Here is a 55,252-nt window from a genome sequence, read left to right on the forward strand (position 1 = left end):
AGTTTGCCCCTTCTCTCGGCTGGTGGTCCTGCTGCCGGTCCCCGGGGGCTGCGGCAGCCACCGGGGGTGCCTCAGGGGTACCGCGTTCGGGCGGCGGCAATACCGATTTCGGAGCACCCCCTGGCATGCGCTAATGTATTCCTCACCGCAAGGGAGCGCCCCGGGGATCCGGAGTGCGACCGATGAGACGGTCCCGTGTAGCTCAATCGGCAGAGCAGCCGGCTGTTAACCGGCAGGTTACTGGTTCGAGTCCAGTCGCGGGAGCACCACTCGAAAGGGCCCCTCTCCAGGGGCCCTTTTTGTGTGCCGCCACTGCGTCCGGGGCGCGGCGCAGGACGTTCTTCCGCACTTCCCAACGAAGTTGGCCGCCAATGGGAACCAATCACCCTTGGTTCGTGGTCCTCACCTGCGTAGATCTCCCCCGCCGGGGGCGGCAGATCCTATGAACGGTTATGCTGCGGCAGACGGCGCGCACAGATGTGCGCGGTGCGCCGTTACGGGGCGGTAGCTCAGCCGGTTAGAGCAGCGGACTCATAATCCGTCGGCCGTGGGTTCGAGTCCCACCCGCCCCACCTCAGCACAACCGAGCAGAAACGTTCCGAGCTGGACCTCGACCGGGGCGCACCGCATGACGGGCGCCCCGCTTCCGCGTTCTCCGGCGGCCGTTGACCCTCGGACCGGGCCGCCGCCCCCGTCACCCGTTCGCGGCGCCGGCGCCGCGACCTTCGAAGAACCCCTCCACCGCGCTCGGCTCGCACGCCCCACCAGGGTCGTGCGAGCCGCCCGGAACAGCGCGCGTGCCCTCCGCGCGCTCCGCTCCTCGGCACCCATCCGGACCCGCCCCACCCGGCGCTGCCCGACTGCGCCCGGGACGGCCCTCCGGCGACCCGGCTCACGCCCTACCCCGCCGTGCGTCACCAGGAGAACTGTCAATAATGGTTGACATCGAACTCGTGTCAGCCTAAGTTGACAGCATGGCAGGAACGGAAGCAGAGGGAGCCGACGAGGCGGTTCACACCGCGCAGGCCGCTCTGGACGGCGACCCGGCCGTGGGATTGCGGGCCGTTGCCGCACTGCGGCGGCTCGCAGAGCGCCTGGAGGTGCTCCAGGTCGACAGCGCGCGCCGCCAGGGGTGGTCGTGGGACGAGATCGGCGCGGCGCTCGGAGTCAGCAGGCAGGCCGTGCACAAGAAGCACTCGAAGCGCACTGGGAGGTAGCGGCGATGTTCGAAAGGTTCACCGGTGAAGCGCGGGACGTGGTGATCGGCGCGCAGGAGGAGGCGCGCTCGCTCGGACACGACCGGATCGGCTCCGAGCATCTGCTGCTGGGCGCGTTGCGGCATCCCGGACAGACGGGGGCGGCGACCCTGCACCGGCTGGGCGTGAGCGCGGCCTCGTGCCGGGCGGCGGTCGCGGGGGTGGTCGCCGGGTCCCGCGAGGACCTCGGCCCGCAGGACGGGGAAGCGCTGCGCGCCCTCGGGATCGACCTGGCGGAGGTCCGCAGGCGCGCGGAGGAGTCCTTCGGGACGGGCGCGCTCGACGCGGCACCGGGGTCCGGTCGCACGGGGCGCGGCAGCCGCACGGGCACCCGGCACATCCCGTTCGCCGCGCGGGCGAAGGAAGCGTTGAAGCAGGCGCTGCGCGAGGCATCGGCACGCGGGGACCGGGAGATCGGGGCCGCGCACGTCCTGCTCGGCGTGCTGCGGCCGGAGGACAACATCTCCGTGGCGGTGTTCTCCCGACTCGGCGTGGAACCCGAGGTGGTGCACGAACTGGTGCTCGACGACCTGCGAACGTCAGCGACGGCGTGAGGAGACCTCCAGGACGCCCGACCGAGGCCCTGGAGGCTCCAGTGACGGGTGGGGAACCGGTGGCATGACGGGCGTCAACTGCCCGCGCAGAGCGGGGCGCCGGCGTACAACCCCTCGAGGCAGCGACGTGTCGTACTGGGTATCCCGCGCATCGCACTCATTCCGGCGATGCCATGGAAAGCACGCATACGACTGCTTCTTCATCGAAGAGGGGGAAAAATCACGATGCGTTCCACCGGCTCCACCCGTTCCACCCTATTCTCCAAGGGCGCGCTGGCCGCTGCCGCGACCTCCGCGCTGGTCCTCCTGCCCGCCGGAGCCGCCTACGCCGGCAGCGGCCCGGCCACTCCCCCGTCGCACCCGCAGAAGCTGACCCGCAGCACGGCCCCCTCCCCCGAGGGGAACCCGGCGAGCCGCGCGGCCCGCACGGCAGGGGTCTGCGACGACGCCGTGCCGATCGGCACCCGCGGACTGATCAAGCGGGGCTCGGAGACGATCGCCTCGGTCAAGCAGTTCTACTCCAAGAAGTGCAACGAGAACTACGGCTACGTGTGGGTCTGGGAGAGCTTCCGCAAGACAGCGGCGCCCTACGACATCACCACCGGCGTCTACAGCTACAGCGACGACTCGGTGCACGCGGCCAAGGCGTGGAAGTCCACCAAGCAGCAGGAGTTCTGGACGGACGGGGCGAACACCGTCGACCACTGCACCTCCGGTGTGGGCAGCCTGCGCCCGGCGGGGGCACCGCAGAGCTACCAGGCGTACTCCCAGAAGCGCTGCTGAGCAACGCACCCGGCCGGCCCACGACAGCCGGGGGGTGCACAAGGCCCGGGGCCCGGCGCCACTTTGCCGGTGGCGCCAGGCCTTCCCGCGCCACCCGCGCACCCCCGGTCCACGACCCGCCGCCGCGCGCATGAATCCCCGCCACGGGCATCGCCGCCTCGTACCGTGAGGCTCTGGTCTGACTGTTATGACCGGAAAATCCCGTACTTCCCTCAGGAGGAGATTCATGCGCACTCCGTCCCCCTTCAAGGGCGTCTCTCCCGTCAAGGGCGCCCTCACCGCAGCCGCCTGCGCGATGGCGCTGCTGCCCGCCGGCGCCGCCCAGGCCGACGCCACGGCGCCGGCCCCCAGCACGGCCCGGGCCGGCTCGGCGACGGCCACCGCCGGCATGCCCGAGAGCGCCCCGGCGGCCGACGAGGCGGGCATGTCCGCGGACCGGTCCGCCATGGCCGCGCACATGTGCAGCGACGCCTACCAGATCGGCTCGACCGGCTACATCAAGCGCAAGGGCTACACCATCGGCTCGGTCAAGCAGTTCTACTCGAAGAAGTGCAACCGCAACTACGGCTACCTGTGGGTGTGGAAGAGCTTCCGCGACCACCACCGGAACTACGCCACGAACGTCGGCGTGTACGACTTCCACGCCAAGAAGCTGGTCGGGCTGCGCATCTGGCGCCACACCTCCGCCGCGGAGTTCTGGTCCTACCCGGCGGACACCGTGCGCCACTGCACCGCTGCGCGCGGCGCCGTGACAGTGCCCGGGGAGAGCAAGAACTACGCCTACTCCTCCAAGCGCTGCTGACCCTGTCCGGCCGCTGACCGCCCGTGCCACAGCGGGCGGGGGAGCTCACAGCACCGAGGCCATCCGGCGCACCACCTCCGCCAGGATCTCCGGCGAGGTCGCCAGGTTCAGCCGGACGTGCCCCGCTCCCCCGGTACCGAAAGCGGGCCCGGGATTGAGGGCGACCCGGCCGCGCCGCAGGAACATCGCGGCCGGGTCCTCGCCCAGTCCCAATGCCCGGCAGTCGAGCCAGGCGAGGAAGGTGCCCTGGGGCTCCCGGTGGGCGACCCCGGGCAGTTCCCGGGAGAGCAGTTCCCCCAGCAGCCGCCGGTTCTCGTCCAGGCCCGCCAGCAGGGCGTCGAGCCAGTCGGTGGCCTGCCGCAGCGCCGCCGAGTGCGCGATGACGCCCAGGTGGCTGGGCCCGTGGCCGACCTCCTCCGGCATGGCGGCCAGTTCGTCGGCTGCCGCACTGCCCGCAACCGCCAGACCGGCCTTGAGCCCGGCCAGGTTCCACGCCTTGGACGCGGACAACAGGCAGAACGCGTCCTGGCTGCCCGGCACCGACAGATACGGCACCTGCCGGGCTCCCGGCAGCACCAGCGGCGCATGGATCTCGTCGGCGACCACCCGCACGCCGTACGCGGCGGCGAGCGCCGCGACGCCCGCCAGTTCCTCCGCGGTGTGCACGGTGCCGGTGGGGTTGTGCGGACTGCACAGCAGGAAGGCGGCCCGCCGCCCGCCCTCGGCGGCCCGCGCGAACGCGGCCTCCAGCGCCTCCTGGTCCAGCCGTCCGGCCGCGTCCAGCGGTGCCTCCACGACGCGGCGGTCCAGGTGCGTGACGAACTGGTAGAAGGGCGGATAGACGGGCGGATTGACCACCACCGCGTCACCGGGCCCGGTGACCAGTTTGAGCACCTCGACGACGCCGAGCATCACATCCGGCACGAGCGCGGTGTGCTCTGCCGGGATCCGCCAGTCCCAGCGGCGGCGCGCGAAGTCGTCCCACGCGTCCGCGTAGCCGGTGCCCGCGGGGTATCCGGTATCGCCCGTGCGGACCGCTTCGCGGATCGCCTCGGCGACCGGCTCGGCCGGCAGTACGTCCATCTCCGCCACCCACGCGGGCAGCACGTCGGGGTCGTAGGCGCGCCACTTCATGCTCGTGCGGCGGCGGAGTTCCTCCAGGGTCAGCGTGCGCAGGGGGTTCGACAACAACGGTGCTCCTTCCGGTCGTCGTGCCTGTGGGTCGTGCCGATGCACCGTTCCTGTGCGGTGCCCGTGGGGTCGCGGGCCCGGCGGGAGGTGCGGCGTCCGGCACGGGGGCGGGGTGCCGGGCCCGGTACGGGTGGCTATGAGGCATCATTCCGGCCATGGGGATAGTCGCCGGCCTGGACAGTTCAGCCGAGTACACGAGCATCGTCGTCTGCGATACGGAAACGGGTGCGGTCGTCCGGCACGGGCACGCCGAGCACCCGGGTGAGCGCGACGATCCGCAGTCCTGGCTGCGCTCCCTCGGTACGGCCGCGGGCAGCGGGCAGCTCGCCGACGTGCAGGCGATCGGTGTCTCGGCGCAGCAGCAGGGCCTCGTCGCACTGGACGGTACGGGCGAACCGGTCGGGGCCGCGCTGCTGGGCAACGACCAGCGGATGCAGACGGCCGCGGCGGACCTGGTCGAGGCGTTCGGCGGGCGTGCGGCGTGGGCGGCGGCCGTCGGCACGGTCCCGCAGTCCGCGCACCCGGTCTCCAAGCTGCGCTGGCTGGCCCGCGAGCAGCCGGCGGCGGCGCAGCGGATCGCCGAGGTCATGCAGCCGCACGACTGGCTGGTATGGCAGTTGCTGGGCCGCCCGGCGCGGCGGGTGACCGACCGCGGGGACGCCTCGGGCACCGGCTACTGGTCGGCGGCGAGCGAGTCCTACCGGCCGGACCTGGTCGAGCTGGCACTCGGCCACCAGGTGGGGCTGCCGGAGGTGGCCGGTCCGGCGGAACCCGCCGGGCACACTCCCGAGGGGCTGCTGATCTCGGCCGGTACCGGCCAGACGATGGCCGCCGCGTTCGGCCTGGGTCTGGGTCCCGGTGATGTGGTGATCTCGCTGGGCTCGACCGGTTCGGTGTGCGCCGTGCACCACGAGGCGCTGGCCGACCACTCCGGAACCATCACCTCCTACGCGGACGCCACCGGCATGCATCTGCCGGTGGTGCGCACCCTGAACGCGACGCGGGTGCTGCGCGGGGCCGCCGGGATGCTCGGCACCGATCTCGAGGGCCTCTCCGAGCTGGCGCTCTCCTCCACCCCCGGCTCCTCGGGCCTGGTGCTGCTGCCCTATCTGGAGGGCGAGCAGACACCGCAGCTCCCGCACACCGCGGGCTCGCTGCACGGGCTGCGGCGCGAGAGCATGCGACCGGAGTTCCTGGCGCGGGCCGCTGTCGAGGGGATGCTGTGCGGGCTGGCCGACGCGCTGGAGGTGCTGCGCGCCCGCGGGGTGGCGGTGCGGCGGGTCTTCCTGCTGGGCCAGGCGGCGGGGCTGGGCGCGGTCCGGGATGCGGCGCCCGCGCTGCTGGACGCGCAGGTCGTGGTGCCCGAGCCGGCCGACTACGCGGCGATCGGCGCCGCCCGGCAGGCGGCGTGGGCGCTCTCCGGGTCCGGCCGTCCGCCCCAGTGGCCCGCCGCGGCCTGCCAGGTGTTCGAGGCGGGCGAGCAGCGGGCCGTCGGGCAGGCCGTGCGACAGCAGTACGCCACGGTGCGCGAGGAGATGTATCCGGGGGCGCTGGGCGTCTGACCCCCGCTGCGCCCGAGCGCCCCGCGCCCCCGCGCGGCGCCGGTGAACCGGGAGCGGTGGGTCCGTGGCGGGGGCCGGGAGCGGGCGTCCCGCGCGGGGAGCCGGGGGCGGGTGGTCCGCGGCGCGTGTCGAGGGCCGGCCGTGCGGGCCTTCGGACCGTCCGAAACCGGAGGCGGTCCCGTACCGGACGCTTGTACGCTCGATCACTTGCGCCTTCCGTTCTCCCGACCTGACCGACCGAGGAAATCCGTGTGCTGATCCGCCTCCTCCGCGCCCGGCTGCGCCTGTACCAGCGGCCGATCGCGCTTCTCGTGCTGCTGCAACTCGTGCAGACGAGCGCCACGCTGTATCTGCCCACTCTGAACGCGGACATCATCGACAACGGTGTCGTTCTCGGCGACACCGGCTACATCCTGCGCCACGGCAGCCTCATGCTGGCGGTCTCGGTGGTGCAGGTGGTGTGCAACATCGGTGCCGTCTACCTGGGTGCGCGGACCGCGGCCGCGGTGGGCCGTGACATCCGGGCGGGCGTCTTCGACCGCGTGCAGTCCTTCTCGGCCCGCGAGGTCGGCCGGTTCGGCGCACCCTCACTGATCACGCGCACGACCAATGACGTGCAACAGGTGCAGACGGTGACGTTGATGGCGTTCACCCTGATGGTCACCGCTCCGATCATGTGCTTCGGCGGCATCTTCATGGCGCTGGGCCAGGATGTGCCGCTGTCGGCCGTGCTGCTGGGCGTCGTGCCGGTGCTGGGCCTCACGGTCGGGCTGATCGTGCGCCGGATGCGGCCGCTGTTCCGCTCCATGCAGGAGCGGCTCGACCATGTCAACCGGATCCTGCGCGAGCAGATCACCGGCGTCCGCGTCATCCGGGCCTTTGTCCAGGACGCCTACGAGCGCCGCCGCTTCCACACGGCCAACACCGAGCTGACCGACATCCAGTTGCGCACCGGCCGGTTGATGGCGCTGATGTTCCCCGTGGTGATGACGGTGGTGAACATCTCCAGCGTGGTGGTGGTCTGGTTCGGCGCGCACCGCATCAGCGGCGGCGACATGGAGATCGGGGCGCTGACCGCGTTCCTCGCGTATCTGATGCAGATCGTGATGTCGGTGATGATGGCCACCTTCATGTTCATGATGGTGCCCCGCGCCGAGGTGTGCGCCGAGCGGATCCAGGAGGTGCTGACGACCGACTCCAGCGTCGTGCCTCCCGCCGCGCCGGTCACGGCTTTGCGGCGGCACGGCCATCTGGAGCTGCGCGGCGCCGGGTTCGGCTACCCGGGGGCCGAGGCCCCGGTGCTGCACGGCCTCGACCTGGTGGCGCGTCCCGGCGAGACCACCGCCGTCATCGGCTCCACGGGCAGCGGCAAGTCCACCCTGCTGGGCCTGGTGCCCCGGCTGTTCGACGCCACGGCGGGTGAGGTCCTGGTGGACGGGGAGGACGTGCGCGCACTGGACCCGGCGCTGCTGGCGAGCACCGTGGGGCTCGTGCCGCAGCGGCCATACCTCTTCTCCGGAACGATCGCCTCCAATCTGCGCTACGGGCGGCCCGACGCGAGCGACGAGGAACTGTGGCACGCGCTGGAGGTCGCACAGGCCAAGGACTTCGTGGAGCGGATGGAGGGCGGTCTGGAAGCGACCGTCGCGCAGGGCGGCAGCAACGTCTCCGGCGGACAGCGGCAGCGGCTGGCCATCGCCCGGGTGCTGGTGCACCGGCCGGAGATCTACCTGTTCGACGACTCCTTCTCCGCGCTGGACTATGCGACGGACGCGGCACTGCGGGCGGCGCTCGCCCGCGAGACGGGGGAGGCCACGGTCGTCATCGTCGCGCAGCGGGTGGCGACCATCCGGGACGCCGACCGGATCGTCGTCCTGGACGAGGGCCGGGCCGTGGGAACGGGGCGGCACCACGAGCTGATGGAGAGCAACGAGACCTACCGGGAGATCGTGCTCTCCCAGTTGACCGAGAGCGAGGCCGCGTGAGCGGGGCACACACCACCGCGCGGCCGCGGGCAGCGGGGACGACCGGCCCCGTGCATTGTGTGCGGGTGGCGGCGAGCGGGAAGGACACACCATGAGCGGGCCCGGGGGCACGGCCGGAGGGCCACCTCGACGATCCATGGACTTCGCCGGGTCGGGCAAGCGCCTGCTGCGGCAGTTCCGACCGGAGCGGGGCCGGCTGCTGCTGATGCTCGGGGTGCTCGTCGTCAGCGTCACGCTGAGCGTCATCGGCCCCAAGCTCCTCGGGCATGCGACGGACCTGGTCTTCGGCGGCTTCGTCGGCCGGAAGCTGCCCGCCGGGCTGACCGAGGAGCAGGCGCTGGAGAACCTGCGGCAGCGGGGGGACGACGGGGTGGCCGACATGCTCTCCGGGATGGACTTCACCCCCGGTCAGGGCATCGACTTCGGCGCCGTGGGCACGGTGCTGCTGGGGGTGGCGGCCGTGTACGCCGCGGCCGGGCTGCTGATGCTGTGGTCGGGGCGAATATCCGTCCGGGTGATCACCCGGACGGTCTTCCGGCTGCGGGAGCGGGTGGAGGAGAAGCTGGGCAGGCTGCCGCTGTCCTACCTGGACGGCCAGTCGCGCGGCGAGGTGCTCTCCCGGGTCACCAACGACATCGACAACCTCGGCCAGACGCTGCAGCAGACCATGGGCCAGCTCATCAACTCCCTGCTGACGATCGTCGGCGTGCTGGCGGTGATGTTCTGGATCTCGCCGCTGCTGGCGCTGGTCGCTCTGCTGACGGTGCCGCTGTCGGCGCTGGTCGCCACGCGGGTGGGGAAGCGGGCCCAGCCGCAGTTCGTCGCCCAGTGGAAGTCGACCGGCGCGCTGAACGCGCATGTCGAGGAGATGTACACCGGACATGCGCTGGTGAAGGTCTTCGGGCGGCAGCGCGAGTCGGCCAAGGTCTTCGCGGAGCAGAACGAGGAGTTGTACCGGTCCGGCTTCAAGGCCCAGTTCATCAGCGGGGTCATGCAGCCCGCGATGATGTTCGTCGGCAACCTCAACTATGTGCTGGTGGCGGTCGTCGGCGGGCTGCGGGTGGCCTCGGGAGCCCTGTCCATCGGGGACGTGCAGGCGTTCGTGCAGTACTCGCGGCAGTTCAGCCAGCCGCTGAACCAGGTCGCCTCGATGGCCAACCTCGTGCAGTCCGGGGTGGCCTCGGCCGAGCGGGTCTTCGAGATCCTCGACGCCGAAGAGCAGTCGCCCGACCCCGACGAGGCGCACGCGGTGCGGCCGGCCGCACCGCGGGGACGGGTGGAGATGCAGCACGTCTCCTTCCGCTACGCGGAGGACACGCCGCTGATCGAGGACCTGTCGCTCTCGGTCGACCCCGGGCGGACGGTGGCGATCGTCGGCCCCACCGGCGCCGGGAAGACCACGCTGGTCAATCTGCTGCTGCGGTTCTACGAGGTGCGGGGCGGCCGGATCCTGCTGGACGGCACGGACATCGCCGCCATGTCCCGCGAGGACCTGCGCGCGGGTATCGGCATGGTGCTGCAGGACACCTGGCTGTTCGGCGGCACCATCGCGGACAACATCGCCTACGGGGCGCAGGGGGCCACCCGCGCGCGGGTGGAGGAGGCCGCGCGGGCCGCGCACGCCGACCGGTTCATCCGCACCCTGCCGGACGGCTACGACACGGTCCTGGACGCCGAGGGCGACAGCGTCAGCGCGGGCGAGAAGCAGTTGATCACCATCGCCCGCGCCTTCCTCTCCGACCCGGTGATCCTGGTCCTGGACGAGGCCACCAGTTCGGTGGACACCCGCACCGAAGTGCTGATCCAGCAGGCGATGGAGCGGCTGGCGGCGGAGCGGACCAGCTTCGTGATCGCCCACCGGCTCTCCACCATCAGGGACGCGGACGTGATCCTGGTGATGGAGAACGGCACCATCGTCGAACAGGGCAGCCACGAGGAGCTGTTGGCCGCGGGAGGCGCCTACGCGCGGCTGTACCGGTCGCAGTTCGCCGAGGCGGTGGCGGAGGTGGACTGACCCGCTCCCGTCCCCCGTGCGGGCCACTCCTCGCCGCGGTGCGCGGGCCCGGCCCGGTCCGGCCCGTTCCGGTGGGCGGTGCCGCACGGCGGCGGAGCGGGTCGGGCGAGCGGTCAGTCGAGATAGCCCCGCAGTTGGTCCGCGAAGGCGTGGTCCCGCAGCTTGGTGAGGGTCTTGGACTCGATCTGCCGTATCCGTTCCCGGGTGACGCCGAAGAGCCGGCCGATCTCCTCCAACGTGCGGGGCCTGCCGTCGATCAGCCCGTACCGGAGCTGCACGACCTTGCGTTCGCGCTCACCGAGCGTGGAGAGCACCGCCTCCAGGTGTTCACGCAGCAGCAGGAATGCGGCCGACTCCACCGGGGACAGTGCGTCCCCGTCCTCGATCAGGTCGCCGAGGTTGACGTCCTCCTCCTCGCCGACCGGCGCGTGCAGCGAGACGGGTTCCTGGGCGAGCCGCAGTACCTCGGTCACGCGCTCCTCGGTCAGGTCCAACTGGGCCGCGACCTCCTCGGCCGCGGGCTCGTACCCGCGCTCCTGGAGCATCCGGCGCTGCACCCGCACCACCCGGTTGATCAGCTCGACGACATGCACCGGCACGCGGATCGTCCGGGCCTGGTCGGCCAGGGCCCGGGACATGGCCTGGCGGATCCACCAGGTCGCGTAGGTGGAGAACTTGTAGCCGCGCGCGTAGTCGAACTTCTCCACCGCGCGGATCAGCCCGAGGTTGCCCTCCTGGACGAGGTCGAGCATGGTCAGGCCACGGCCCACGTAGCGCTTGGCGACGGACACCACCAGCCGCAGGTTCGCCTCGATGAGGCGGCGCTTGGCCAGTCTGCCGCGCACCACCAGGCGGTCGAGGTCGAGCGCGAGCTCTCCGTCGAGTGTGGGCGAGTCGGCGAGTTTCTCCTCGGCGAAGAGCCCCGCCTCCACGCTCCGGGCCAACTCCACCTCCTCGGCGGCGGTCAGCAGGGGGATGCGCCCGATCTCGCGCAGATACTGGCGGAAGAGGTCCGCAGAGGTGCCGGTCGCGGGCGCCTCCTGCTGCGGCACCGTCGGCTCGGCGCCCTCCTCGGTCCGGGACGCCCCACGCTGCTCCGGCACGGTCCCACCGGGCTCCGGAACGCCGGGCGCGCTGCCCGAGGAGCCGGGTTCGGCGAGTGGCACCTGGGCCGGCGGGCCGAGGAGGGCCGCAGCCGGGGCAGCCGTCAGGGGCGATTCGGCAACGGGCACCCGCCCCGGATGCGCCGGGGGCGCCGACGGCGCGGAGTGCGCGTCCAGCGGGGCGGTCGAGGCGGCATGGGGCGCCGCATTCCGGGTCCGGGTCTGCACGGGGGCGACCTCCAGTGTGATCGCTGCCGGTTCGGGGGCGGCGTGCGGGACGGGAACGGCCGCGGCCGGGCCGCGCTCCGTCTCGTACGGAACGTGCGGTTCCGCGGGGGACTTTGGCCCGTTCCGGCCAGCACCGCCCCGCTCCGAGGACTCAGGCACCGCTCCCCAGTGTGGGGTACGACACATGCCCGCCACGAGAGGCGTGCGGGCAGTTTTTCCGCCAAACGTCACCCTCAGCGCACGATCCACTACGCACCACCGGGGCCACGGAGGTCGCTGTTCTCCCTGTGGCACCGGCATCGACAGCTTCACGGAGCCCGGGGGCGCACCCCGCCGGTCGCCCCGAGCCGCTCACCGGGCCCGCGTGCGCTGAGCGGGACCGGCCGCAGCGCGGCGAGCCCGAAAACGTGCGCCCGGCGCACACCGGCACGCCCGCCGCGGGCACCCGCAGTCGGCACCGGAGGCAGCCGGGCCGGGCCCACACACCCCCCGCGGCCGGCGCGGTCGGCCCCGCACGGCCGGACGCCGGAGCCGGCCGCTCCTCCGCCTGCCGGGCGGTCGTTCGGCGTCAGAGCGCCGCGGCACCCCGCTCGCGCAGGGCGATGCCGTACTGCTGGAGCGTCCAGATCTGCTGCCGCACGCCGGCCGACTGCTCGTACTCCTGGCGCGCCTCCAGGCGCCGCGCCGCACCCTCCAGTTCGGCGATGCGGGCGTTGACGGCGGCGCGGCGCACCGCGACCAGCTGCTCGCCCGCGTACGCCTCGTCGGCCTCCCGGTTGCGGGCGCTGCGCAGCGGCTCGACGGCCAGCTCGGTGACCAGGGAGCGCACCGCGTCGTCCGGTGCCGCGTCCCGCACCCGCCCCAGGTAGCCGGTGTCCCCGACGCCGGCCTCGGCGCCGCCCCCGGCCTCCACCGCCTGCCGCACCACGGCGTAGGGCGGCGCGGTGAACTCGTCCGCCCCGTAGGCGTCGAAGGCGGGCGAGACCAGCTCCGGCCGCTGGAGCGCCAGCTTGAGCAGCTCGCGCTCGACGCGGTGGGCGGGACTGCGCAGGTTCAGATCCGGACCGCTGGGCACGAAGGGCGCCTGCACGGCCGGGCTCTCCTGGGCGCGGGCGGCGCGCCCCGCGGTGCGCGCCGGCGCCTGGCCGCGCTCGCGCGCCCACCGGGAGAGCTGGGCGACGCGGCGGACGACGAACTCCTCGTCCACGATGCCGAGCAGCCCCGCCAGCCGTACCGCGTAGCCGCGCCGGATGGAGGGGTCCTTGATCTGGGTGACGACCGGCGCGCACTCCTCCAGCGCGGCGGACCGCCCCTCGGCGGTGTCGACGTTGTGCCGGTCCACGATGGAACGGATGGCGAAGTCGAAGAGCGGGGCGCGGTCCTCGATCACCTTGGCCACGGCCTCGTCGCCGTGCGCGAGCCGCAGGTCGCAGGGGTCCATACCGCCGGGCGTCAGCGCGATCCAGGTGCGGGCCGCGAACTTCTGATCGTCCTCGAAGGCGCGGAGCGCGGCCTTCTGCCCGGCCGCGTCGCCGTCGAAGGTGAAGACGACCTCCGACTGCGCGTTGTCCATCAGTACCCGGCGCAGGATCTTCACGTGCTCCCCACCGAAGGCGGTGCCGCAGGTGGCGATGGCCGTGGTCACTCCTGCCAGGTGGCAGGCCATCACGTCCGTGTAGCCCTCCACGACGACGGCGCGGTTGGCCTTGGCGATCTCCCGCTTGGCCAGGTCGATGCCGTAGAGCACCTGGGACTTGCGGTAGAGGGGCGTCTCCGGCGTGTTGAGGTATTTCGGCCCCTGGTCGTCCTCGCGCAGCTTGCGGGCGCCGAAGCCGACGACGTCGCCGGTGATGTCGCGGATCGGCCACATCAGGCGGCCGCGGAAGCGGTCGATCGGCCGGCCGTTGCGCGCCTCCTGGGCGAGGCCGGAGAGCGTGAGCTCCTTGTCGGTGAAGCCCTGCCCGCGCAGACAGCGCACCAGATGATCCCAGCCGGCCGGGGAGTAGCCGATGCCGAAGTGCCGGGCAGCCTCCTGGTCGAACCCCCGGTCGGCGAGGAAGCGGCGGCCGACCTCCGCCTCGGGGCCGTCGAGCTGCTCGGCGTAGAAGCGGGCCGCGATCCGGTGCGCCTCCACCAGTCGGGTGCGCTCACCCTGCTGCGAGGCACGGCCGTAGCCGCCCTCCTCGTAGCGCAGGGTGATCCCGGCGCGGGCGGCGAGCCGCTCGACGGACTCGGAGAAGGACAGGTGGTCGACCTTCATCACGAAGTCGAGGGTGTCCCCGCCCTCCTGGCAGCCGAAGCAGTGGTAGAACCCCTTGCTCGGGCTGACGTGGAACGAAGGGGACTTCTCGTCATGGAACGGGCACAGCCCCTTGAGGTTGCCCCCGCCCGCGTTGCGGAGCTGGAGGTACTCGGACACCACGGAGTCGATCGGGACCGCGTCCCGGACCGCCTTCACGTCCTCGTCGTTGATCCTTCCAGCCACGTGGGAAGTCTACGGCCGCCCGGTGACACTCCCCGACCCCGGTGCGGCGGCGCGGCTCAGGGCCGCGGGATGTTGCGCAGATTCGACCGCGCCATCTGGACCATCCGCCCCACACCGCCGTCCAGCACGGTCCTGCCCGCGGAGAGCGCGAAGCCGCTCACCTGCTCGCGGGTGATCTTCGGCGGCAGGGAGAGGGCGTGCGGGTCGGTCACGATGTCGAGCAGCGCGGGCCCGTCGTGCGCGAGCACGTCCCGCAGGGCGCCGCGCAGCTGCTTGGGCTTCTCGACCCGTACGGCGTGCGCGCCGGCGGCCTCGGCGAGGGCCGCGAAGTCCGGGTTGCGGTTGTGGGTGCCGTAGGCGGGCATCCCGTCGACCATCATCTCCAGCTCGACCATGCCCAGCGAGGAGTTGTTGAACAGCACGATCTTGACGGGCAGGTCGTACTGGACCAGCGTGAGGAAGTCCCCCATCAGCATGGTGAAGCCGCCGTCCCCGGACAGCGAGACCACCTGCCGGCTCCGGTCGAGGAACTGCGCGCCGATGGCCTGGGGCAGTGCGTTGGCCATCGAGCCGTGGCTGAAGGAACCGATCACCCGGCGCCGCCCGTTCGGCGTGAGGTAGCGCGCCGCCCATACGTTGCACATCCCGGTGTCCACGGTGAAGACGGCGTCGTCGGCCGCCTCCTCGTCCAGCACCGAGGCCGCGTACTCGGGGTGGATGGGAGTGTGCTTCTCCACCTTGCGGGTGTACGCCTTGACGACGCCCTCCAGCGTCTCGGCGTGCTTGCGCAGCATCCGGTCCAGGAACCGGCGGTCGGTCCTGGCCCGCACCCGGGGCGTGAGGCAGCGGAGCGTCTCGCGTACGTCGCCCCACACCGCGAGGTCGAGGCCGGTGCGCCGGCCGAGGTGCTCGGGGCGCACATCGACCTGGACGATCCGGCAGTTCTTGGGCAGGAACGCGTTGTACGGGAAGTCGGTCCCCAGCAGGATCAGCAGATCGCATTCGTGAGTGGCCTCGTAGGCGGCGCCGTAGCCCAGCAGTCCGCTCATGCCCACGTCATAGGGGTTGTCGTACTGGATCCACTCCTTGCCGCGCAGCGCGTGCCCCACCGGGGTCTTGAGCCGCTCGGCGAACTCCATGACCTCGGCGTGCGCGCCCGCGGTTCCGGCGCCGCAGAACAGCGTGATCTTCTCCGCGTCGTCGATCATGTGCACCAGCGCATCGATCTCCGCGTCCCCGGGGCGCACGCTGGGGCGTGAGGTGACCAGCGCATGCTCCTCCGGGCTGTCCGGCGCCGCCTCGGACGCCAGATCGCCGGGGAGCGCGACGACGCTGACCCCCTGCTGCCCGACGGCATGCTGGATGGCCGTCTGGAGCACCCGCGGCATCTGCTGCTCGCTGGAGATCAGCTCGCTGTAGTGGCTGCACTCGGCGAAGAGCCGATCGGGGTGGGTCTCCTGGAAGAAGCTGGTGCCGATCTCGCTGCTGGGGATGTGCGAGGCCAGCGCGAGGACGGGCGCCATCGAGCGGTGCGCGTCATAGAGCCCGTTGATCAGGTGCAGATTGCCGGGGCCGCAGGAGCCGGCGCACGCGGCGAGCTTCCCGGTGAGCTGCGCCTCGGCACCGGCCGCGAAGGCGGCGGTCTCCTCGTGGCGGACCTGGATCCAGTCGATGGCGGGGGTCCGCCGGATGGCGTCGACCACCGGGTTGAGGCTGTCCCCCACCACGCCGTAGAGGCGCTCCACCCCGCAGCGCACCAGCGTGTCGACGAACTGCTCGGCCACCGTCTGCTTCGCCATCGTTCACTCGTCCTTCGCTCGCCGCGCCACGGGAGGGCGGCGGTACGGGGTGTCGCTCTTCCGCTGAACGTATTCCCCGTCCGCCACTCAAGCATCACGTGAATCTCCCGTACGGCGCGGCGCCGGCCCGTACAGCGGCGCCCCACAGCGGCCCACCGGCGTACCGGTGGGCCGCCCCGCGCGGGGCGATCCACCGGTACGGACCCGGCGCGCCCGGGCTCACGGCAGGGCTCAGGCCGGATCGGCGGCGCCCAGCGACTCCAGTGGCACACCCGGGTCGGCCAGCGCGTCGGGATCCACCGCGGCGCCGGACCTGATCAGATCCTGCACGGCCCCGGTCACATCCCAGACATTGGCGTTCAGTCCGGCCAGCACCCGGTTGTCCCGCAGCCAGAAGGCGATGAACTCGCGCTTGGCCAGGTCCCCCCGGCACACCACCTGGTCGTAGGAGCCGGGCGGCGCGTACCCGGAGTACTCCATGCCCAGGTCGTACTGGTCCGAGAAGAAGTACGGCACCCGGTCGTAGGACACCTGCGCGCCGAGCATCGCCCGGGCCGCCGCGGGACCGCCGTTGAGGGCGTTGGCCCAGTGCTCCACCCGCAGCCGGTCGCCCAGCAGCGGATGCGCGACGGCGGCGGCGTCACCGGTGGCGTAGATGTCCGGATCGCTGGTACGCAGCGAGGCGTCCACGGCGATCCCGCCGCCCGGGCCGGGAGCCAGCTCCAGACCCGCGCTCTCGGCCAGCGCGGTGCGCGGCGCGGCGCCGATGGCGGCCAGCACGTCGTGCGCGGGGTGCTCGTCGCCGTCGTCGGTGCGCACGCTCTGCACCATGCCGTCGGTGCCGGTGATCTCGGTCAGCCGGGCGCCGAAGTGGAAGCGGACGCCGTGCTCGCGGTGCAGGTCCGCGAAGAGCGCGCCCAGCTCGGGGCCGAGGACGCCGTGCAGCGGTGTGGCCTCCGGCTCGATGACGGTGACCTCCGCGCCGTAGGTCCGCGCCGCCGCGGCCACCTCCAGACCGATCCAGCCCGCCCCGGCGATGACCAGATGGCCGTTCTCCTGGCCCAGCGCGCTCAGCACCCCGCGCAGCCGCTCGGCGTGCGCCAGCCGGCGCAGGTGGTGCACACCGGCCAGGTCGGTCCCGGGGATGTCCAGCCGGCGCGGCTCGGCACCGGTGGCCAGCAGCAGCTTGTCGTAGTGGATGCGCGTGCCGTCGCCCAGCCGGACCGCCCTGCCCGCCCGGTCGAGCTGCACCGCGGGCTGCCCCAGGTGGAGCTCGATGTCGGCGCCCGCGTACCAGGCCGGCTCGTGCACGAAGACGCTGTCCCGTTCGTCCGAACCGGCGAGGTAGCCCTTGGAGAGCGGAGGGCGCTCGTAGGGATGGTCGCGCTCGTCGCCGATCAGGATGACGCGGCCGGTGAACCCTTCCGCGCGCAGGGTCTCGGCGGCTTTCGCCCCCGCCAGCCCTCCGCCGACGATGACGAACGTACGGTGTGCGTCGACCACTTGAAGCCTCCTCCTCGAAGACGCTGCCCCCTGCGGGCCGTGCTGTCCCCCGTCGTCCACATGTGAGCGTCCCGCATCGGGGCAGGCCCGGGAAGAGGCAGGGGGCATGGATGGGACGTATGAGCAGCGCGGCGAGTTCCGAGGCGCCGGGCGGCGGCGCGTCCGGCGCGGAGCGCCCACCTCATCCGTGCTGCCCGCGGCGCATCGCCAGGGCGCGGTGCAGGGCGCGGGCGGCGGCGTCGGTGAGCGTGGAGATCTGGTCGACGACCACGCGCAGCCGCGCCGTGTCCGGGTCCCCGGCGAGCGCGGCCTCCGCGTACAGGTCCGCGTACTGCGGATCCAGCCCCTCCGGCGCCCTGGCCAGCAGTGCCTCGGCCAGTTCGCGGAGGACCACCCGCTGCTCGCGCCGCAGCCGCTCCAGGTCGGGCCGCTGCATCACATAGCGGTCGGCGACCGCCTTGAGCACGGCGCACTCCAGCCGCGAGGACTGCGGAACGATCAGTTCGGCCGCGTACCGGGTCAGCGGACCCGAGCCGTGCGCGGCCCGCGTCGCGGCCTCGGCGGCCAGACAGAAACGGCCGATGAGCTGGCTGGTGGCGTCCTTGAGGCGGGCCTGGGCGTGGGCGGTGCCGTCGTAGGTGTGCGGCCACCAGTCCTGCTCCAGGAGCCGGTCGAGTGCGGCGGCCAGCTCGCCCTCCCCGGCTCCCGGCGCATAGCGCTCGGCGGCCACCTCGAACACGTCGCCGCGCTCGGGTCCGGACCGCAGGATGCGCGGATCCAGGTGGCCGGCCCTGATCCCGTCCTCCAGATCGTGCACCGAGTAGGCCACGTCGTCCGACCAGTCCATGACCTGCGCCTCGAAGCAGGTGCGGCCCTCCGGCGCGCCCTCGCGCAGCCAGCCGAAGACCGGCAGGTCGTCCTCGTAGACGCCGAACTTGGGCGAGGCGGGGTCGTCCGGATGGCGGCAGCGCCGCCACGGGTACTTGGTCGCGGCGTCCAGCGCGGCCCGCGTCGCGTTGAGCCCGACGTAGCCCTGGCCGTCCAGCTGCGCGGAGAACCGCTTGGGCTCCAGCCGGGTGAGCAGCCGCAGCGACTGCGCGTTCCCCTCGAAGCCGCCCGCCGGTGCGGCGATCTCGTCCAGCACGGCCTCGCCGTTGTGCCCGAACGGCGGGTGCCCCAGGTCGTGGGCGAGGCAGGCCGTCTCGACCAGGTCGGGGTCGCAGCCCAGCGCGGCACCCAGCTCCCGGCCCACCTGGGCGCACTCCAGGGAGTGCGTCAGCCGGGTGCGCGGCGTCGCGTCCCAGGCGGGGCTGGCGCTGCCCGGCGCGACCAGCTGCGTCTTGCCCGCCAGCCTGCGCAGCGCCGCGGAGTGCAGAACCCGGGCGCGGTCGCGCTGGAAGGCGGTGCGCCCCGGCCGCTTGTCCGGCTCCGGCACCCAGCGCTCGAGGTCGGCGGGACCGTAGCGCAGCGCCGCGGGGGCGCCGCCCGCTGCCGCGAAGGAGGGTTCCATACACCGACCGTAGCCGCCGGGCTCGGGCTCACGGCTGCGGGGAGGGCCGCGTCTCCTCCTCCACCCACCGCAGATAGTCCGCGCTGCCCCGCACCACGGCCGTGGCGATGATCTCCGGCACCTCGTACGGATGGGCCTCGCGGAGGTAGTCCTCGAGCGCGCCGTAGCGGTCGGCACAGGTCTTGAACAGCACCTGCCACTCGGAGTCCGTCTGCACCGCGCCCTCCCACCGGTAGACAGCGGTGACGGGTCCGTTGAGCTGGGCACACGCCGCCACCCGCCGGGTGATCGCTGCGGCGGCGAGCGTCTGGGCCTGCTCCTGCGAGGCGGTCGTCGTCAGTACGGTGAGGATCTCGGCCATCCGGACAGCGTAGTCACCACGCGCGGCCGCGCCAGGTCCGTGCCGCCGGGGGGACACCCGAGGCGACGAGGGCCGAAACGTTCAAGACGGCCGGGGCGGGGCGCTCTAGCGTGGCCGTATGACACCGCGCTTCGACCTCATCGGCATCGTCACCTCCGACATGGCCGCCTCGCTCGCCTTCTACCGACGGCTGGGGCTCGGCATCCCCGCCGACGCGGACGCTCAGCCGCACGTGGAGCACGTCGGGCCGGGCGGCGTGCGGCTCGCCTGGGACACCGAAGAGGTCGTCCGTTCCTTCGACCCGGGATGGACGGCGCCGTCGGGCGGCGGCCGGATCGGGCTCGCGTTCCGGTGCGACTCGCCCGCCGAGGTCGACCGGATGTACGGCGAGCTGACCGGCGCGGGCTACGCGGGCGAGCACGCCCCGTGGGACGCCGTCTGGGGGCAGCGCTATGCCGTCGTCCTGGACCCGGACGGCAACGGCGTCGACCTGTTCGCGCCGAACGACTGACCGGACCGGCGGCCGGCTGCGGGCACCAGCGCGGTCAGCGGAACGCCCGCCAGGGCACGGACCTCACGGGAGAGGTGCGCCTGATCGGCGTACCCGGCCCGCTGCGCCGCCCCGGCGAAGGGGGCGCCCGACCGGGCCAGGTGCAGCGCCCGCTGCATCCGCAGCACCCGGGCCAGGGTCTTGGGCCCGTACCCGAACGCGGCACTGCACCGGCGGTGGAGCTGGCGTTCGCTCAGGCCCACGCCGCGGGCCGTGCGCGCCACCCCTGCCCCCTGGCGCAGCGCCGCGACGACGGCTTCCACCTGCGCGGCGGCGCGCCGGTCGGCGGCTGTGCGCCCGGGCGCCGCCAGCCGCTCCGCCGCGACCTCCTCCAGCGCCGCCGAGGGGTCCCCGGCACCGGCGACCCGCTCGGTCAGCTCCCGCACCCGGCCGGCGGGCCACAGATCGGCCAGCGGCGTCCGCCGGTCCCGCAGCTCCCAGGCGGGCGGGCCGAAGACCCGCGGGCCGGTGCCGGGCGGCAGCCGCAGGCCGTACGCGGGGAGTCCCGCACGCTCGGTCGCCGGATGCGCGCGGGTGTCCGGGCCCGCGACGACCAGTTCGCCGTTCCACAGCAGCAGGTCCATGCAGCCGTCCGGCAGCACCCGCCCGGTGGTGCCCGGGGGCACGGCGGCACGAGTCCAGCACACCGCGCCCCGCAGCCGGGACGTCCGCTCCTCGTACATGGCCCCAGGATGCACCCGGCCACCGACAGGCCCGCCCCCGAGCGGGCTGCGGGCCGCACCGGGGCTCAGCCCGTGGCCTCTCCCGCCAGGTACGCCGTGGGGCTGACACCGCGCAGCCGCTTGAAGGCCGCGCTCAGCGCGAAGCCGTCCCCGTATCCCACCCGGCGGGCGACGGCGCCCAGCGTCGCGCCCCGCTCCCGCAGCAGCCGGGCCGCCAGATCGATGCGCCACTGCGCCAGGTAGGACATGGGCGGCTCGCCGACCAGTTCGGAGAAGCGGCGGGCGAGGCTCGCGCGGGACACCCCGGCTCCGGCCGCGAGTGCCGCCACGGTCCAGGCGTGTCCGGGCTGCTCGTGCAGCAGCCGCAGCGCCACCCCCACCACCGGGTCGCTCTGGGCGCGGTACCAGGCGGGCGCGTCCGCCTCGGGCCGTGCGAACCAGGCGCGCAGCACGGCGACCAGCAGCAGGTCCAGCAGCCGGTCGAGGACCATCTGCTGCCCCGGCGCGTCCTTGACGACCTCCGCGGCGACCAGCCGCATCAGGTCCGTGTCCCACTCCGCTCCGGGAAGCACCAGCACCGGCGGCAGCGCGTCCAGCAGCCGGGCGCTGAGGTCGCCGTGGAGCTGGTAGTTGCCGCTCAGCAGGACGGTGGGATCGTCCGGACTGCGGCCCCAGGTCCGCACCCCCAGCGCGAGCTCCTCGCACATGTCCGTCCCGTCCACAGTGGTGCAGCAGTCACCCGGCTGGATCAGCAGCCCCGGTTCGGTCCCCGGATCGTCGGCGAGCACATAGGGGGCCGGTCCGCGCAGCACCGCCACATCGCCGGGCGCCAGCCGCACCGGCTCCGGCGCCTCGGAGTGCCGGACATAGCCGGTGCCGCGCAGCATGGACGCCAGCGCCAGCGGCGCGCCGTCCTGCACCCGCACGCCCCACGGCGGTGCGAGCACCGCCCGGTGGAACAGTCCGCCGCGGGCCCGGGCGCCGCCGAGCACGTCCGTCAGCGCCTCGGTCAGCCCGTCGGCGCCCCCCGTCCGCCACGCCCCCGCGGCCCGGCCGGACCGTCCCCCGTGTTCGGCGCCGTGCGCCGCGACAGTTGTCACGGCAGCAGCTTAGACGCGCGGACATGCGGCTGAGTCGCCGGCCGATGTCCCCCGGGGCCCGGACGGCGTTGGCTTGCGGCATGACACAGCAGAAGAGTGAGAACGCGGCGGAGCGGCAGCACGCACGGGACCGGGTCCTCGTGCTGTGCGGCACCGGCAAGAACGGCGCCCGGGTCGTCGAACGGCTGCGGGCACGCGGCTGTCCGGTGCGCGTGGGCTCCCGTACCGGGCAGCCGCCGTTCGACTGGGAGGACCCCGGTACCTGGGACGCCGCGCTGGCCGGGGTGGGTGCCGTCTTCGTCGTCTGCCAGCCGGACGTGGGCGCCCCGGGGGTCGCCGATGCGGTGCGGGGGTTCGGTGCACGCGCGGCGGCGGCCGGGGTGCGGCGGCTGGTGCTGCTCTCGGCGCGCGGCGAGGAGTCGGCCCTCCCGACCGAGCAGGCGGTCCGGGACGCGGGCACGGAGTGGACGATCCTGCGCACGAGCTGGTTCTTCCAGAACTTCAGCGAGGGCGTCTTCCTGCCCTCCGTGCTGGCGGGCGAACTCCCGTTCCCGGCCGGGGAGGTGCGCGAACCGTTCATCGACGCGGACGACATCGCGGAGGTGGCCGCCGCCGTGCTGACCGAGGAGGGCCACCACGCGCGCGTGCACGAGCTGACCGGGCCGCGGCTGCTCACTTTCGGGGACGCGGTGGCGGAGGTGACCGCGGCCGGCGGCCCCGCCGTGCGGTACGTGCCCGTCGCAACCACTGGAGTACGCCGAAGAGCTGACCCGGCAGGGGCTGCCGCCGGAGCTGGTGGCCTTCCTGGGCGGACTGTTCGCACAGGTGCTGGACGGCCGGAACGCCTCCGTCACGGACGGCGTGCAGGAGGTGCTGGGCCGCCCGGCTCGGGACGTCCGCGACGCCGCCCGCGCGGCCGCGCGGCGGGGGGCGTGGCGGAACTGAGAGCGCATCCCGGCGCACTGCGGGTGCGCGCGGGACAGCACCGCGGCGAGGCGGCCCCGGCGCGGGAGCGCTGTCAGGCCGCCGCACGTCTCGGGCGGCGGCCCGCGGACGGATCCGCCGCGCCCGCGAGTGGCCCGGTTGCGTCGCGTGCCGTGCGGGGCACGATGGACGCATGGACGATGTGACCGCTCTGGCAGCCGAGCACCTGGCGCTGGCACGGAAAGACCCGCACGGCCGCAGTGCGTACCTCTTCCTGCACGACGGGCCGCTGCGGCAGTCCGTCATCGCGCTGACGGAGGGGTCGGCGCTGGAGGAGCACAACACGCCGCCGGCGTCGAGCGTCCATGTCCTCCAGGGCCGCATCCGGCTCACCGAGGGCAGCGCCGACCAGGACGTCGCCGCCGGGCAGATCCAGCGGGTTCCGCACCTGCGGCACGGTGTGCTCGCGCTGGAGGACACCGTGTTCGTCCTGACGGCGGTGACGGGCACCGACTGAGACCCGGCGGCCCGCGGGCAGCGCTCAGAGGCGGTCCGCGGCGCCCCACTCCGCGATGCGGTGCAGTACGGAGCGCAGCGCCAGCTCGTAGCCGAAGACGCCGTGTCCGGAGACCATGCCCTGGCACACCGGCGCGGTGACCGAGGTGTGCCGGAAGGGTTCCCGGGCGTGCACGTTGGAGATGTGCACCTCGACGCAGGGGATGCCGAGCGAGGCCACCACCTCCAGGGCGTCCCGCAGTGCGTAGCTGTAGTGCGCGTAGGCACCGGGGTTGAAGACGATGCCGCTGTCGCCGCCCCGGGTGGCGTGGATCAGGTCGATCAGCGCGCCCTCGCTGTTGCTCTGCGCGCAGCGCACCTCGGCGCCCAGCTCGGCCCCGAGCACCGTGACCCGCTCCTCGACGTCCCGCAGGGTGGTGCTGCCGTAGGTCGCCCGGTCGCGTTCACCGAGCAGATTGAGGTTGGGGCCGTGCAGGAGCAGCACACGCGGCCTCGCGGAGGACGGCTCGGCTGCGGGAGAGTTCGCGTTCATGGGGGCAGCCTAGAGCCGCGGCGGCTGTGGCTCGTCCCGGCCGCCGGTCGGGGTGCTGCCGCGGCGCGCACGCGGTGGGGCACCGGTCGTGGCGCGGCTGACCTCGACCGCCCGGGGGCCTGCCGCTAGCCTCCACAGGAGAGAGTCGCTGAGCGAGCGAGGAGCAGGGCGGGCGATGGGCTGGACAGCGCGGAACATTCCGGACCAGAGCGGCCGTACGGCGGTCGTGACCGGCGCCAACAGCGGACTCGGCTTCGTGACGGCCCGGGAGCTGGCACGGCGCGGGGCGCGGGTGGTGCTCGCCTGCCGGGACGAGGAGCGCGGCGACCGGGCCCGGGACGCGCTCGTGCAGGAGCTGCCCGAGGCCGGACCGCGCATCGAGCTGCGCCGGCTCGATCTGGGCGACCTGGCGTCGGTGCGCGCTTTCGCCAAGGAGCTGCCGGACGAGCGGGTGGATCTCCTGGTCAACAACGCGGGAGTGATGGCGCTGCCCTACGGTCGGACGGCGGACGGCTTCGAGCGGCAGTTCGGCGTCAACCACCTGGGCCACTTCGCCCTCACCGGGCTGCTGCTGGAGCGGCTGCTGACGGCCCCGGCCCCCCGCGTCGTGACGCTGTCCAGCGGGCTGCACGTGCTGGCCAACATCGACATCGCGGACCTCAACAGCGAGCACTCCTACCGGCGCTGGATCGCCTACGGCCGGTCCAAGACCGCCAATCTGCTCTTCACCCACGAACTGGCCCGGCTGCTGGCCGACACCCCGTTGGTCGCCGCGGCCGCGCACCCCGGCTACGCGGCCACCAACCTGCAGACCGCGGGAGCCCGTATGGAGGGCCGGAGGGCCGCCGAGCGGGTGGTGGCGCTGGGCACCCGCGTCCTGGGGCAGTCCGCCGACGCGGGCGCCCTGCCGACGCTGTACGCGGCGACCGCTCCCGGGGTGGCACCGGATTCCTTCACCGGGCCGAGGCTGCTGGGCTGGCGCGGCGCTCCGGCGCCGTCCTGGCGGGCGCCATGGACTCTCAGCGACGTGGCGGCCGAGCGGCTGTGGGCGGCCTCCGAGCAGTTGACGGGGGTCGCCTACGGGGTTCCCTCGTGATCCGGGCGGTCGTGGTCGACGACGACTTCATGGTGGCCCGGCTGCACAGCACCCTGGTCTCCCGGGTGCCCGGGTTCGAGGTCGCCGCGGTGGCGCACAGCGGTGCGGAGGCTCTCACCGCGGTGCGCGAGACCGCACCGGACCTGGTGCTGCTGGACCTGTATCTGCCCGACATCAGCGGGCTGGAGGTGTTGCAGCAGTTGCGCGGCGACGGCGCGCCGGGCGGCGGCCCGGACGTGCTGGTGATCACGGCGGCGCGGGATGCGGAGAGCGTACGGGCCGCACGGCACGGCGGGGCCGTGCAGTACGTCGTCAAGCCGTTCGAAGGGCGGTTGCTGAGCGAGCGGCTGGAGCGGTACGCGCGGGAGCGGCGGGACCTGGAGTCGCTGACGGCCCCCGGCCAGGAGGAGCTGGACCGGGTCTTCGGCCTCTCCGGCGGCGGTGCGACCGCGGCGCCCCCGGGCGGCGCCGCGGCGCGGGTGACCGGGCAGGTACCCGACGGTACCGGCGTGGCCGTTCGGGCACGACCGCTGCCCAAGGGGCTGACCGAGCAGACCGCGGCCCTGGTCCGCGCGGCCCTCCGGGCGAGTCCGCGGGCGACAGGTGTGTCGGCCTCGGAGTGTGCCGAGCACAGCGGCCTGTCCCGGGTGAGCGCCCGCCGCTACCTGGAGCACTTCGTGGCGACCGGCGCCGCGCGGGTCACTTTGCGGTACGGCACCACGGGCCGCCCCGAGCGCCGCTACCACAGGGTGTGAGGTGCGGCGGGGCGGCCCGTTCGGCGTCGCGGATCAGACCTTGGTGAAGCACATGGTGTGGTCGCCGCCGCGGTTGCTGGAGTACTGGATGCCGTAGTCGTACTGGGCCGGGCATTCCTTGTCCGGCCCGAAGAGCCGCTGCCCCGTCTTGTACTCGGCCTCCGGGGAACCGCAGTCGACGATGGTGGGCAGCGGGTCCTCGTCGGTGCCCTCGATCTTGACGCAGTCGCCCTGCTGCGGGTCGTGCGTCTTCTGCTCCTCGATCCGCGCGGACTCCGATGCCTCCGCTTTGGCCTTCCCGCCGTTGGGATCGGTGTTGTAGTCGTACACGTACCAGCCGACCCCGCCGAACACCGCCAGGACGAGTACGGCGGCGATCAGACCGCGCAGCGGGCTCGCCTGCGGGCGGCGCTGCGGGCCGCCGGGCGGCGGGGGACCCTGGGGCTGCTGGTAGTGCTGGTACTGCGGGGGAGGACCCTGGGGCTGCTGGTACTGGTACTGGTACGGCGGTGGTGCGGACATGGGTGTTCCCCCGTGATCTGGTGCCCTGACGCGCGCTGACGCGCACTTGTCGGCCTTACTGTAAGCGCCGTCGCGCGCGGCCGGGCGCCGGGTCCGGCACCCGCCGAACAGCGGTGTCCCCACCCGATGTCGGGCTCCGCCCCCGGCCCACGAAGGCACGGGGTGCGAAGGCGAAGAAGAAGGAGGCGGCACCCCCGCACGGGTGCCGCCTCCTGGGCCGGGTTCCCCGTCCGCGGTGAGGGTCGGTGCGGACGGGGAGCCCGGGAGTGGGAGGGCTCGGGTTACGCGGTCGCGTGCTGCTGGGCCGCGGCCGCCCGGCCCGCTTCCAGGCGGGCCACCGGGATCCGGAACGGGGAGCAGGAGACGTAGTCGAGGCCCACCTCGTGGAAGAAGTGCACCGACTCGGGGTCGCCGCCGTGCTCGCCGCAGACACCGAGCTTGAGGTCGGGCCGGGTGGCCCGGCCCGCCTCGGCGGCGCTGCGGACCAGGGAGCCCACGCCGTCCTTGTCGATGGTCTCGAACGGGGAGACGCCGAAGATGCCCTTCTCCAGGTAGGCCGTGAAGAAGCTGGCCTCGACGTCGTCGCGGCTGAACGCCCACACCGTCTGGGTCAGGTCGTTGGTGCCGAAGGAGAAGAAGTCGGCGCACTCGGCGAGCTGGTCGGCGGTGAGCGCGGCACGCGGCAGCTCGATCATGGTGCCGAGGGTGAGCCCGAGCTCCACGTTGTGCCGCTGCTCGACCTCTGTGATGACCTGCTCGGCCTCCTCGCGGACGAGTTCCAGCTCCTGCACGGTGCCCACCAGCGGAATCATGATCTCCGCCCGCGGGTCGCCGCCGCCGGCCTTCCGCGCGGCGGCCGCTTCGGCGATGGCGCGGATCTGCATGGTGAACAGCCCGGGGATGACCAGGCCGAGGCGGACGCCGCGCAGGCCCAGCATGGGGTTCTGCTCGTGCAGCCGGTGCACGGCCTGCAGCAGCCGCAGGTCGTTCTCGTTGGCGTCCTTGCGGGACTCGGCGAGCGCGACGCGAACCGACAGTTCGGTGATGTCGGGCAGGAACTCGTGCAGCGGCGGGTCCAGCAGCCGCACCGTCACCGGCAGGCCGTCCATCGACTCGAACAGCTCGACGAAGTCGCCCTGCTGGAGCGGGAGCAGGGCGCCCAGCGCCCGCTCGCGCTCTTCCTCGGTGTCGGCGAGGATGAGCCGCTCCACCAGCTCGCGCCGCTCCCCGAGGAACATGTGCTCGGTGCGGCACAGGCCGATCCCCTGGGCGCCGAACCGGCGGGCGCGCGCGGCGTCCTCGGCGTTGTCGGCGTTGGCCCGTACCCGCAGCCGGCGTACCCGGTCGGCGTACGCCATGATCCGGTGGACGGCCTGGACCAGTTCGTCGGCCTCGTCGGCTCCCGCGTGCGTGCGGCCCTCGAAGTACTCCACGACCGGCGAGGGCACGACCGGCACCTCACCGGCGTAGACCTTGCCGGTGGAGCCGTCGATGGAGACGACGTCACCCTCCTCGACGATCCGCCCGTCCTGGCTCTTGAGGCAGCGCCGCTTGGTGTCGACCTCCAGCTCCTCCGCGCCGCACACGCAGGTCTTGCCCATCCCGCGGGCGACCACGGCCGCGTGCGAGGTCTTGCCGCCCCGCGAGGTGAGGATGCCCTCGGCGGCGAGCATCCCGTCCAGGTCGTCGGGGTTGGTCTCGCGGCGGATGAGGATGACCTTCTCGCCCGAGCGGGACCACTTGATGGCGGTGTAGGAGTCGAAGACCGCCTTGCCGACGGCCGCGCCCGGCGACGCGGCGATGCCCCAGCCGATCTGGTCGGCGCCCTTGAGTCCGCCGTTGCTGTCGAAGCGGGGGAACATCAGCTGCGCGAGCTGGGTCCCGTTGACCCGTTGCAGCGCCTCGGCCTCGTCGATCAGGCCCTGGTCGACGAGCTGGGTGGCGATCCGGAAGGCGGCCGCGGCGGTGCGCTTGCCGACGCGGGTCTGCAGCATCCACAGCTTGCCGCGCTCGATGGTGAACTCGATGTCGCACAGATCCCGGTAGTGGTTCTCCAGGGTCTCCATGATCTGCATCAGCTGGTCGTACGACGCCTTGTCGAGCTGTTCGAGGTCGGCGAGCGGCACGGTGTTGCGGATGCCGGCGACGACGTCCTCGCCCTGGGCGTTCTGCAGGTAGTCGCCGTAGACACCCTGCTGGCCGCTGGCCGGGTCGCGGGTGAAGGCGACGCCGGTGCCGGAGTCGGGGCCGAGGTTGCCGAAGACCATCGAGCAGATGTTGACGGCCGTTCCCAGGTCGTGCGGGATGCGCTCCTGGCGGCGGTAGAGGCGGGCGCGGTTGCCGTTCCACGAGTCGAAGACCGCGCGGACGGCCAGGTCCATCTGCTCGCGCGGGTCCTGGGGGAAGTCGCGGCCGGTCTCCTCGGAGACGATGGCCTTGAACTTCTGGACCAGTTCCTTGAGGTCGTCCGCGGTCAGGTCCACGTCGGTCACAGCGGCGCGTGCGCTCTTGACCTCGTCCAGGGTCTCGGAGAAGCGCTCGCCGTCGATGCCGAGCACCGTGTCGCCGAACATCTGGATGAGACGGCGGTAGGAGTCCCAGGCGAAGCGCTCGTCGCCGGACTGGGCCGCGAGCCCGTGCACGGACTCGTCGGAGAGCCCGATGTTGAGGACGGTGTCCATCATCCCGGGCATGGAGAACTTGGCGCCCGAGCGCACGGAGACCAGCAGCGGGTCGTCGGCCTGGCCGAGCTTCTTGGCCATGCGCTCCTCGAGCGCCGCCAGGTGCCGGCTCACCTCGTCCCGGAGGGCCGCGGGCGCCTCTCCGGAGTCCAGGTACGCCTTGCAGGCTTCGGTGGTGATGGTGAAGCCCGGAGGGACGGGCAGACCGAGGTTGGTCATCTCGGCGAGGTTGGCTCCCTTCCCGCCGAGGAGGTCCTTGAGGTCCTTGTTGCCCTCACTGAAGTCATAGACGAACTTCCGCTGCTGCGACTGCTGCTGCGACGCGCCTACTGCGGACTCTGCGTTCGCGGACTCTGTGTTCTTCGTCTGAACCGGCACCGGACTCGGCTCCTCGTGGTCGGCTGCCCTGACGGCGGGGAGCGTACCCAGATCGAAGGCTTACGAGTACGTCCAACAGCACGTCACACGGCTGTAACCACCCGTGTGCCGAGAGATCGAAAGTGGATGGTCGGATCAGCTAATTGGTCATACCATTCAAGATTCGAAATGGTGACTACGTTGAGCCGAAAGAACCAGCGGCTTCATCAACGCAGAGTAGTGCCCGCCTACAACGCGGGAACCAAGGGTCGGTAAAACCGCGATCTGCTCCTTGGAGATGTACAGCTCACATCTGAGCGCTCATCTGAGCGCACCCCTGATCAAGGTGGCGCGAATCACGCGGCTGAACGGGTGAACGTCTCACCATCCGGACGTGCTGCGGCCCGCAGTATCTTGCCGTGGTGACCGATCCGAACACCGCTGAGAATCCGGCCGCCCGGCACGCCCGCCTCGCCCCCGTCGACACCGCGGCGGACGCCCTGTTCGTCTACGGCACGCTGCGCTTCGACCGCATCCTGACCGCCCTGCTCGGCCGCGTCCCGCCCGGCACTCCGGCCACCGCGCCCGGCTGGCGCACCGCGGCACTCGCGGGCCGCCCCTACCCCGGACTCGTCCCCTCCGCCGGGCACACGGCCGCCGGACTGCTGCTGACCGGACTGAGCGGGACCGAGTGGCGCGCGCTGGACGACTTCGAGGACGACGCGTACGAGCTGCGCCGGCTCGCCGCGGAACGCGGCCCTGGCTCGGAGCGAGCGCCTGCCGCGGAACAGAGTCCTGCCCCTGAACGCGGCGGGACGGAGAACGGCAGGACGGCGGGCAGCCTCTCCGGGCCCGGCCGGATCTGGACGTACGTCTGGGCGGCGCCAGGCGAGGTCGCCGCGGAGGACTGGTCGGCGGACGTCTTCGCAGCCCGGCAACTGGAGGGCTACGCGGCCCGGCTGGAGGCCGCCGCGGCCGCGGCGGCGCGGCACCGGGGCGGGCGCCCCGAACGCTGAACGCCCGCCGAGAGCAGCCCCCGTGCCGGGTGGTCAGCCGCCGGAGGTGGCCAGCTCGGCATCCGCACCGAGGCCGGTGTCGCACGCGTACGGATCGTCCAGCCAGCCGTCCGGCAGGACGACCTTGTTGCGCGAGTGGGTCCGCCCGCGCGGACCGTCGGCACCCTCCGGCCACTCCTGGGACAGATCGAGCCCGTCCAGCAGGGAGCGCAACTCGGCCGACGAGGCCGCGACGGCGAGCTGCTTGCGCATCTCGGAGCCGACCGAGAAGCCCTTGGTGTACCAGGCGACGTGCTTGCGGAAGTCGATGACGCCCCGCGCCTCGTCCCCCAGCCACTCCCCCAGCAGCCCGGCGTGCCGCACCATGACGTCGGCGACCTCGCCCAGCGTCGGCCGGGCGCGGACCCCGGTGTCCTCGCCGCCGAGTGCGGCCACCAGGTCGGCGAACAGCCAGGGCCGCCCCAGGCAGCCGCGGCCGACCACGACGCCGTCGCAGCCGGTCCGGCGCATCATGCGCAGCGCGTCGTCGGCCGACCAGATGTCGCCGTTCCCCAGCACCGGGATCTCGGGGACGGCGTCCTTGAGACGCGCGATGGCCTCCCAGTCGGCGGTCCCGCCGTAGTGCTGCGCCGCCGTGCGGCCGTGCAGGGCGATGGCGGTGACGCCCTCCTGCACCGCGATCCGCCCGGCGTCCAGGAAGGTCAGATGGTCGTCGTCGATGCCCTTGCGCATCTTCATCGTCACCGGCCGGCCGCCCGCGTTGTGCACCGCCTCGTGCAGGATGGCCCGCAGCAGCGGCCGCTTGTACGGCAGTGCGGAGCCGCCGCCCTTGCGGGTCACCTTCGGAACGGGGCAGCCGAAGTTGAGGTCGATGTGGTCGGCGAGGTCCTCGTCGGCGATCATGCGTACCGCCTTGCCGACGGTCACCGGGTCGACGCCGTAGAGCTGGATGGAGCGCGGCTTCTCGCTCGCGTCGAAGTGCACGAGCTGCATCGTCTTCTCGTTGCGCTCCACCAGCGCCCGGGTGGTGATCATCTCACTGACGAACAGGCCCCGGCCGCCCGAGAACTCCCGGCACAGCGTCCGGAACGGCGCGTTGGTGATCCCGGCCATCGGCGCCAGCACGACCGGCGGCTGGACGGTGTGCTCTCCGATGTGCAGCGGCTGGATCGACGGGCTCATACGGCAGGGGTTCCTCGGCTCGTTCGGCGTTGTTCGGCGGGGCGGACAGCTCCCCATTGTCCCCCATCCGGGCACCCGTCCCGCCGGTCGGCCCCCGGCCCGCTCATCGACCGGCGGTGACCAGGCCGAGCAGCCGCTCCACCCGCGCCTGGGTCTCCTCGTCGCGCGGCACGTACGTCCCCAGGCGCGCGCCCTCGGCCGGGCCGAGCCACAGCCCGTGGTAGGTGAAGGAGACCATCCCGACCCGCGGGTTGCGGAAGCGCTTGGTGTGGTCCGCGGCTCGGACCACCTCGTGCCGCTCCCACAGCGCGCGGAACTCCGCGGAGGTACGCATCCGCGCCAGCAGCGCCTTCCACGCGGGCTCCGCCAGATGCTCGGCCATCCGGGAGCGGAAGCGGGCCACCATCAGCCGGATCGCCTCCTCCCGGTCCGGCATCGCGGCGGCCCAGTCCGGGTCGGTGAAGGCCAGCCACATGCAGTTGCGGTCCTCGGGCGGATGCGCGTCCAGATCGCCCAGCAGACAGCCGTAGACCCGGTTGTAGGCCACGATGTCGTAGCGCGCGTTCTGCACGCAGGCCGGAAAGGGTTCGAGCCTGTCGAGCACCTTGCGGATGCCCTCCGGCAGCACGGGCGTCTCGGCGGCGGGCGTCGGATCGGCCGTCCCGCCGAGCGCGAACAGATGAGCGCGCTCGCTGGAGTCGAGCATCAGCGCCCGGGCGAGCGCGTCCAGCACCTGCGCCGAGACCTGGATGGCACGGCCCTGCTCCAGCCACGTGTACCAGGTCACGCCCACGGTCGACAGATGCGCCACCTCCTCGCGGCGCAGCCCCGGTGTCCGGCGGCGCGGCCCCCTGGGCAGCCCCACCCGCTCGGGCGGGATCCGCTCGCGCCTGCTGCGCAGGAACGCCGCGAGTTCCTGGCGGCGGACGCTGTCGGCGGGTGCGGCCGGTGCCGGTGCGGGCGCTGTCGGTTCCGGTGCGGGCGATCCCGGTGCGGGGCCTGCCGATCCGGAGCGAGCCGCTCCGCGAGTGCTGAGGCTCATGGCACCAGGATGGCGCACGCCGCATCCTGGTGCCGGGTAGTCCTGGTACCAGGATGAGGACCGCCTGGTACCAGGCAGACAGGGGGCCGAGGCTCGTCCTCATGAGTCACGACATCCCCACCGCCGCGCGGCCGGCCCCCGACCGGAAGCCGGACCACTGCGACCGGACGCGGAACCCTTCCGACCGGAAGCAGAACCCCTCCGAGCGGAAGCACGGTCCGTACCGGGCCCCCGGACCGCCGGCACCGCAGACCCCGGCAGCGCTGCACCCTTCCGGTCTGGTCACGCTGCTGCTGGGCGCGGCCCTCCCCATGATCGATTTCTTCGTCGTCAACGTCGCCTTCCCGAGCATCGAGAGCGACCTCGGCGCCTCGGCAGCGCTGGAGATGGTCGTCGCCGGATACGCCGTCGTCTATGCCTCGCTGCTCGTCCTGGGCGGCCGGCTGGGCGACGCCCGCGGACGGCGGCGGCTCTTCCTGTGGGGCGTCGCCGCGTTCGGAGTCACCTCGCTGGCCTGCGGATTCGCCCCCGGCGTGTGGTGGCTGACCGCCGCCAGGGCGGCACAGGGAGCTGCCTCGGCGATGATGTTCCCGCAGGTGCTCGCCACCATCCAGGCCACGAGCGAGGGGCGGGCGCGGTCCCGGGCCATCGGCCTGTTCGGCTCGGTCGGCGGGATCTCCGTCGTCACCGGGCAGGTGCTGGGCGGTGTGCTGGTCGCCGCCGACCTGGGCGGCACCGGCTGGCGGGCCATCTTCCTGATCAACGTCCCGGTGGTGCTGGTCATACTCGCCATCGGCGCCCGCACGGTGCCCGAGAGCCGCTCGGAGTCGCCCGCACGCGGAGACACCGCCGGAACAGTGCTGCTGGCCTGCGGGCTGGTCGCCCTGCTGCTGCCCCTGACGGAAGGGCGCGCGGCGGGCTGGCCCTGGTGGTCCATCGCCCTGCTGGGGGCGGCGGCCGTGCTGGCATGTTCCTTCTACGCCGTAGAACGCCGCGAGGAGCGCGCGGGCCGCAGCCCGCTGCTGCCGCCCTCCCTGCTGCGGGAGCCCGGCGTCCGGCGCGGACTGCTCATCGGCGCACCCGTCTTCCTCGGCTTCAGCAGCTTCATGTTCGAGAGCGCACTGCTGCTGCAACAGGGGCTGCGGTACGGCGCGCTCAAGGCGGGGCTCACCCTGGTGCCGATGGGCCTGGCGCAGTTCACCGCCTCCGTGCGGGCCCCCCGGTTGACCGAACGGTTCGGCGCGGGACGGGTGCTGGTGCTGAGCGCCGTCGCCCAGGGCACGGGCCTGGGTGCCCTGCTGCTGGCACTGTTCACGCAGTGGCCCGCACTGCCGCCGGTGGCGCTGGCGCCCGCCCTGCTGCTGTGCGGACTGGGCCAGGGACTCCAGTTGCCCACGTACTACCGCGTCCTACTCTCCGGCGTTCCCGCCGCCCGAGCCGGCGCGGGCAGCGGCCTGGCCGCCACCGCCCAGCAGTCCGGCCTCGCCCTCGGCGTCGCCACACTGGGCTCCCTCTTCCTCGCTCTGACGCCGCAGTACGGCATGCGCGAAGCCCTGGCAGCCGTCCTGGCCCTCCAGGCATGCGGACTGCTGGCCCTGGTCGTGATGGGAGTGCGGATGCCCCGCGCGGTGGGCTGAGGGGCGCGGTGGAATCGGCGGCCTAGCATGCTGGTCATGGCCATGTTCGTGCACCTGACATCGGCGGCGACCGCACCGCGCATCCGGCGGTCCGGCATCCGCGCCGCCTCCCGTGGGCAGGACGGTGCACGCGGGGTGTACTGCTTTCCGGTGCTGCCCTCCTACACCCTCACCCACCAATGGCTGCGCGAACTGGCCCGTACCGGCAGCCGGGGAGGTCTGGTGGCTGTCCACCTGCGGCTGGACGACAACCAGCAGGTGCGGGTGGGCCGCTACGCACGCGAGCAGGCCGCCGTTCCCGCCTCCGAGGCGGTGCGGCGCATCGCGGCACTGGAGGATCCGCGCGGCTGGGAGGTGTTCGTCCCTGGGGCGATCCGGCCGCGCGAGGTGCACCGGATCCGCACCGCACCCCAGACGGTGGGCTGGCGCTACTGGCCCGAGGCGCACGGTGTGCGGCCCTGCACCTGCGACGGCTGCCGGGTACGCGGCGAGTACGGATCCCGGCGGCTGCGCGAGCGGTTGCCGCATCCGCTGGACGGTCCGCCACCGCCCGCCAGGGTGCTGCTCGCACGGATCGCCGCGGCCGGCACCCCCGGAGATCCCGCCGCGCTCCGGGAGGCCCTGCACTGGTTCGGCAAGTTCCGCCGTGGCCCGCTCGCACAGCTCACCCGCCTCGCCGACCACCCCGATCCCGGCGTGCGGGAGGAATTGGCGTGGGCCGTCTCCCGATGGTCGACCCCGGGAGTGGCCGAGCTGCTGGACGGGCTCGCCGACGACCCGCATCCGGATGTCCGCGAAGCGGTGGCGACGGTCCGCACACTGTCGCAGAACGGTTAGGCCCTGTCCCGCGGGTCATGTGACCTCACGAGCGAGGAACGGGCCCGGTGGGAGCCGCATCTGTCGGAGTCCGGGAAGCGGGGCGGCCGGTGGGCGTCCTCGCAGCCGTCCTGGCCGATGAGGAGCGACGGCCCCGCAGTTGGTTTCCGGCATGGACCGCATTCGCACCTCAACCGGTGTGGGCCGCCACGGCATCGAGGAGCTGGGGCCAGAGTTCTCGCGGGCGGTCGTGACCCATGTCGGGGACCAGCCGGAGTTCGGCACCGGGCACCAGCTCCGCAGTGCGCTCGCCGCCACTGGGATCGATCAGCGTGTCGTCCAGGCCGTGGATCACCAGCGTCGGCACCCGCAGTTCGCGCAGGACGTCCGCGCGTGAACCGCTGAGGACCATCGCGCCGAGCTGTCGTCCGAGCCCCGCGGGGTAGTAGGCGCGGTCGTAGCTTGCGGCGGCCAGCTCACGCAACACGGCGCCGTTGCCGTATCGCTTGGAGGCCCACACCAGTTCCTTCTCCGCCGCCGCGACATATCCCTCGCGGTCCGCGGGCTTGGGACCGGAGACCACCGCCCGGGCCTGCGGGCTGGGCCGGCCGTACGCACTCTCGCCGGTCGAGGACATCATCGACGTCAAGGTCAGCACCCGCTCCGGACGGGAGTGGGCCATCATCTGGGCGATCATCCCTCCCATCGACGCGCCGACCACGTGGGCACGTTCGATACCGAGCTCGGTGAGCAAGCCGAGACCGTCGTCGGCCATGTCGACCAGCCGGTAGGGAACCATGGCGAGGGCGGCGGGCATGTCGCCCGAGCTGACGGCTGCCAGGAACTCGCCCACGTCCACGGGGTGATCGTCGAACTTCGTGGACAGCCCGCAGTCTCGATTGTCGTACCGGATCACGTATCGGCCGCGGTCGGCCAGCGCTCGGCAGAAGTCCTCGTGCCAGCCGAGCAACTGTGCGCCGAAACCCATCACCAGCAGGACCGGAGGGTCGCCCGGGTCGCCGAAGCTCTCGTACGCGATGGACACCTCGGGGGACACTGCGACGACAGGCATACCCGGAGCCTGTCACAGCCGCCCATCCGGCGCAGCCGGAATATCGACGGGTGACCTGCGCAGACTCGTCCGGCTTCGCCCTCGATCCGCCGGACAGGGCCTGGTGCCGTATCGGTCGGCGTCCTCCCTCCAGCGCCACGGATCGCGGAGGGCACATCCGGGCGAACGCGACGTCCGAAATCCGCCAGCACGCTCGGGGTCGGCCGGGCGAGCATCCGCGCATGAGCGCTGAGACGCAGGGAATCCGCATCCGGCACCGCGGATATGAGCCGCAGGTCCATCCCACCGCCTACGTCGCCCCGACGGCCACACTTGTCGGAGATGTGCGCGTGGGGCCGAGGGCAAGGGTGATGTACGGCGCGGTGCTCGATGCGGAGGGGGCCCGGATCGAGGTCGGGGAGGCGGCGGTGATCTGCGAGAACGCGGTGCTGCGCGGGTCCGCGGTCGCCGACGATCAGCCGGTGCTCGTCGCCGACCACGTCTTCGTGGGGCCGCACGCCACCCTGCTGGGCTGCCAGGTCGGCAGATGCGTCTATATGGCGACCTCGGCGACGGTCCTGCAACGTGCACATGTGGGGGCAGGCGCGGTGGTCGCCGTCGGCGCGCTCGTCCATGCGCGCGCCGATGTGCCGGACGAGTACTTCGTGCCACCCCACACCGTGGCACTCGACACGCCGGTGCGGCTGCTGGCACCCGGCGACCCGGGCCTGGCCGAGGCCGTCCGACAGGTGGGCTTCGCGCAGGTGGCGTTCGGCGTCGAGGCGGAGTGGACCGACCGCGTCAGCCGGTACGAGCACATCGCGGAGGTACGCGTCGACGAGTTCGGCCCGCACGCGGACGATGAGATCCTGCATCGCGGCTAGCGCCGCATCAACGCTTCCTGCCCATGTCCGACGGCACCCACCACGCCGACGCGTCGCCGCCGCCAGGGTGGGCGTTGCCCGACCCGGCGCTATTCCTCTCCCCGTGGCGCACCGCGAGGTGCACCCACACCGTTTTGCCCGCGCCCGTGCGAGGGCGTACGCCCCATGCCTGGGACAGGGCGTCGACCAGGAGTAATCCGCGCCCGGAGGTCTCCTCTGGTGCCGGTTTGCGGAGTTCGGGCATCTCCCACCGGTAGGAGTCGGAGACCTCCAGAACGAGGACCCCGTCCCTGCGGCGGAGCACGAGCTCCACCTGGTCGCCGATCCCCTGCGCGGCATGGGTGACCGCGTTGGTCGTCAACTCGCTGACGACGAGTGCCGCTTCGTCGCAGAGGTGGCCGAGTTTCCACTCTCTGAGCACCAGCCGCACATGCTCCCGCGCCCTCGGTACGGATGCCTTGCTGAGACGGAACCTTGCGATGTTCGTACGCCCGGACATGGGGCCTCCCGAGGGCGGCTGAGCAGGTCGATTCATTCACCCTTGGTGCACACGCGGGTGCGCTGGGTGAGGTGGCTCACGCTATGCGGCTCACACAGATAGATGAAACTCCTCATATCGAGAATTTGCACTGGGCTGCCGAGGTAACTCGTGCCCGTGTACCGTGCGTTGCCGTGCGAGCCGCACGTGCAGAGAGGAAGAAGATGCCCGCAGGTGGACGCCCCACGATGCGCAGCCGTCGTCTCGGGTCGGCTCTCCGTCGCCTCCGCGAGGTGGCGCGGCTCGACCAGCAGCAGGCAGCCGAGTACATCGCGGGCTCGAAAGCGAAAGTCAGCCGCATCGAGTCGGGCCAAGTAGCGGCGCGCCCCGGCGACGTCCGGTTACTGCTGGAGCTCTACGGAATCCAGGACCCGGAGACGTTCCGCCACTACGAGCAGTTGGCGCGGGATGCCAACAAACGAGGGTGGTGGCTCGACTACCGCGTCTCGCCGGAGCTGAGCGACTACATCGCCCTGGAGCACGACGCGACGTTCGTCCGCACCTGGCAGACGGTGCTGGTCCCGGGACTCTTGCAAACGGCCGACTACACCCGGACGTTGGTAGAAAGCAATCCCTCCGTGACGGAACCCGACGTCGTGGAGCAGGCAGTCAAGATGCGGCAGGAGCGTCGCCGCAGGTTCGAAGAGTCCGGGGCGCGCTACAGCGCCGTGGTCTGGGAGCCCGCCCTCTCCGACCCCATGCCCTCCCCCGAGGTGCACAGGAACCAACTCGCAAACCTCCTGGAAACCGCAGCTCGCCCGAACGTCACCTTCCAGGTGCTGCCGACCACCGAGTGGGCCGCCGCGCGGTCCGCGCCCACCTTCGTCATGCTCTCCTTCGACGGCGAGTGGTCGCCTTCCGCCGTGGGACAGGAGACACACCGCAACGTGGCCATCACGGAAGACGAGACCGAAATCGCAGCCTACGCACACTCCTTCGACCAGCTACGCTCGGTAGCGCTGAATCCGGCCGACAGCCAGGGATTCATCGCGGACACGCTGGCCGCCATAGCCGAGGAGAGTCAGTGAACGTGAGCGACGAGCCGGTCACCCCCTTCTTCAAGTCGAGCTACTCGGGTTCCGACCCGAACCACGAGTGCGTGGAGGTCGCCCACACAGCGGCCGGCGGGCGCGCGGTCCGCGACAGCAAGGACCCCGCACGGGGGACGGCGTACTTCGGGGCCGAAGCCTGGCAGGCGTTCGTCACAGCGCTGGGAAACGGCCAGGAAGCCGGCTGAGCCCAGCACGAGCGCCGCGCCTGCCCCCTACCGCGGTAGGGGGCACCCGTACAGATGTGGCTCCGCAGTAGCTCCCGCGCGGCGTATCCGGCGCCATAGCTTTCCGCTCATGAACGTTTCCCGGACCACCACAGCGCCCTCCGCCTCCGCACCCTCCGCCTCGCGGCGGTTCGGGCGGCGGCTGGGAGGGGCCGTCGCCCTCTTCCCGCTCGGGCTGTTCGCCCTGCTCGCCGGACTCGGCGGACGGAGCGGGTCCGCACGCAGGGCGCTGCGCGCGGACCCCGGAACGAGCAGTCCACGAGTACTGACACAAGCGCTACTGACCGTGCTGCTCGGCGTCCTGGCGCTGATCCTGGCCGGGACACTCGCCCTCGGCATCGCGCGCGGGCTGTTCTACGGCTTCGTGGACAGCGGCCCCTACGACGACTCCTGGGGCGGCCCGAGCAGGACCGGGGCCTGGTTGGCGCACTTCGGGGTGAGCGTACCGATCTGCGGCGCCGCGGTCGGGCTGCTGTACGGCCTGGCCGCGCTGCACCGGCGGATGACGGCCCCGCTGCGCGGCGAGCACCGACCCGCGTGGGTACTGCCGACGGTGCTGCTGAGCTGCGCGGCTGCCGCCCTGTTCCTGGTCTCGTTCGTGCACCAGTTGGACTGAGCCGCGCCCCCGCGGGTGTCTCACTCCCCCTGGGACCAGGCGGCGACCGGGAGCGCCAGGTAGACGCCGAAATCGTCGAGGCCGGTCGCCTCGGCGATGCTCTCGTGGAGCCGGTCGACGCGCTCCTGGCGGTCGGCGGCCCGGCTCTCGAACCACTTGGAGCGCACCTCGATCACGATGTCCAGGCCGCAGCGGTCGAGGGGGCCGAGTTGCCGGAAGCGGAGCTCCACGTCGCCGGGTTGCAGGTCGCCGTCGTAGGGCTCCTCGGGGCACTCGACGGCCACGGAGACCAGGTGCGGCAGCACCGCGCCCAGTTCGCGGAGCGTGTGCTCGGGCACGCCCGGCGCACAGGTCACTTCGACGAGGGGCATCGCTCACTCCTGACCGGACCGGTGGGCCCGTCGGGGTCGGTGGAAACTGTCGGTGGTAGCCATGGATGTACGGCCGGAGCGGGGCGGACGCGCTCCCGTCCGTCCGTCTCCGTCCGGGCGGGAGCAGGACCGGGCTCCGGGGTCAGCGTCGGGGCGCGGGGTCGCCGGGAGACTCCTCCCGCAGCCGGTAGTGGTAGCTGTAGGCGTAGCGGAAGCCCAGGCCGGTGTAGAGGGCCTGGGCGGGCGTGTTGGCCCGCCCCACCTGGAGATAGAGGCCGCGCACGCCCTCGGAGGCGGCCCACGCGGCCCCCGCGCGCAGGACGGTCGCGGCGACCTTGCGCCGACGGTGTGCCGGGTGGGTGATCACACAGTAGACGCCGGCCCAGTCGTCGTCACCGCCGACGAACAGTCCGATGCCCGCCGGGGTTCCGGGATCGCTCCCGGCGTCGTCCGGGAAGACCGCGACGCAGGCCAGGGGGGCGGCGATACCGGCGATGACCTGGTCGGCGACCTGTCGGCTGTCCTGCTGAGCGTCCAGTTCGACGAAGGCCCGCAGCCACTCCGCGGTGGGCGCGATGCTCAACCGGGTCCGCCGGCCCGCGAGGGGGGCCGGGCCGTCGGCGACCGTCCGGGCGGAGGCGGTCAGTACGTGCACCCGGCTGCGCAGTCGGTAGCCGCGGGCGGCCAGGGACGCGTCCAGAGCCAGGTGTTCGGTCCCCGGTCCGATCTGGACGGCGGCGGGCAGGCCGCGCCCGGCGTAGAAGTCCTCGACCGTGGACAGGGCCGCCGCCGGATCAGCGGCCGGTTCCGTCGCCGGTGGCGACAGCGGCAGGGCGGTGTTGTCGGAACGCAGCCGCCGCACGCCCGGGGTGTGGCGCAGCAGCCAGCCGCCGGCGGTCCGGGCGACGGGGGCGGGCCAGGCCGCCAGCGCGTGCCGCTCGATGCGCCGTACCTCCTCGGGAGGGCTTCCGGCGAACGTGTCGGTCAGGGTGCGGGCGAGCTGGTCGAGGACCGCCGCGTCGGCCGTCCGGCCCTCGCCGGGCGGCTGGTGTTCGGTGACGCCGAGACCGGCGAGGGTGAAGTTCCGGGCCAGGGCCCGTACCGCGGAAGCGAGTCGGTGGGGGGAGAGGCCGTCCGGCTCGGGTACCCCGACGGAGGAGAAGTGGCCCGGATCGAGTACATCGAGATCGAGGTGGACATACACCGCTTCCGCACCCGTCCGCGCGACTGCCCAGACCAGAGCGGACGGGTCGGCCAACTCGGCCGGAGGGAGGTGGTGGACCGCGTGCCGGTCGACGTACCGGCGCTCGGCGGGGTCGAGGGAGCGCACCCCGGCCAGTACGACCTGCCCGGGCGCGAGCGGCACGCCGGTGCCCAGTTCGGCGGGACCGTCGCCGAGCAGCGTGCGCAGCACCATGCCGTGGAACGCGCCGGAGGGCGAGGTGTCAGGAGTGTGGAGGTCGCCGTGTGCGTCGAACCATACGAGCGCCAGCTTGTCGCCGTACCGGCGGTGAGCGCGTTCGACGGGTGCGAGTTCCACCCCGCAGTCGCCGCCGGTTGTCACGACGGTCCGGTCGGGCAGTTGCTCCAGCGCGAAACGCACGGCGCTCAGGTTCGCGGCCAGCTCGTCGAGGGCACGGACTCCGTCCACCGGGCCCGTCGCCGCGGCCCGGACGTCCACTGGCACACGCGTCCGTCGCGCGGCGGGGAACATGTCCGCCGTCGCGCGCGCCCCCTGCACCAGGCGGCGTGCCGAGACCGACCCCGATCCCTGCCACTGCGGAACCTCCAGCACGGCCCAATCCGCACGCGCGGTCACCCGGCCACCTCCTCCACAGGTACGGCACCGCAGCGGGCGCGGTGTGGTCCCGTGATATCCGGCGGACCGGCTCCGCGTCGACCGAATAGAACCGGGCCGCGGGCGCGCGCCCGGGCGGTTCGGAACCGAACCGCCCGACTCGGCCCGGGCCCGACTGCCCGGGCCGGCTCCACTGCGCGCCGGCGCGGACGCGCCCGGTTGACCCGACGGGCCCGGCTACGCCCGGTGGTACTGGACCGGGCGGCGCGGCTCGGCGTCCAGTTCGACCGCGGCCTCGTTCGCCCAGTACGGGCGGCGCAGCAGCTCGCGGCCGAGGAGGACCGCGTCGGCCTGGCCGGAGGCGAGGATCTGCTCCGCCTGCCGGGGCTCGGTGATCAGGCCGACGGCGGCGACGGGCAGGTCGGTCTCCTTGCGGACCCGCTCGGCGAACGGCACCTGGAAGCCGGGGAGGGCCTGGATGCGGGCGTCGGGCGCGTTCCCGCCCGTGGAGGTGTCGAGCAGGTCGACGCCGCGGGCGTGCAGCTCCTTGGCGAGGCGGACCGTGTCGTCGCCGGTCCAGCCCTCGCGGTCGTCCTCGGGGTTCTCGCTCAGCCAGTCGGTCGCGGAGATCCGGAAGAACAGCGGCAGTTCCTCGGGCCACACCGCGCGGACGGCTTCGACGACCTCCAGCGCGAAGCGGGTCCGGCCCTCGAAGGAGCCGCCGTACTCGTCGGTGCGGTGGTTGGTGTAGGGCGAGAGGAACTCGTTGATCAGGTAGCCGTGCGCGCCGTGCACCTCCACGACGCGGAATCCGGCCGCGTGGGCGCGGCGGGCGCTGTCCGCGAACTGCCGCACCAGCTCGGCTATCCGCTCCCGGGAGAGTTCGTCGGGGGTGGTGTGCCCGTCGGTGAAGGGCACCGGGCTGGGGCCCAGCGGCTGCCAGCCGTGGTTGACGCCGGGTGCCAGGGGTGCGCCGCGGTCGACCCAGGTGCGCTCGGTGGACGCCTTGCGGCCCGCGTGCGCGAGCTGGATGCCGGGGACGGTGCCCTGCTCGGAGAGGAACCGGGTGAGGCGGGTGAACGCCTCCTGCTGGCGGTCGTTCCACAGGCCCAGGTCGTAGGGGCTGATCCGGCCCTCGGGGGTGACGGCCGTGGCCTCGACCAGCGCCAGTCCGACTCCCCCGGCGGCGCGCGCACCCAGGTGCGCGAGGTGCCAGTCGGTGGGGGCGCCCTGGTCGGGGCCGTCCGGCGCGGCCGAGTACTGGCACATCGGTGCCATCCAGACGCGGTTGGGCACGGTCACCGACCGCAGGTCGAAGGGCTCGAACAGTGCGCTCACGGCGCTCTCCAATCGGGGTGGGAGCCGTTGCCGGCACAACGACCTTAGTACGATACTCGCCGTACTACGAGACCTGTCAAATTTCGACGGTTGCCGTAGTATGGACCCGTGCCGACCACGACCGCCGTACGCGAACTCCCGCACCCCGCACCGGAGGAGATCCACCTGGAGACGGTGCTGCACGCGCTGTCCGACCCGATCAGGCTGCGCATCGCCACCGCGCTGGGCGCCCACGGCGAAGGCGACGGGGACGGCGCCGCCTGCTCCCAGGTCGAACTGCCGGTCTCCGCCTCGACCGCGACCCACCACTTCCGGGTACTGCGCGAGGCGGGCGTGATCAAGCAGTGCTACCGCGGCACCGCGAAGATCAGCTGCCTGCGCCGCGCCGACCTGGAGGCCCGCTTCCCGGGCCTGCTCGACGCGGTACTGCGCGCGGCAGCGAGCTGAAACCCACCCCTTCGAGGGATCCGTCGAGAGGTCCGCTCACATTGTCGGTGCGCCCGGCTACGGTGCGTGGCAACTGGCTCACAGCACCTGAGGAGCGCATCATGACGGAGACGCCGGCACGACCGACCGCCAGGACGACACCCATGACGCCCATAGAGACCCCTGAGGGACCACTGCGCTACCAGGCGCTGTTCCGGACACTCTTGACCATGGAGGTGCCCGAGGGATACCGGGCGGAGATCATCGGGGGAAACATCGTCATGTCGCCGTGGTCGAAGGGGTACTACCTGCGCGTCATGCGTTCACTGCGGACGCAGATCGAGCCGCATCTGCCGCCCGGACTCGTCGTGGACAGCTCCCCCTACCTCTTCGCCCTCCCCGGGCAGGAACGGGCCTACGGTCCGGACGTCTTCGTGGCCGCCGAGCAGGCATTCGACACCGAAGAGCGATGCATCGACGGCGAGTCCCTCACGCTCGTCGCCGAATTGACCTCGGACTCGACGCGCCGAGTCGACTGGACCGACAAACTGCCGGTCTACGCCAAGGCCGGGATCCCCGTGTACCTCCTGCTCGACATGCAGGAGGACACCCTCTCCGTCTTCTCGACTCCGACCGCGCTGGGATACGCGGAACGCAAGACCTACCGTTTCGGTGAGAAGGCCACGATGCCCCCGCCGTTCGACTTCGAACTGGAGACGGACGGGTTCGGCCAGGGACCGGCCCCGGAAAAGGAGAGCTGAGAAGGCGTCCGCTCAGCCAGAGTTCCGGCATGGACCGACAGATACGCTCCCTGCTCGCGCACGCCGACCACCCCGTCGCGGCGCCGCTCGACGACTCCTCCGTGGACCGGCTGCTCTCCCGGGCGATCGTCCGCGGCGACGAACACGTACTCGACCTCGGCTGCGGCGAAGGAGCGTGGTTGCTGCGCGCCCTGCGGGCGCATCCCGATGTCACCGCCGAGGGGATCGACCTCTCCGCGGAGGCGCTGCAACAGGCCCGGCGCGGCGCCGAGGAGGCGGGGGTCGCCGGGCGGCTGGCGCTGCACCAGGAGGAGGCCGCGGCGTTCTCCGCCGAGCGGCCCGGCGACGTCGTACTGAGTGTAGGGGCCGCGCACGCGTTCGGCGGGCTGCTGCCGGCCCTGGAGGGCGCGCGGCGGCTGCTGGCACCCGGCGGCACGGTACTGGTCGGAGACGCGTACTGGGAGCGGGAGCCGAGCCGGCGGGCACGGGAGATTCTGGGGTCGTACGAGGACCTCGCGGGAACGGTCGAGCAGGTCGCCGCGGAGGGCTGGACCCCGGTGTACGCGCACGTCTCGACCCGGCACGAGCTGGACGACTACGAGTGGAACTGGACCGGTTCCCTTTCCCGTTGGGCACTGGACCACCCCGGCCATCCGGACAGCGCGGAAGCCCTGCGCGCGGCGGCTGAACACCGGGAGGAGTGGCTGCGCGGGTACCGGGAGAGCTTCGGCTTCGTGTGCCTGCTGCTGCGCCGCACAGCCGGGTGAGACCCGGCAGGCGGCAGCACTGTGGCCCGGTGCCCCTGCGCGGGGTGCCGGGCCACGGCGGAAGCGGAGTGCGGCGGGTCAGCAGCCGAGGAGGCGGCCGGCCAGGTAGCCCTCGATCTGGTCGAGGGAGACACGCTCCTGCTTCATGGTGTCGCGCTCACGCACCGTGACGGCGTTGTCGTCGAGGGTGTCGAAGTCGACGGTGACGCAGAACGGGGTGCCGATCTCGTCCTGGCGGCGGTAGCGGCGGCCGATGGCACCCGCGTCGTCGAAGTCGATGTTCCAGTGCTTGCGCAGCGTCTCGGACAGGCCGCGGGCCTTGGGGCTGAGCTGCTCGTTCCGGGAGAGCGGCAGCACGGCGACCTTGACCGGGGAGAGTCGGGGGTCGAGGCGCATCACGGTGCGCTTCTCCATCTTGCCCTTGGCGTTGGGCGCCTCGTCCTCGATGTAGGCGTCCAGCATGAAGGCGAGCATCGCGCGGTTGACACCGGCGGCCGGCTCGATGACGTACGGGACCCAGCGCTCGCCGGCCTCCTGGTCGAAGTACGACAGGTCCTGGCCGGACGCCTTGGAGTGGGCCGTGAGGTCGAAGTCGGTGCGGTTGGCGACGCCCTCCAGCTCGGAGAACTCGCTGCCGCCGAAGTTGAAGCGGTACTCGATGTCGGCGGTGCGCTTCGAGTAGTGGGAGAGCTTCTCCTTCGGGTGCTCGTACCAGCGGATGTTCTCCTCGCGGATGCCGAGGTCCCGGTACCAGGCCCAGCGCTGGTCCATCCAGTACTGGTGCCACTCCTCGTCCTCGCCGGGCTTGACGAAGAACTCCATCTCCATCTGCTCGAACTCACGGGTACGGAAGATGAAGTTGCCCGGCGTGATCTCGTTCCGGAAGGACTTGCCCGTCTGTGCGATGCCGAACGGCGGCTTCCTGCGCGAGGTCTGCTGGACGTTCGCGAAGTTGGTGAAGATGCCCTGCGCGGTCTCGGGACGCAGGTAGGTGACCGAGCCGGAGTCCTGGGTGGGGCCCAGGTGGGTGGAGAGCAGGCCGGAGAACTGCTTGGGCTCGGTGAAACCGCCCTTGTTGCCGCAGTGCGGGCAGTTGAGGTCGGCCAGGCCGTTCTCCGGCTCGCGGCCGTGCTTGGCCTCGTACGCCTCGGTCAGGTGGTCGGCGCGGTAGCGCTTGTGGCACGAGGTGCACTCGGTGAGCGGATCGGTGAAGGTGGAGACATGGCCCGACGCCTCCCAGACCTCGGGGGCCAGAATCACCGACGAGTCGATGCCCACCACGTCGTCGCGGGAGGTGACCATGGAGCGCCACCACTGGCGCTTGATGTTCTCCTTCAGCTCCACGCCCAGCGGCCCGTAGTCCCAGGCGGCACGCTGACCGCCGTAGATCTCACTGCACGGGTAGACGAAGCCACGGCGCTTGCTGAGGCTGACAATTGTGTCGATCTTGTCGGCGGCCACGGTGCTCTCTTCATTGACGGCGAGACGGAATACCTCAGATTACTTGGGGCCGTAGGGGGCGCGGCAAATCGGTTCCGGCTCGCATCGGGACCTCTTGTCCGGAGTCATCGGGACCGCCCCGGAAGATCCCTTCCGGCAGCGCACCGTGATCACGGAGCGCAAAGCTTTAGTTGACAATCGTTTCCAGTTTCGATGAAAATGAGTGTCATGAACATCGGCCACCGCCCCCGTCGGCTCATACGTACCAGCGCGGCCCTGACCGCCCTCGGGCTCACCTCCCTCACCCTCGCCGCCTGCGGCAGCGACAGCGGCGACAGCGGGAAGGTCCGGGTGGCCGCATCCTTCTACCCCATGGCGTACCTCGCGCAGCAGATCGGCGGTGACCACGTCGAGGTCAGCAACCTGACCAAGCCCGGCACCGAGCCGCACGACCTGGAGCTGAGCCCGAAGCAGACCGGGCAGCTCAGCGAGATGGACCTGATCGTCTATCTCAAGGGGCTGCAGCCCGCGGTGGACGAGGCGGTCGAGCAGTCGGGCGTCAAGAATCTGGCCGAGGCAGGCTCCTTCACCACCCTTGAGGACCACGGCACCGACGTGCACGGCGAGAAGGGCCACGGCGAGCACGGGGAACACGGCGAGGACGGCCACGACGAGCACGAGGGCCATGACCACGACACCGCGGGCGACCCGCACATCTGGCTCGACCCGGTGCGCTACGCCGAGGTGGCCGAGGGGGTCGGCAAGCAGCTCCAGAAGGCCGACCCCGACCACGAGGACGACTACAAGAAGAACACCGCGGACCTCGTCTCCCGCCTCAAGACGCTCGACGGGGAGTTCGAGGACGGCCTCCGGAGCCGGAAGTCCGACACCTTCATCACCACGCACGCCGCCTTCGGCTACCTCGCCGAGCGATACGGGCTGCGCCAGGCGGCGGTCGCCGGCATCAACCCGGAGTCCGAGCCCAGCGGGGCCCGGATGAAGGAGCTGCACAAGATCGCGAAGAAGGAGGACGTGGACACGGTCTTCTTCGAGAACAACGCCAGCGACAAGACCGCCAGGACGCTGGCCGGCGACCTCCGGCTGAAGACCTCGGTGCTCAGCCCCCTGGAGAGCGTCAAGGACCCGAAGAAGCAGGACTACTTCTCGGTGATGCACCAGAACCTGACCGCACTCGAGACCGCGCTCGGCGCGCAGTGAGGGCGTGAGGCATGACGAGGACGACCGCGGCCCGGGACGGCGCCGCCACCACCGACGGCGCACCCGCTGTCGCCCTGCGCGAAGCCACCGCCTCGCTGGGCGGGCGACCCGTGCTGCGCGGCGTGGGACTGACCGTGGAGCGCGGCGAGACCGTCGCGCTCCTGGGAGCCAACGGATCGGGCAAGTCCACCACCATCCGCGCGGTGCTGGGGCAGGTGCCGCTCACCGGCGGTGAACTGGAACTGTTCGGCACCCCGGCCGGCCGGTTCCGGGACTGGCGGCGAGTGGGCTACGTACCGCAGCGCTCCACGGCGGCGGCCGGGGTCCCGGCCACCGTGCGGGAGGTCGTCTCGGCCGGCCGGCTGGCCCGGCGGCGCTTCCGCCCGCTGGGCCGCGAGGACAAGGCCGCGGTGCGGCACGCCCTCGAACTCGTCGGGATGGCGGACCGGATGCGGGACCCGGTCGACGCGCTCTCCGGAGGCCAGCACCAGCGGGTACTGATCGCCCGTGCGCTGGCTGCCGAACCCGAGCTGCTGATCATGGACGAGCCGCTGGCCGGGGTGGACGTCACCAGCCAGGACGTGCTGGCCGAAACCCTGCGCCGGCAGGTGGAGCAGGGCACTTCCGTACTGCTCGTGCTGCACGAACTCGGCCCGCTCGCCCCGTTGATCGACCGGGCCGTGGTCCTGCGGGACGGCGTGGTCGAGCGGGTGGCGGACCCCGCCACGCTGCACGACCCGGCCTGCCATCCGCACGACTCCGTGTCCGCCACCGAGCCGGCCTCCAAGATCGGGACGGGATTTCTCTCATGATCGAGATGCTGGACTTCGCGTTCATGCAGCGCGCGCTGCTGGCCGCGCTGCTGGTCGGCGTCGCGGCGCCCGCCGTGGGGATCTACCTCGTCCAGCGCCGCCAGGCGATCATGGGCGACGGGATCGGCCATGTCGCGCTCACCGGTGTCGCGCTCGGCTTCCTGCTGAGCACCAACCCGGTGTGGATGGCGGTGCTGGTCGCCTCGCTCGGCGCGATCTCGATGGAGCTGATCCGCTGGTACGGCAAGGCGAGGGGCGATGTCGCGCTCGCGATGCTGTTCTACGGCGGCATGGCGGGCGGCGTCATGATCATCAACCTGTCGCCGAACGGCTCCAACGCGAACCTCACCACCTACCTCTTCGGCTCCATCACCACCGTCTCCGCCGAGGACCTGGTCGCCATCGTGGGGCTGTCCGCCCTCGTGCTGCTCGTCTCCCTCGGACTGCGGCGGCAACTGTTCGCCGTCTGCCAGGACGAGGAGTTCGCCCGGGTGACCGGGCTGCCGGTGCGGCTGCTGAACCTGCTGCTGGCCGTGACGGCGGCGGTCACCGTCACGGTGGCGATGCGGGTGGTCGGACTGCTCCTGGTCAGCGCGCTGATGGTGATCCCGGTCGCCGCAGCGCAGCAGGCCACCCGCGGCTTCGCCGCCACGCTGGGGCTGGCCATGGGCTTCGGCGTCGCCGTCACCCTGTCCGGCACGGTGACCTCCTACTTCGCCGACGTGCCGCCCGGGGCGAGCATCGTCGTCCTGGCGATCGTGCTCTTCGGTATCGTCACCGCGCTGGCCGCGCCCCTGGCACGTCGCAGGTTCCGCAGCGGGGGCGGGGCTGTCGCCGGAGGGCAGGAAGAGGGCACTCTGGTAGCGGACGGGAGCGCGCAGGCGGACGGCGGCACCGGGCCGGTGGATCACCCGCGAAGGGTGTAATACCCGCCCACCGGGGGCGCCTGGCACAATGGGGGGCCGCGAACGCCGCGCCGACCCGGAGCCGCCTCGGCGCTCCCCGGAGCCGACGAACGTTAAGGAGCCAGAGCGTGACCACCGCAGGTCCCCCCGTACGCGGCCGGTCGACCCGGCAGCGCGCCGCCGTCTCGGCGGCACTCGCCGAGGTCGAGGAATTCCGCAGCGCGCAGGAACTGCACGACATGCTCAAGCACCGCGGCGACTCGGTGGGGCTCACCACGGTCTACCGCACCCTGCAGTCCCTCGCCGACGCGGGTGAGGTGGACGTGCTGCGCACGGACGACGGCGAGGCCGTCTACCGGCGGTGCCACAGCGACGACCACCACCACCATCTGGTCTGCCGCGCCTGCGGCAAGGCCGTGGAGGTCGAGGGCCCGGTGGTGGAGAAGTGGGCGGCCTCCGTCGCGGCCGAACACGGCTTCGTGAACGTGGGGCACACCGTGGAGATCTTCGGCACCTGCGGGGACTGCGCCGCCGCGGGGTGACCGCTCTGCGCGGAGGGGCTACTCCCGCTCCGCGCGCGCCGCGATCAGCGCCTCGACCCCGTCCAGGATGGTCGTCAGGCCGAAGGTGAAGCCGCCCGTGTCCGCAGGACTCCCGGCGTGCTCGGGGCCGTCGGCGGCACCCTCGGCGCCCGCGGCGCCGTCCTCGCGTACCTCGCCCGAGTCCAGCATCTCGCGGATGGCGGGGAACCGGCCGGTGCCGGTCAGCTGCCGCAGCAGCTGCCAGTAGCGGCGCTCGGCGTCCTGCCATCCCGGGCCGTCCCGCCGGCTCGCCTCCGCGATGTCCGCCATGAGCGCGACGTTGCTGCGCGCATAGCCGCTCAAGGTGATCAGGACGCCGAGTTTCTGCTCGGCGTCCAGCCCGGTCTCCCGCAAGCAGGCCAGCGCGTGTTCCATCCACTCCACGCCGTGCGGGGACAGTGGCGGGGTGCCGATGGGGATGCGGACGATCCACAGATGCCGCTGAAGGACGGCATGGTAGGCGTGGGCCCAGTGCTCCATTCCGGCGCGCCAGCCGTCCTCCGCGGGAGGGCCCGGCACGGGTACGCCGATGGCCGCGTCCTCCATGAGGATCAGCAGGTCCTCCTTGCCGGCGACATGGCGGTAGAGCGCCATGGTCGAGACGCCGATCTCGGCGGCGACCCGGCTCATGGACAGCGCACCGAGCCCCTCGGCGTCGGCGACGGCGATGGCCGCCGCGACGATGCGCCGCGCGTCCAGACCACGGGCCTGGCCCCCGCCGGGCCGTTCCTCCAGGCCCCAGGCGGCGGCCACGCCTGCCGGGAGGCCGGTGGGTGACTGCTGCTCCCGCTCCGCCATCGTGTGCCGATCCACCTCTCCGGTTGCCTTCCCCGCCAGGTACGTGTATAGCATACGCAGAGATGTTTATGACATACGCAACAGCGCGTATCACGTACACAAACCGGAGGGGGAACGCCATGCATCCAGCGCCGGAGGGGAGCTGGGCGATCGAAGCCCGAGGGCTGCGCAAGACGTACGGCTCGCTACAGGTACTCGGGGGGATCGATCTGAGGGTGCGCCGCGGCAGCGTCTTCGCTCTGCTCGGACCGAACGGAGCGGGCAAGACCACCACCGTCCGCATCCTGGCCACGCTGACCCGCGCCGACGCCGGGCAGGCCTTGGTGGCCGGACACGACGTGGACACCGCACGGTCCCGGGTGCGCCGCGCCATCAGCCTCACCGGGCAGTACGCGGCACTGGACGAGGAGCAGACGGGGCTGGAGAACCTGCGGATGATGGCGCGGCTGCGCGGCCTGTCCCGCGCAGCCGCCCGGCGCCGGGCCGGGGAACTGGTGGAACGGTTCGCGCTCAGCGAGGCCGGGGACCGCCGGGTGTCGACCTACTCGGGCGGGATGCGGCGCAGGCTGGACATCGCGGCCGGACTGGTCACCGAGCCGCAGGTGGTCTTCCTGGACGAGCCGACGACGGGACTCGACCCGCGCAGCCGCCGCACGATGTGGGAGACGGTCGGCTCGCTGGCCCGGGCGGGCGTGACCGTCTTCCTCACCACGCAATACCTGGAGGAAGCCGACCAACTGGCAGACCGCGTCGCCGTGCTGGACCACGGCCGGGTGCGGGCGGAGGGCACTTCCGAGGAGCTGAAGAAGACGGTCGCAGCCCAGCGGCTCGACGTGACGATGACCGGGCGCTCGGCCTATGCGGAGCTGGCCGGACGGCTCGGCGGACGTGCGCTGCACCGGGCGCCGGAGGAGCTGGTGCTGGGCGTGGCGACCGACGGCAGCGCCGCGCAGGTCCGGGCACTGCTGGACGAGTTGGACCCCACGCGCGAGCAGGTAGCGCACTTCTCGCTGCACAGCGCCACCCTGGACGACGTCTTCCTGGAGCTGACCCATGAGTGACCCCGCCGCCTACACCGTGCTGGCCGGACGAGCCGTCCGGCTGACCCGGCGCAACCCGGACGCCGTGATCACGGCCTTGGTACTGCCGGTGTTGCTGATGCTGGTGTTTGTCTACTTCTTCGGCGGTGCCATCGAGACGAGCACCGGGAAGTATGTGACGTACGTGGCGCCCGGGGTGCTGATCCTGTGCGCGGGATACGGCGCCTCGATGACGGCGACCACCGTCTCCGACGACATGACCGGCGGCATCATCGACCGCTTCCGCTCGATGGACACCAGCCCCACCGCCGTACTCAGCGGCCACGTCGCGGCGAGCGTGGCACGCAACGCGGCGGCCACGGCGGCCGTCCTGGCCGTGGCGTTCGCGATCGGGTTCCGGCCGCACGCGGGAACGGCGGACTGGCTGGCGGCCATCGGCATCCTGCTGCTCTACCTCACCGCGCTCTCCTGGCTCGGCGCCGCGGCCGGTCTGCTGGCCAAGACCCCGGAGGCCGCCGGCGGGTTCACCTTCGGGATGCTCTTCCTGCCCTATCCCAGCAGCGCGTTCGTTCCCATCGACACCATGCCGGGCTGGCTGCACGGCTTCGCCGACAACCAGCCGGTGACCCCCGTGATCGAGTCCCTGCGCGGCCTGCTGCTGGACCAGCCCACCGGCAACAGCCCCTGGCTGGCGCTCGCGTGGTGCCTGGGGCTGCTGGCACTGGCACTGCCACTGTGCGCGGTGCTGTTCCGCCGGCGCACCGGCTGACCTCGCCTACGAGACGGGGGCCGCCGGGTCGGAGGTCCAGTGCCGGCGGCCCAGGCTGATGAGGCGCAGCTGGCGGCGCGCGGTGCCCGCGACGACGTCCTCCGGCGGCCCCTCGCCCAGGGCGGCCTCCAGGAAGGCGGAGGCGGTCATCACCATGTGGTCGACGTAGGTCTCGCCCAGCATCCGCAGATCCTCCCAGCTCCAGTCCCGGGAGACCTCGTCGCGGGCGAGCACCTCGGCCACCTCCTGTGCGAACCGGTCGAGTTGGGCGCCGATGGCGGTCCGCACGGCGGCCACTCCGCCGTGCCGCTCGCGCACCACGAAGCGGATGTGCTCGGGGTGTTCGCGCACGAAGCGGGCGATGGCGCCGACGAGGTGATCGATGCGCTCGCCGTCGTCGCTGCGCTCGGTCAGCCCGGCCCGTATCACCGTGTGCAGGCTGCCCAGCGACTCCTCCACCAACGCGACGCCCAGGTCGGCCACGTCGCGGAAGTGCCGGTAGAAGGCGGCGGGCGAGATGCCCACGGCACGGGTGATCTCCCGCAGTCCGATGCTGCTGAGGCTCTGCTCCTCCAGCAGCGCCAGGCCCGCGTCCAGGAGTGCGCGGCGGGTCCGGGCCTTCTGGAGGTCCCGCTGCGAGTGAGGGGTGCTGCTGCTCATGAATTCAGTAAACAGTTGTGCGCCGAACCCCGCAATGCTGTAGTCTCCAACTCAGTGAACAGTTGTCACCACACCTGTTCACTGAAAGTCGCACGCACCCGACGACCGCCGACAAGCCGACGCATGGGGAGGGAAGAACAGATGATCTTCCTGGTCGCCGCGTTCCTCCTGCTGGGAGTCCTGGTGGGCCCACCCGCCCAACTCCCGCCCGAGGTGACCGTCCCGGCAGCCGCGATGATCGCCGCCTGGCTGCTCGTCTTCACCGCCCGCGAGCGCATCCGCCGCCACCGGCAGAGGAGCTGACCGTGAGCACGACCACCGCCGACGCCACCGAGAACCGCCGCCCGCTCACCACACCGCTGCGCAAGGGGCGCACCCGGAGGGGCGACTCCGACGACATGGCCGTGGCCTCGTTCGTCATGGGCCTGGTCGGACTGCTGGTCTTCAATGTCGTCCTCGGCCCCTGCGCGCTGGTCCTGGGCGGACTGGCCCTGGCCCGCGGCACCACCCGCCGGGGCCGCGCGCTGCTGGGCACCGCCCTCGGCGCCGCCGACCTGCTCGTGCTGGCGGTGCTGATGACCGCGAACGGCACCGTCTCCTGGAACTTCACCGGCTGACCGGAACGCCGCGGCCGCCCGGCGGCCGCGGCACCGCTGCCCACCGACGGCCCGCGGGCGTCAGCCGGCGGCGGTGCCCTGCTCGCCGCTCCCGCTCTGCTCGTCCCGCGCGCCGCCGAACCGGCGGTCGCGCCGGGCGTACTGGAGGCAGGCGTCCCACAGGTCGCGCCGGTCGAAGTCCGGCCACAGCACGCCCTGGTAGACCATCTCCGCGTAGGCGCTCTGCCAGATCAGGTAGTTGGAGGTGCGCTGCTCGCCCGAGGGGCGCAGGAAGAGGTCCACATCCGGCATGTCGCCGTAGTACAGGTACTTGGCGAACGTCTTCTCGCTGATCTTGGCCGGATCCAGCCGCCCCGCCACCACCTCCTCGGCGACGGCCCGCGCCGCGTCCGCGATCTCTGCACGGCCGCCGTAGTTGACGCAGAAGTAGAGCGTCATCGCGTCGTTGTCCTCGGTCTGCTCCTGGGCGACCTGGAGCTCCTGGACGACGGATTTCCACAGCTTGGGCATCCGGCCCACCCAGCGGATGCGGATACCCAGCGCGTCCATCTCGTCGCGGCGCCGGCGGATCACGTCCCGGTTGAAGTTCATCAGGAAGCGCACCTCCTCGGGCGAGCGCTTCCAGTTCTCGGTCGAGAAGGCGTACAGCGACAGGTTCTTCACACCCATCTCGATGCACCCCTTGAGCACGTCCATGACGACGCCCTCACCGACCTTGTGGCCCTCCGTACGTGGCAGCCCCCGCTGCTTGGCCCACCGGCCGTTGCCGTCCATGACGACGGCCACATGGTTCGGGACCAGCTCGCCCGGGATCTTGGGCGGCCGGGCACCAGAGGGGTGCGGCTCGGGCGCCTCGTACTCGCGCTGCTGCGACCAGGGCAGCATTCCGCGGCGTGCCATCGCTACTCATCTCCAGCGGGCGGGACAGGGGGACACTCTGACCGCCCGAGCCTAACCGCTCCCCGGGCCACCGTCCGGCCCGGTACCCGCGGATCCGGCCGGACGCGGCAGCCCCGCCGACCCGGCCGGCAGGTCCTGGCCGCTGGACGCCTGCCGGATGTACCGCAGGGAGCGCAGCCCGCGCTCCAGGTGCCAGTGCAGATACGCCGAGACCAGCCCCGAGCCCTCCCGGCGGTGCCGGTGCTCCGAGGCGTCCGCCGTCGCCCAGTCGCCGGTCAGCAGCGCGCCCAGCAGCCGCAGCGCCTCCGGGGAGGGCACCACGCTGCCCGGCACCCGGCAGTCGGCGCACACCACACCGCCGGACGCGACGGAGAAGAACCGGTTCGGACCGGGCAGACCGCACTTGGCGCAGTCCGCGAAGCTGGGCGCGTAGCCGCCCATCGCCAGGGAGCGCAGCAGGAAGGCGTCCAGCACCAGACCAGCGCCGTGCTCACCCGACGCCAGCGTCCGCAGGCCGCCGACCAGCAGCAAGTACTGCTGCACGTTCGGCTCGCCCTCGTGGTCGGTGAACCGCTCGGCGGTCTCCAGCATGGCCGTACCGGCGGTGTAGCGGTCGTAGTCCGCCACGATGCCCTGGCCGTACGGGGCGATCGTCTCCGTCTGGGTGCACAGCGGCAGGCCCCGGCCCACCAACTCGCTGCCCCGTGCGAAGAACTGCACGTCGACATGGCAGAAGGGCTCCAGCCGGGCCCCGAACTTCGACTTCGTCCGCCGCACCCCCCGCGCCACGGCCCGCACCCGGCCGTGGCCGCGGGTGAGCAGCGTGATGATGCGATCGGCCTCGCCCAGCTTCTGGGTGCGCAGGACGATGCCGTCGTCACGGAAGAGGCTCACGCGATCACCGACGCGTTCCGGGTGCAGCACATGAGGGCATTGTCCCGCACCCCGGTGGCGGCCTGTGGCTCCCGGGGCGCGGAGGCCCGGCACGGGGGGCGAGCTCACCGAGTGCGCACGGTCGCGCACCGAGGGCTCACACCGGCCGCCGGCACCCCCGGTCCACCGGGAGCTACGTCACCGGGCGGGCGGGCCGGTGCGCTGCTCGCCGCGCTGCTCGCGCAGGGCACGGCGGAGCCAGTGGAAG

At 72.3% G+C, this 55,252-nt stretch carries 54 protein-coding genes, 2 tRNA genes and 1 pseudogene (1 of these 57 cut by a window edge); 32 read left to right on the forward strand and 25 right to left on the reverse strand.

Annotation, left to right across the window (positions count from 1 at the left end):
* Positions 1–191: 191 nt before the first annotated feature.
* The 6 genes from P2424_RS09050 to P2424_RS09075 all read left to right on the forward strand — a co-directional run bounded on the left by P2424_RS09050 (position 192) and on the right by P2424_RS09075 (position 3,395).
* A tRNA-Asn gene (locus P2424_RS09050) sits at positions 192–264 on the forward strand.
* Positions 265–498: 234 nt separating this feature from the next.
* Positions 499–572, forward strand: a tRNA-Ile gene (locus P2424_RS09055).
* Positions 573–974: 402 nt separating this feature from the next.
* The gene (locus P2424_RS09060; protein WP_276475266.1) at positions 975–1,217 is read left to right on the forward strand and encodes a hypothetical protein; all 243 of its coding nucleotides are present in this window, start codon (positions 975–977) and stop codon (positions 1,215–1,217) included.
* Between the two features lie 5 nt (positions 1,218–1,222).
* The gene (locus P2424_RS09065) at positions 1,223–1,810 is read left to right on the forward strand and encodes a Clp protease N-terminal domain-containing protein (protein WP_276475267.1); all 588 of its coding nucleotides are present in this window, start codon (positions 1,223–1,225) and stop codon (positions 1,808–1,810) included.
* A gap of 225 nt (positions 1,811–2,035) precedes the next feature.
* On the forward strand, positions 2,036–2,593 hold the full coding sequence (locus P2424_RS09070; protein ID WP_276475268.1) for a hypothetical protein: 558 nt from the start codon (positions 2,036–2,038) through the stop codon (positions 2,591–2,593).
* Positions 2,594–2,819: 226 nt separating this feature from the next.
* A complete protein-coding gene (locus P2424_RS09075) occupies positions 2,820–3,395 on the forward strand; it encodes a hypothetical protein (protein ID WP_276475269.1) in 576 nt (191 codons plus the stop codon).
* 45 nt (positions 3,396–3,440) lie between these two features.
* Here P2424_RS09075 and P2424_RS09080 read toward each other — a convergent pair whose 3' ends face one another.
* Entirely contained in the window at positions 3,441–4,529 is a 1,089-nt protein-coding gene (locus tag P2424_RS09080; protein ID WP_276478892.1) for an aminotransferase class I/II-fold pyridoxal phosphate-dependent enzyme, read from the reverse strand.
* Positions 4,530–4,741: 212 nt separating this feature from the next.
* Between P2424_RS09080 and P2424_RS09085 the strand changes: the two genes are divergently transcribed.
* From P2424_RS09085 to P2424_RS09095, 3 genes are all read left to right on the forward strand, one after another.
* Positions 4,742–6,148 carry an FGGY family carbohydrate kinase gene (locus P2424_RS09085; RefSeq protein ID WP_276475270.1) on the forward strand — a complete coding sequence of 469 codons (1,407 nt, stop codon included), beginning with the start codon at positions 4,742–4,744 and terminating at the stop codon, positions 6,146–6,148.
* Positions 6,149–6,399: 251 nt separating this feature from the next.
* Positions 6,400–8,133 (forward strand): ABC transporter ATP-binding protein, encoded by a 1,734-nt coding sequence (locus P2424_RS09090; RefSeq protein ID WP_276475271.1) that lies wholly within the window; start codon positions 6,400–6,402, stop codon positions 8,131–8,133.
* A gap of 91 nt (positions 8,134–8,224) precedes the next feature.
* Positions 8,225–10,147 carry an ABC transporter ATP-binding protein gene (locus P2424_RS09095; protein WP_276475272.1) on the forward strand — a complete coding sequence of 641 codons (1,923 nt, stop codon included), beginning with the start codon at positions 8,225–8,227 and terminating at the stop codon, positions 10,145–10,147.
* A 113-nt stretch (positions 10,148–10,260) separates the two neighbouring features.
* Here the strand turns inward: P2424_RS09095 and P2424_RS09100 are convergent, their stop codons facing one another.
* The 6 genes from P2424_RS09100 to cutA all read right to left on the reverse strand — a co-directional run bounded on the left by P2424_RS09100 (position 10,261) and on the right by cutA (position 19,136).
* Positions 10,261–11,637, reverse strand: a complete 1,377-nt coding sequence (locus P2424_RS09100) for a sigma-70 family RNA polymerase sigma factor (protein ID WP_276475273.1) — start codon at positions 11,635–11,637, stop codon at positions 10,261–10,263.
* Between the two features lie 409 nt (positions 11,638–12,046).
* Positions 12,047–13,963, reverse strand: a complete 1,917-nt coding sequence (gene dnaG / locus P2424_RS09105; protein WP_276475274.1) for a DNA primase — start codon at positions 13,961–13,963, stop codon at positions 12,047–12,049.
* 56 nt (positions 13,964–14,019) lie between these two features.
* Positions 14,020–15,762, reverse strand: coding sequence for a pyruvate dehydrogenase (locus P2424_RS09110; protein WP_276475275.1), 1,743 nt, complete (start codon positions 15,760–15,762; stop codon positions 14,020–14,022).
* Between the two features lie 231 nt (positions 15,763–15,993).
* Complete coding sequence (locus P2424_RS09115) at positions 15,994–17,265, reverse strand: FAD-dependent oxidoreductase (RefSeq protein ID WP_276475276.1); 1,272 nt, start codon at positions 17,263–17,265, stop codon at positions 15,994–15,996.
* Between the two features lie 181 nt (positions 17,266–17,446).
* A complete protein-coding gene (locus tag P2424_RS09120) occupies positions 17,447–18,775 on the reverse strand; it encodes a deoxyguanosinetriphosphate triphosphohydrolase (RefSeq protein WP_276475277.1) in 1,329 nt (442 codons plus the stop codon).
* A 28-nt stretch (positions 18,776–18,803) separates the two neighbouring features.
* Positions 18,804–19,136 (reverse strand): divalent-cation tolerance protein CutA, encoded by a 333-nt coding sequence (gene cutA / locus P2424_RS09125; protein ID WP_276475278.1) that lies wholly within the window; start codon positions 19,134–19,136, stop codon positions 18,804–18,806.
* A gap of 118 nt (positions 19,137–19,254) precedes the next feature.
* Between cutA and P2424_RS09130 the strand changes: the two genes are divergently transcribed.
* Positions 19,255–19,647 (forward strand): VOC family protein, encoded by a 393-nt coding sequence (locus P2424_RS09130; RefSeq protein ID WP_276475279.1) that lies wholly within the window; start codon positions 19,255–19,257, stop codon positions 19,645–19,647.
* Here P2424_RS09130 and P2424_RS09135 read toward each other — a convergent pair.
* Together P2424_RS09135 and P2424_RS09140 are read right to left on the reverse strand one after the other, a co-directional pair.
* Entirely contained in the window at positions 19,587–20,369 is a 783-nt protein-coding gene (locus tag P2424_RS09135) for a helix-turn-helix transcriptional regulator (protein WP_276475280.1), read from the reverse strand. The genes P2424_RS09130 and P2424_RS09135 overlap by 61 nt on opposite strands.
* 65 nt (positions 20,370–20,434) lie before the next feature.
* Positions 20,435–21,469, reverse strand: coding sequence for an AraC family transcriptional regulator (locus tag P2424_RS09140; RefSeq protein WP_276475281.1), 1,035 nt, complete (start codon positions 21,467–21,469; stop codon positions 20,435–20,437).
* 80 nt (positions 21,470–21,549) lie between these two features.
* Here P2424_RS09140 and P2424_RS09145 point away from each other — a divergent pair, with 80 nt between their 5' ends.
* Positions 21,550–22,599: an NmrA family transcriptional regulator gene (locus P2424_RS09145; protein WP_346660072.1), complete on the forward strand. Its 1,050-nt coding sequence runs from the start codon at positions 21,550–21,552 to the stop codon at positions 22,597–22,599.
* The gene (locus P2424_RS09150; protein ID WP_276475282.1) at positions 22,587–22,910 is read left to right on the forward strand and encodes a cupin; all 324 of its coding nucleotides are present in this window, start codon (positions 22,587–22,589) and stop codon (positions 22,908–22,910) included. Before P2424_RS09145 ends, P2424_RS09150 begins: the two co-directional genes overlap by 13 nt.
* A gap of 24 nt (positions 22,911–22,934) precedes the next feature.
* Here the strand turns inward: P2424_RS09150 and aroQ are convergent, their stop codons facing one another.
* Positions 22,935–23,441 (reverse strand): type II 3-dehydroquinate dehydratase, encoded by a 507-nt coding sequence (gene aroQ / locus P2424_RS09155; RefSeq protein WP_276475283.1) that lies wholly within the window; start codon positions 23,439–23,441, stop codon positions 22,935–22,937.
* A 175-nt stretch (positions 23,442–23,616) separates the two neighbouring features.
* On the opposite strand from aroQ, the gene P2424_RS09160 reads away from it, so the two are divergent.
* Both P2424_RS09160 and P2424_RS09165 read left to right on the forward strand, forming a co-directional pair.
* Positions 23,617–24,537: an oxidoreductase gene (locus tag P2424_RS09160; RefSeq protein ID WP_276475284.1), complete on the forward strand. Its 921-nt coding sequence runs from the start codon at positions 23,617–23,619 to the stop codon at positions 24,535–24,537.
* Positions 24,534–25,292: a response regulator gene (locus P2424_RS09165; RefSeq protein WP_276475285.1), complete on the forward strand. Its 759-nt coding sequence runs from the start codon at positions 24,534–24,536 to the stop codon at positions 25,290–25,292. The genes P2424_RS09160 and P2424_RS09165 overlap by 4 nt, the downstream gene beginning before the upstream one ends.
* A 33-nt stretch (positions 25,293–25,325) precedes the next feature.
* Here the strand turns inward: P2424_RS09165 and P2424_RS09170 are convergent, their stop codons facing one another.
* Both P2424_RS09170 and ppdK read right to left on the reverse strand, forming a co-directional pair.
* The gene (locus P2424_RS09170; RefSeq protein ID WP_276475286.1) at positions 25,326–25,814 is read right to left on the reverse strand and encodes a hypothetical protein; all 489 of its coding nucleotides are present in this window, start codon (positions 25,812–25,814) and stop codon (positions 25,326–25,328) included.
* A 281-nt stretch (positions 25,815–26,095) separates the two neighbouring features.
* Positions 26,096–28,873 carry a pyruvate, phosphate dikinase gene (ppdK, locus tag P2424_RS09175; RefSeq protein ID WP_276475287.1) on the reverse strand — a complete coding sequence of 926 codons (2,778 nt, stop codon included), beginning with the start codon at positions 28,871–28,873 and terminating at the stop codon, positions 26,096–26,098.
* A gap of 401 nt (positions 28,874–29,274) precedes the next feature.
* Here ppdK and P2424_RS09180 point away from each other — a divergent pair, with 401 nt between their 5' ends.
* On the forward strand, positions 29,275–29,868 hold the full coding sequence (locus P2424_RS09180) for a gamma-glutamylcyclotransferase family protein (protein WP_276475288.1): 594 nt from the start codon (positions 29,275–29,277) through the stop codon (positions 29,866–29,868).
* 33 nt (positions 29,869–29,901) lie between these two features.
* On the opposite strand, the gene dusB is transcribed toward P2424_RS09180, so the two are convergent.
* Together dusB and P2424_RS09190 are read right to left on the reverse strand one after the other, a co-directional pair.
* Positions 29,902–31,050, reverse strand: coding sequence for a tRNA dihydrouridine synthase DusB (gene dusB / locus P2424_RS09185; protein WP_276475289.1), 1,149 nt, complete (start codon positions 31,048–31,050; stop codon positions 29,902–29,904).
* Positions 31,051–31,153: 103 nt separating this feature from the next.
* A complete protein-coding gene (locus P2424_RS09190) occupies positions 31,154–32,092 on the reverse strand; it encodes a helix-turn-helix transcriptional regulator (protein ID WP_276475290.1) in 939 nt (312 codons plus the stop codon).
* 101 nt (positions 32,093–32,193) lie between these two features.
* Between P2424_RS09190 and P2424_RS09195 the strand changes: the two genes are divergently transcribed.
* Both P2424_RS09195 and P2424_RS09200 read left to right on the forward strand, forming a co-directional pair.
* Positions 32,194–33,729, forward strand: coding sequence for an MFS transporter (locus P2424_RS09195; protein WP_276475291.1), 1,536 nt, complete (start codon positions 32,194–32,196; stop codon positions 33,727–33,729).
* Positions 33,730–33,765: 36 nt separating this feature from the next.
* Positions 33,766–34,566, forward strand: coding sequence for a HEAT repeat domain-containing protein (locus tag P2424_RS09200; RefSeq protein WP_276475292.1), 801 nt, complete (start codon positions 33,766–33,768; stop codon positions 34,564–34,566).
* 169 nt (positions 34,567–34,735) lie between these two features.
* On the opposite strand, the gene P2424_RS09205 is transcribed toward P2424_RS09200, so the two are convergent.
* Complete coding sequence (locus P2424_RS09205; protein WP_276475293.1) at positions 34,736–35,617, reverse strand: alpha/beta hydrolase; 882 nt, start codon at positions 35,615–35,617, stop codon at positions 34,736–34,738.
* A gap of 221 nt (positions 35,618–35,838) precedes the next feature.
* Here P2424_RS09205 and P2424_RS09210 point away from each other — a divergent pair, with 221 nt between their 5' ends.
* Positions 35,839–36,480 (forward strand): acyltransferase, encoded by a 642-nt coding sequence (locus P2424_RS09210; RefSeq protein WP_276475294.1) that lies wholly within the window; start codon positions 35,839–35,841, stop codon positions 36,478–36,480.
* A gap of 7 nt (positions 36,481–36,487) precedes the next feature.
* On the opposite strand, the gene P2424_RS09215 is transcribed toward P2424_RS09210, so the two are convergent.
* Positions 36,488–36,979, reverse strand: a complete 492-nt coding sequence (locus P2424_RS09215) for an ATP-binding protein (protein ID WP_276475295.1) — start codon at positions 36,977–36,979, stop codon at positions 36,488–36,490.
* A 227-nt stretch (positions 36,980–37,206) separates the two neighbouring features.
* On the opposite strand from P2424_RS09215, the gene P2424_RS09220 reads away from it, so the two are divergent.
* The 3 genes from P2424_RS09220 (at position 37,207) to P2424_RS09230 (ending at position 38,910) form a co-directional block, all read left to right on the forward strand.
* Positions 37,207–38,046 carry a helix-turn-helix transcriptional regulator gene (locus P2424_RS09220; RefSeq protein WP_276475296.1) on the forward strand — a complete coding sequence of 280 codons (840 nt, stop codon included), beginning with the start codon at positions 37,207–37,209 and terminating at the stop codon, positions 38,044–38,046.
* Positions 38,043–38,255, forward strand: a complete 213-nt coding sequence (locus P2424_RS09225) for a DUF397 domain-containing protein (RefSeq protein WP_276475297.1) — start codon at positions 38,043–38,045, stop codon at positions 38,253–38,255. Before P2424_RS09220 ends, P2424_RS09225 begins: the two co-directional genes overlap by 4 nt.
* Before the next feature lie 109 nt (positions 38,256–38,364).
* Positions 38,365–38,910: a hypothetical protein gene (locus P2424_RS09230; protein WP_276475298.1), complete on the forward strand. Its 546-nt coding sequence runs from the start codon at positions 38,365–38,367 to the stop codon at positions 38,908–38,910.
* A gap of 20 nt (positions 38,911–38,930) precedes the next feature.
* Here the strand turns inward: P2424_RS09230 and P2424_RS09235 are convergent, their stop codons facing one another.
* The 3 genes from P2424_RS09235 to P2424_RS09250 all read right to left on the reverse strand — a co-directional run bounded on the left by P2424_RS09235 (position 38,931) and on the right by P2424_RS09250 (position 42,417).
* Complete coding sequence (locus tag P2424_RS09235) at positions 38,931–39,281, reverse strand: hypothetical protein (RefSeq protein WP_276475299.1); 351 nt, start codon at positions 39,279–39,281, stop codon at positions 38,931–38,933.
* 142 nt (positions 39,282–39,423) lie between these two features.
* Entirely contained in the window at positions 39,424–41,100 is a 1,677-nt protein-coding gene (locus P2424_RS30965) for a GNAT family N-acetyltransferase (RefSeq protein WP_346660073.1), read from the reverse strand.
* Positions 41,101–41,316: 216 nt separating this feature from the next.
* The gene (locus P2424_RS09250) at positions 41,317–42,417 is read right to left on the reverse strand and encodes an NADH:flavin oxidoreductase/NADH oxidase (protein WP_276475300.1); all 1,101 of its coding nucleotides are present in this window, start codon (positions 42,415–42,417) and stop codon (positions 41,317–41,319) included.
* A 108-nt stretch (positions 42,418–42,525) separates the two neighbouring features.
* Between P2424_RS09250 and P2424_RS09255 the strand changes: the two genes are divergently transcribed.
* The 3 genes from P2424_RS09255 (at position 42,526) to P2424_RS09265 (ending at position 44,371) form a co-directional block, all read left to right on the forward strand.
* Positions 42,526–42,864 carry a helix-turn-helix domain-containing protein gene (locus tag P2424_RS09255; protein WP_276475301.1) on the forward strand — a complete coding sequence of 113 codons (339 nt, stop codon included), beginning with the start codon at positions 42,526–42,528 and terminating at the stop codon, positions 42,862–42,864.
* 101 nt (positions 42,865–42,965) lie between these two features.
* Positions 42,966–43,604: a Uma2 family endonuclease gene (locus tag P2424_RS09260; RefSeq protein ID WP_276475302.1), complete on the forward strand. Its 639-nt coding sequence runs from the start codon at positions 42,966–42,968 to the stop codon at positions 43,602–43,604.
* Positions 43,605–43,633: 29 nt separating this feature from the next.
* Positions 43,634–44,371 carry a class I SAM-dependent methyltransferase gene (locus P2424_RS09265; RefSeq protein WP_276475303.1) on the forward strand — a complete coding sequence of 246 codons (738 nt, stop codon included), beginning with the start codon at positions 43,634–43,636 and terminating at the stop codon, positions 44,369–44,371.
* A gap of 78 nt (positions 44,372–44,449) precedes the next feature.
* Here the strand turns inward: P2424_RS09265 and P2424_RS09270 are convergent, their stop codons facing one another.
* The gene (locus P2424_RS09270; protein ID WP_276475304.1) at positions 44,450–45,832 is read right to left on the reverse strand and encodes a glycine--tRNA ligase; all 1,383 of its coding nucleotides are present in this window, start codon (positions 45,830–45,832) and stop codon (positions 44,450–44,452) included.
* Between the two features lie 207 nt (positions 45,833–46,039).
* On the opposite strand from P2424_RS09270, the gene P2424_RS09275 reads away from it, so the two are divergent.
* From P2424_RS09275 to P2424_RS09290, 4 genes are all read left to right on the forward strand, one after another.
* The gene (locus P2424_RS09275; RefSeq protein WP_276475305.1) at positions 46,040–47,029 is read left to right on the forward strand and encodes a metal ABC transporter substrate-binding protein; all 990 of its coding nucleotides are present in this window, start codon (positions 46,040–46,042) and stop codon (positions 47,027–47,029) included.
* Positions 47,030–47,040: 11 nt separating this feature from the next.
* The gene (locus tag P2424_RS09280) at positions 47,041–47,841 is read left to right on the forward strand and encodes a metal ABC transporter ATP-binding protein (protein WP_276475306.1); all 801 of its coding nucleotides are present in this window, start codon (positions 47,041–47,043) and stop codon (positions 47,839–47,841) included.
* Complete coding sequence (locus tag P2424_RS09285; protein ID WP_276475307.1) at positions 47,838–48,767, forward strand: metal ABC transporter permease; 930 nt, start codon at positions 47,838–47,840, stop codon at positions 48,765–48,767. Before P2424_RS09280 ends, P2424_RS09285 begins: the two co-directional genes overlap by 4 nt.
* 107 nt (positions 48,768–48,874) lie before the next feature.
* Positions 48,875–49,288 (forward strand): transcriptional repressor, encoded by a 414-nt coding sequence (locus P2424_RS09290; protein ID WP_209243022.1) that lies wholly within the window; start codon positions 48,875–48,877, stop codon positions 49,286–49,288.
* A gap of 18 nt (positions 49,289–49,306) precedes the next feature.
* On the opposite strand, the gene P2424_RS09295 is transcribed toward P2424_RS09290, so the two are convergent.
* Positions 49,307–50,179 carry a TetR/AcrR family transcriptional regulator gene (locus P2424_RS09295; protein WP_276475308.1) on the reverse strand — a complete coding sequence of 291 codons (873 nt, stop codon included), beginning with the start codon at positions 50,177–50,179 and terminating at the stop codon, positions 49,307–49,309.
* A gap of 65 nt (positions 50,180–50,244) precedes the next feature.
* Between P2424_RS09295 and P2424_RS09300 the strand changes: the two genes are divergently transcribed.
* The gene (locus tag P2424_RS09300) at positions 50,245–51,186 is read left to right on the forward strand and encodes an ATP-binding cassette domain-containing protein (protein WP_276475309.1); all 942 of its coding nucleotides are present in this window, start codon (positions 50,245–50,247) and stop codon (positions 51,184–51,186) included.
* Positions 51,179–51,934, forward strand: a complete 756-nt coding sequence (locus P2424_RS09305; RefSeq protein WP_276475310.1) for an ABC transporter permease — start codon at positions 51,179–51,181, stop codon at positions 51,932–51,934. Before P2424_RS09300 ends, P2424_RS09305 begins: the two co-directional genes overlap by 8 nt.
* A gap of 6 nt (positions 51,935–51,940) precedes the next feature.
* Here the strand turns inward: P2424_RS09305 and P2424_RS09310 are convergent, their stop codons facing one another.
* Entirely contained in the window at positions 51,941–52,594 is a 654-nt protein-coding gene (locus P2424_RS09310; RefSeq protein WP_276475311.1) for a TetR family transcriptional regulator, read from the reverse strand.
* Between the two features lie 123 nt (positions 52,595–52,717).
* Between P2424_RS09310 and P2424_RS09315 the strand changes: the two genes are divergently transcribed.
* Entirely contained in the window at positions 52,718–52,897 is a 180-nt protein-coding gene (locus tag P2424_RS09315; RefSeq protein WP_276479181.1) for a hypothetical protein, read from the forward strand.
* 56 nt (positions 52,898–52,953) lie between these two features.
* Positions 52,954–53,211 (forward strand): DUF4190 domain-containing protein, encoded by a 258-nt coding sequence (locus tag P2424_RS09320; RefSeq protein WP_276478894.1) that lies wholly within the window; start codon positions 52,954–52,956, stop codon positions 53,209–53,211.
* Positions 53,212–53,271: 60 nt separating this feature from the next.
* Here P2424_RS09320 and P2424_RS09325 read toward each other — a convergent pair whose 3' ends face one another.
* The 3 genes and pseudogenes from P2424_RS09325 to P2424_RS09335 all read right to left on the reverse strand — a co-directional run.
* On the reverse strand, positions 53,272–54,111 hold the full coding sequence (locus P2424_RS09325; protein ID WP_276475312.1) for an isoprenyl transferase: 840 nt from the start codon (positions 54,109–54,111) through the stop codon (positions 53,272–53,274).
* 147 nt (positions 54,112–54,258) lie between these two features.
* Positions 54,259–55,005, reverse strand: a pseudogene (recO, locus tag P2424_RS09330) (DNA repair protein RecO); the annotation flags it as partial.
* Between the two features lie 177 nt (positions 55,006–55,182).
* Positions 55,183–55,252, reverse strand: the end of a protein-coding gene (locus P2424_RS09335; RefSeq protein ID WP_276475313.1) for a family 1 glycosylhydrolase. It continues 1,352 nt past the right edge of the window; only the last 70 of its 1,422 coding nucleotides appear in the window; its start codon lies off the right edge, out of view; its stop codon occupies positions 55,183–55,185.

Source organism: Streptomyces sp. WMMB303 (assembly GCF_029351045.1).
In the GTDB taxonomy this organism is placed as follows: domain Bacteria; phylum Actinomycetota; class Actinomycetes; order Streptomycetales; family Streptomycetaceae; genus Streptomyces.

What these genes read in the sequence shown, in the direction of transcription:
- P2424_RS09305 (WP_276475310.1), top strand. Translation starts at nt 51,179, where the DNA reads ATGAGTGACCCCGCCGCCTACACCGTGCTGGCCGGACGAGCCGTCCGG.
- P2424_RS09260 (WP_276475302.1), top strand. Translation starts at nt 42,966, where the DNA reads ATGACGGAGACGCCGGCACGACCGACCGCCAGGACGACACCCATGACG.
- P2424_RS09235 (WP_276475299.1), bottom strand. Translation starts at nt 39,281, where the DNA reads ATGCCCCTCGTCGAAGTGACCTGTGCGCCGGGCGTGCCCGAGCACACG.
- P2424_RS09190 (WP_276475290.1), bottom strand. Translation starts at nt 32,092, where the DNA reads ATGAGCCTCAGCACTCGCGGAGCGGCTCGCTCCGGATCGGCAGGCCCC.
- P2424_RS09135 (WP_276475280.1), bottom strand. Translation starts at nt 20,369, where the DNA reads ATGTACGAGGAGCGGACGTCCCGGCTGCGGGGCGCGGTGTGCTGGACT.
- P2424_RS09200 (WP_276475292.1), top strand. Translation starts at nt 33,766, where the DNA reads ATGGCCATGTTCGTGCACCTGACATCGGCGGCGACCGCACCGCGCATC.
- P2424_RS09160 (WP_276475284.1), top strand. Translation starts at nt 23,617, where the DNA reads ATGGGCTGGACAGCGCGGAACATTCCGGACCAGAGCGGCCGTACGGCG.
- P2424_RS09065 (WP_276475267.1), top strand. Translation starts at nt 1,223, where the DNA reads ATGTTCGAAAGGTTCACCGGTGAAGCGCGGGACGTGGTGATCGGCGCG.
- cutA (WP_276475278.1), bottom strand. Translation starts at nt 19,136, where the DNA reads ATGGCCGAGATCCTCACCGTACTGACGACGACCGCCTCGCAGGAGCAG.
- P2424_RS09230 (WP_276475298.1), top strand. Translation starts at nt 38,365, where the DNA reads ATGAACGTTTCCCGGACCACCACAGCGCCCTCCGCCTCCGCACCCTCC.
- P2424_RS09220 (WP_276475296.1), top strand. Translation starts at nt 37,207, where the DNA reads ATGCGCAGCCGTCGTCTCGGGTCGGCTCTCCGTCGCCTCCGCGAGGTG.
- P2424_RS09130 (WP_276475279.1), top strand. Translation starts at nt 19,255, where the DNA reads ATGACACCGCGCTTCGACCTCATCGGCATCGTCACCTCCGACATGGCC.
- P2424_RS09170 (WP_276475286.1), bottom strand. Translation starts at nt 25,814, where the DNA reads ATGTCCGCACCACCGCCGTACCAGTACCAGTACCAGCAGCCCCAGGGT.
- P2424_RS09275 (WP_276475305.1), top strand. Translation starts at nt 46,040, where the DNA reads ATGAACATCGGCCACCGCCCCCGTCGGCTCATACGTACCAGCGCGGCC.
- P2424_RS09095 (WP_276475272.1), top strand. Translation starts at nt 8,225, where the DNA reads ATGAGCGGGCCCGGGGGCACGGCCGGAGGGCCACCTCGACGATCCATG.
- P2424_RS09060 (WP_276475266.1), top strand. Translation starts at nt 975, where the DNA reads ATGGCAGGAACGGAAGCAGAGGGAGCCGACGAGGCGGTTCACACCGCG.
- P2424_RS09280 (WP_276475306.1), top strand. Translation starts at nt 47,041, where the DNA reads ATGACGAGGACGACCGCGGCCCGGGACGGCGCCGCCACCACCGACGGC.
- aroQ (WP_276475283.1), bottom strand. Translation starts at nt 23,441, where the DNA reads ATGAACGCGAACTCTCCCGCAGCCGAGCCGTCCTCCGCGAGGCCGCGT.
- P2424_RS09150 (WP_276475282.1), top strand. Translation starts at nt 22,587, where the DNA reads ATGGACGATGTGACCGCTCTGGCAGCCGAGCACCTGGCGCTGGCACGG.
- P2424_RS09325 (WP_276475312.1), bottom strand. Translation starts at nt 54,111, where the DNA reads ATGGCACGCCGCGGAATGCTGCCCTGGTCGCAGCAGCGCGAGTACGAG.
- P2424_RS09195 (WP_276475291.1), top strand. Translation starts at nt 32,194, where the DNA reads ATGAGTCACGACATCCCCACCGCCGCGCGGCCGGCCCCCGACCGGAAG.
- P2424_RS09215 (WP_276475295.1), bottom strand. Translation starts at nt 36,979, where the DNA reads ATGTCCGGGCGTACGAACATCGCAAGGTTCCGTCTCAGCAAGGCATCC.
- P2424_RS09205 (WP_276475293.1), bottom strand. Translation starts at nt 35,617, where the DNA reads ATGCCTGTCGTCGCAGTGTCCCCCGAGGTGTCCATCGCGTACGAGAGC.
- P2424_RS09070 (WP_276475268.1), top strand. Translation starts at nt 2,036, where the DNA reads ATGCGTTCCACCGGCTCCACCCGTTCCACCCTATTCTCCAAGGGCGCG.
- P2424_RS09285 (WP_276475307.1), top strand. Translation starts at nt 47,838, where the DNA reads ATGATCGAGATGCTGGACTTCGCGTTCATGCAGCGCGCGCTGCTGGCC.
- P2424_RS09120 (WP_276475277.1), bottom strand. Translation starts at nt 18,775, where the DNA reads ATGGAACCCTCCTTCGCGGCAGCGGGCGGCGCCCCCGCGGCGCTGCGC.
- P2424_RS09110 (WP_276475275.1), bottom strand. Translation starts at nt 15,762, where the DNA reads ATGGCGAAGCAGACGGTGGCCGAGCAGTTCGTCGACACGCTGGTGCGC.
- P2424_RS09075 (WP_276475269.1), top strand. Translation starts at nt 2,820, where the DNA reads ATGCGCACTCCGTCCCCCTTCAAGGGCGTCTCTCCCGTCAAGGGCGCC.
- P2424_RS09145 (WP_346660072.1), top strand. Translation starts at nt 21,550, where the DNA reads ATGACACAGCAGAAGAGTGAGAACGCGGCGGAGCGGCAGCACGCACGG.
- P2424_RS09315 (WP_276479181.1), top strand. Translation starts at nt 52,718, where the DNA reads ATGGGGAGGGAAGAACAGATGATCTTCCTGGTCGCCGCGTTCCTCCTG.
- P2424_RS09210 (WP_276475294.1), top strand. Translation starts at nt 35,839, where the DNA reads ATGAGCGCTGAGACGCAGGGAATCCGCATCCGGCACCGCGGATATGAG.
- dusB (WP_276475289.1), bottom strand. Translation starts at nt 31,050, where the DNA reads ATGAGCCCGTCGATCCAGCCGCTGCACATCGGAGAGCACACCGTCCAG.
- P2424_RS09080 (WP_276478892.1), bottom strand. Translation starts at nt 4,529, where the DNA reads ATGAAGTGGCGCGCCTACGACCCCGACGTGCTGCCCGCGTGGGTGGCG.
- P2424_RS09085 (WP_276475270.1), top strand. Translation starts at nt 4,742, where the DNA reads ATGGGGATAGTCGCCGGCCTGGACAGTTCAGCCGAGTACACGAGCATC.
- P2424_RS09310 (WP_276475311.1), bottom strand. Translation starts at nt 52,594, where the DNA reads ATGAGCAGCAGCACCCCTCACTCGCAGCGGGACCTCCAGAAGGCCCGG.
- P2424_RS09300 (WP_276475309.1), top strand. Translation starts at nt 50,245, where the DNA reads ATGCATCCAGCGCCGGAGGGGAGCTGGGCGATCGAAGCCCGAGGGCTG.
- P2424_RS09265 (WP_276475303.1), top strand. Translation starts at nt 43,634, where the DNA reads ATGGACCGACAGATACGCTCCCTGCTCGCGCACGCCGACCACCCCGTC.
- P2424_RS09295 (WP_276475308.1), bottom strand. Translation starts at nt 50,179, where the DNA reads ATGCTATACACGTACCTGGCGGGGAAGGCAACCGGAGAGGTGGATCGG.